Origin of the sequence: Heyndrickxia vini, from assembly GCF_016772275.1 — a bacterium.
Classification (GTDB): domain Bacteria; phylum Bacillota; class Bacilli; order Bacillales; family Bacillaceae_C; genus Heyndrickxia; species Heyndrickxia vini.
Map to the genome: position 1 here is coordinate 864,319 of NZ_CP065425.1, position 57,671 is coordinate 921,989.

Genomic DNA, 57,671 nt, shown 5'->3' on the forward strand with positions numbered 1-57,671 from the left:
AGAAGGAGAACAAGCGGCTCCATCTATTACATCGTTCTCGGTTACACCTGACAATCATGTAAGTAAAGAGCAGCCGGCACATATTTCGGCAAAAGCTTCCGAATCAATTACATGGGATGCGAAAGTAATTGATCCATCTGGAAAAGAAATTACACTTGAATCCTCTGTAGGTGATACGTACGAGGCTGATTTTACTCCAGATACATTAGCAGTTAACGGAAAATACACGTTAAAGCTGAAATCTGCAGATGGAAATGACGAGTATACAACGACATTTAATGTCATTAACTACCCACTTTCAATTGATGGAGTGAAAACTATTAATGCAGCCGGTAATGAAGCTACTACATTTAAGCAAAACACAGTGATAAGAATTAATGCTGATCTGAAAAACTCCGGCAAAACAGCGGTTAATCCAACTGTCATCGTACAAGTTAAAGATGCGGAAGGTGCTGTCGTTTATTTTGCTGAAGCAAATAATAAGTCCATTAATAGTGGGACGAAAAACCGATACAGTTTTGATATAACTCTAGAAAACTTTGAAAAAGGATCTTATACGGCTGAAGTATTCGCATGGGATCAAATGGATAATCCGATTCCTTTAGTAGGGAAAAGTACATCCAAAACGTATAACGTTAACTAAAGAATGAAAGGGAGGGGTTCACCCCTCCCTTTTTCTAAAAAATAGAGAGGTGAAATCTTTGAAAAAGTTTATCCTATTAATCGTGTCCGCTATTTTTATATTCATCGGTCAGATTTCCCCGGTTTTTGCAGGAGAGGAAATAACGCTTTCTTTTTCAACAGATAAAAATGATTACACACCAGGTGATACAATTAAAGTCAATGGAAAAGTGCTTAAAGGTCAAGAACCAGGGAAAGGAACAAACCCAACATTACAATTACTCAATTCCTCGGGACAGAAAAAGCAAGTTGAGCAATGGAAAGATGAAGATATTAAAAGTGATGGTTCATTTTCAACAAATATAAAATTAGCCAAAACATTTGAAAATGGCACATATACTATCGTTATTTCCGCTGCTGGCGTTCGCCAAACAAGCGATATCTACATTTCAAACTCTGAATCCCCTAAACTTCTATCAATTGAAACGGACAAGGCAAAATATAAAATTGGTGATGAAGTGGTTATAACGGGCCATGTCACAAAGGATGGACAAGCGGTTGGGGGAAGTAAGGTAACCGTTAATATTGAAAAAGAAGGACAAATGATAAAAACAACTACTCAATCAAGTAAAACTGATGGAAGCTATAAAGCATCCTTTGAAACTTCACTTGCTTTAGCAGGTACATATACAATTAAAGCAACAACCGTTGGATCTCAAGATGCTGTGAAAACGATCGAAGTTTATGAAGATAAAACAGAACCAAAGCCAGATCCTGTACCAACACCAACACCAGAGCCAAATCCTGGGCCGGATCCTATCCCTGTACCAACACCAAATCCAGAGCCAACACCAGAACCGACACCAAATCCGGAACCAACTCCGAATCCTGAACCGACACCAACACCAAATCCGGAACCAGGAAAAGATACAACACCTCCTGCTTCTCCAAAGGTTAACGAAGTAAAAGATTATGACAAGAAAATCACTGGAAAAACGGAAGCCAAAGCAAAAATCACAGTCAAATCGGGTAAATCGATTATCGGAACAGCAAAAGCAGATACGACGGGGAAATTTACCGTTTCTCTTAAAAAAGCACAAAAGGCAGGTACTGTGCTCTATATTACCGCTACAGATGAGGCGGGTAATGCTAGTAAAGCTACAAAAATTACTGTAAAGGACAAAACTGCACCTAAGGCACCAACAGTAAACAAAGTATATTCGACATCAACGAAAATAACCGGAAAGTCAGAAGCCGGTTCAAAGATCACAGTAAAATATGGCAAAAAGATAATTGGGAGCACCACTACTGATAAACATGGAAAATTTACAGTAAAAATAAAAAAACAAAAAGCAGGTTCGAAACTTAGTGTTACCTCAAAAGATAAAGCGGGAAATATTAGTAAAGCAAAAACAGTAACAGTCATAGATAAAACACCGCCAAATGTGCCAAAAGTAAATAAAGTAAAGCCAAGCACAACAAAAGTTACAGGAAAGACTGAAGCGGGAGCAAAAGTATATGTAAAAGTTGGTAAGAAAGTCATTGGCTCAGCCACTGCAAATAAATCTGGCAACTTCTCAATAAAAATAAAGAAACAAAAAAAGGGAACGAACCTCTATGTGTATGCAAAAGACAAAGCAGGAAATGTAGGAAAAGCGAAGAAAGTAACGGTTAAATAAGGAACCATTGCAGGGGAAATTAGATAATGAAAGGGGCGAGATACTAAAATAATCTCGCCCCTTTCACTTCGTGATTATAACTAAACTAATACAACTGCATATTCCAAAAAATGAAAAAATGGTACCTGACACTAAGTGAAGTTGTTCACATTTTAGTCATCCCATATTTCGTTCATTAGTTTTGTGATTTCTTTTTTTTTGTTTTGGGTTGATTTGTGATCGATTTGAAAGTGGCCATCAACCACGGTTAATACGTCGCCAGTTTGTACATTTGAAGGGAGGGCAGATTTTTTGATGTCAATCATTGTTCCTTTCTCTGTTTCACAAACGGCAATTTCATCTTCGAAGCGGTCAATAATGTATTTCATATAAAGCAACACGTCCTTTATTTTGGAATAAATGAAGTTTGTGTTTTGTAAGTTTTTCCTTTATATTTCGCCGTTACATCAATTTTTACTCGAAAACTTGTTGAGGCGCGGCTGATTTTAACAGGAAGCGACTTCCCAATCTTTCCATTATACGTTGTGTTTTTACTTTTATAATGGAATACGGCTTTGTAGGTGCCAGTTGGAATTCCTTTTACAGTTAAATGGATTGTGCTGTATTGTTTTGGTCTTGTGTTATCTAGTTTAGCGAATAATTTATACGAAGATTTTCCCTTAGCGCTTGATTTGGAGGTACTCGTCGTTGAACTGACTGGTGCGCTATTAAAGGAAAGAGACTTCCCATCTGTTTTTGCAATAATTGTCCCTTGTGTATCTGTTCGAAATACTTTTACCTTATTGCTGCCAAGTCTTTTTAAAACAGTAGAGGTTGGGTGTCCATATTGATTCCCTTTTCCAACCGAGATAACAGCATAGGTAGGGTGGACTGCATGTAAAAATGCAGAACTTGTGGATGTATTTGCCCCATGGTGTCCAACCTTTAATACGTCTGCCTTCAATGATTGATTTGAATGAATCATATCTGTTTCTGATTTGGTTTCGGCATCTCCAGTGAATAGAAAGGACTTACTGCCATATGTAAGCTTTAAAACAGCGCTCCAATCGTTCAAATCATTCGTGCTATATGTTTTTACTGGTGCAATAAACTTGGCCGTCACACCTTTAAGTGGTAATGTCACACCTTTAGTTGCTGATTTGATTTTCACGCCCTCATGTTTAACAGCAGATAAAAAATCTTTATAAACTTGAGTTGTATGGCTAACTTTCGGTGCATAAACAGATTTTACTTTGAATGCTTTAAGAACTTCATCAAGCCCGCCTGTGTGATCCGCATCCGGATGTGTGGATATCATTACATCGATATCTTTTACCTTTTGCTTTTTCAGATAGGTTACGACATCACTGCCATCCCGATTACCCCCATCAATTAAGATATCATCACCTGCAGGTGTTTTAATATAAATACTATCCCCTTGATCCACATCAATAAAATGTACATAAAGATTCTTACTTACCCCATGACTCGTGCTAGGAAAGATAGCAAAGGAAAGTAATAGAATAAAACTCATTACTAATTTTTGTATTTTCATCATTGTTTCGCCTCCTTCAATAATTTACCACCATCTATAACAAGTGGGAAGAAGTTTTAACGAAAAATCTGAAAGTGGATAAAATTTCCGTTTTAACCCAAAAACTGAATTTTCCAACCAAGGTGTCAGGTACCACAAAAAGACAATAGATGAACTTTGTCCTCTGCGTGTGGACAGTTTAGAAAATTAATCCGGTATTCTCTTGCATTGAGGGGAGACAAAATTTATTAAATTATTTGAAGGGTTTTGATGAATATTGTTGAATAAGTAAAGGGAGGATAAATCTTCTAACCTCTTTATCTCTTCGTTTATTCCATTCGTAGAAAAATTCATTTGCCACCAATCATAGCATTACCTACAAGCTTTAACCCTTTGTGTTCATATTTTCCAAGCAGACAGTATATTGTAATTTACTTTTTGTTATTTAAAGAAAGGAGATGAAAAATGGCTTCAACAGTTTTTACTTTTACACTAACCGGGATTGAAGGGAATATAGTTGAGGTGGAGACAGATATTCTTACTGGTATGCCTTCAGTGTCTATTGTAGGGCTAGGGGATAAAGCGATTAAAGAAGCGAGAGAGCGTCTTGAAGCAGCTATTTTGCACGCCAATTATCATTTCCCTTTACAACGAGTCATTTTTAATTTGGCACCGTCTGATATGAAAAAAACAGGCTCTCATTTTGATTTAGCAATGGCAATCGGTCTCCTCATTCGAACAAATCAAATTAAAGCAAATCAAATAGAACGGACGGGTTTCATCGGTGAGCTTTCATTAAATTCGTCCATCCGTCCGGTATCAGGTATTTTACCAATGGCAATGAAAGCAAAAGAAGAAAACATTACAAGATTGATAGTGGCAAAAGAAAATGTTAAGGAAGCGAGACTAGTTAAAGGGTTAGACGTTTATGGATGTAATACATTAACAGAAGTTGTTTCCCTCCTCAATAATGATACACCTCCTTTAATGGAAGAGACTTTAGATTTAGAAGACTCCCAATTTCCAGATACACCATTAGATTTCCAAGATGTAAAAGGACAAGAATGGCTGATTAATTTTATTACTATCGCGGCAGCTGGAGGTCATAATTTTCTTATGATTGGTCCGCCTGGCTGCGGTAAGTCAATGATATCTATGAGAATTCCATCAATTTTACCTCCCTTAGCAGAGGAAGAATCACTTGAAGTGATGAAAATATACAGTGTCGCAAATTTATTGAAAAGTAATAATCGGATGATGACGGAGAGACCTTTCAGGGCTCCCCACCATAATGCATCAACGAATTCAATTATAGGCGGTGGACCCTTTGCAATGCCTGGTGAAATATCGTTAGCTCATCATGGGGTTTTGTTTTTAGACGAATTGGGGGAATTTAGCAGAAAGACTTTAGATTCATTAAGGCAGCCATTAGAAGATAAAGCAGTCACAATCTCGCGTGTATGGGGATCGCATTGCTATCCAGCTAATTTTATGCTCGTTGGTGCGATGAACCCTTGCCCATGTGGTTATTTTGGCCAAAATCGATGCAAATGTACGGATTACGAAGTAATGAAATACCGACAAAAATTATCCGGACCGATTTTGGATAGAATGGATATTCAAAAATATGTTGGAATGGTTGATTTTTTTGAAAATGAGACGAAAGGGAAAAGTTCTAGTGAAATTCGAAAAATAGTTGAGAAGGCAAGAAAAATACAACGGGAACGTTACAAAAATATCCCGTTGATAAATTGTAATGCTCAGCTGACCCCTTCTTTAATTCAAACTTTTTGTCAGCTTGACAGAGATTCAAAAAGTCTACTTCGTCAAGCCGCAGAACGTTATTACTATAGCGGACGTGCCATTCATAAATTTATCAAAATTGCAAGAACCATTGCAGATCTAGAGGGAGAAGAGAATATTCGTTCTTCACACTTAAGGAAAAGCTTACAAAGCCGCGATATGGAAAAAGAGAATCAAACATTTATTGGAGGAAAGATATAGAAAATGGAGATATTTTGGATTTGGTTTAGCTTGTTGAAAAATGTCGGACCTATCACTCAAAAAAGATTAATCAGCCATTTTCAAACCCCTAGAAAAATTTACGATGCAACTGAAGAAGAATTGAAAAATGTAAGAGGAATAAGGGAAACGACCATTTCTTCGATTATTAATAGTAAAAGTTTGGTTGAATCAGAAAAAATAATGGATCGAATGCTACAAAATAATATTAATTTGTTAACCATTCATGATCGCTTTTATCCGATTCAGGCAAAGGCCTGTAAGGAATCCCCAGCCATTTTATACTATAAAGGTAATCTAATGGAGTTCCAAACGGCCGTCGCAGTTGTTGGTTCTAGACGGTGTACAACTTATGGAAGAAACGTCGCTGAACAGATTGGCGAAAAACTTTCAAGTCTACATATTCCAATTGTGAGTGGATTTGCAAAGGGAATTGACAGCTATGTACATGCAGCATGCGTAAAAGAGGACGGATACCCGATTGTCTTTTTGGGAGGAGGAGTAGATATTTGTTATCCGAAAGAACAGCATAGACTCTATGAAAAGATAGTGGAATCGGGGTTAATCCTTTCACAGTACCCTCCAGGGACTTTACCAAAGCCAAAGCAATTCCTGCAAAGAAATTCATTAATTAGTGCATGGTCAAGCGAAGTGATTGTAGTAGAAGCCGGGAAAACCAGTGGTGCTCTATGGACAGCTCGATTTGCAAGAAATCACGGAAAAAGGCTTTTAGCAGTCCCTAATCAATTGTATGTGAAAGAAGGCGTCGGTACAAACCAACTACTTGCACAAGGCGCAATCCCATTTATAGGAATTGAAAGTTTAGATGCGGTAAAAAGGATGCGACTAAACAATGATCAAAATCTTAAACAAACATTACAATCCCATCCTATTCTCTCCAACTTAACATCACCAACCCCGGTACAAAAACTTGCTTTGCAATTAAATATAAATAACGAAGACCTCATGAATGAACTCTTCGAACTCGAACTCCAAGGAAAAGTCACAATCCGTGGAAATATCGTAAAAAAGACAAATACCAAGTGAATAAAAGTAGAATAAATATACACTAAAATGAATAAAAGGTGCCTGACAACATTTTTCCAATAAAAGGAGGAGGTAGCATGCCTCGTAAACCGCGTATTTGGTTTGAAGGTGCAAAGTATCATATTACTAGCCGTGGGATAAGGAAAAGTAATTTATTTTTTGATGATTATGACCGCAGTAGGTATTTATATTTTTTACGTGAGGCGATGGGGAAATTTCCGTTTAAACTTTATACTTATTGTCTAATGACCAATCATATCCATCTTCAAATTGAAACAATGAAGCACCCGCCTGGTGAAATTATGAAACAGGTGCACAACAGGTATGCCAAATATTTTAATAATCGGTATGATTTTACCGGTCATGTATTTGAGAGTCGTTACGGGGCGGAACAAATTGATCGACCCGATTATGAACTGGAAGTGAATAAATATATTCACTTAAACCCGATTAGGGCGAATATTGTTCAACATTTAGAAGATTATCCATGGAGCAGCTACAGAGCATATATGTTAGGAGAAGAAAACTCCCTTGTTTCTACTACTCAAATCTTTTCCTACTTTACAGCTCCCTTCGAAGTAAATTATGCGAAATATTTAAACGAGCCATTCAGCTCTATCTTTATTTTACCAACCGGGAAAATAATCCATCTACCAAGGGAAAAGCCATTGCTTCGGAGAATAAAGAAGCGTGATTATACCGAAAACTTGTAATTGAAATATACTTTTACTCTCTTTCGTTCTTCAAAATGGAAATCATATTATTGATGAGTTTCCTTCTTTGTTTATTTGGATAGTTAGAAATGATACTAAATTCCCTTCTAAGTTCCGTTTCATTTTCAAATAAGTCAATCACTCGTTGCATTTCTGCATCTTCAAACTGTTCCCGGATAATTATGGGTTCGGGCTCCTTCCCGAACGCAGATTCCGATTCAGACCCACGCATTAAATAAATCAGATGGTTATTTGAAAGATTGGTTACTTTAATAAAATCATCTAGTATCTCCGAACTAAGTGCCTGTTTTCCCGTTTCCCATTTTGAAATTTCTGATTGATTACGGCCCATTCTTGCACCGAGTTCCGCTTGGGTTAGATTTAACTCTTCACGTATAAATTTCAATCGTTCATTAATGGACATACAAACACCTACTATCTCTCTTTTTAATTTTAAGATAGCGGTTTTATTACTAGAAAAAAGCTGGTATTCTAATTGAGAATATTTATACAAATACTTAATTGGAATAAAATATTAACACTTTTCAATTATATTTTACAATTATACTAAATGTTGCTATATTCCTAGTATAAAAGTAATAGAAAGGAGACGTGGAGGATATTCTTTTTCATTTTAGAGAAATTTTATCCCATGGACGGAGTGTAAACGGAGACTATCAATTAATTTGTCATGGAAAAGCAGTTGGTGAGAAACTAGTAAAAGTATATTCTGAGTTTCACTTTCATCACGCCCTTCAAAGTAGTGCTTCATCATCGAAATCATCATCAGTGGTAACGATTACACCACTTAAAGAATGGACTTCACTTAAAATTGAAATTTACCACGAAAATTTAGAGAATCAATTAAAGGTTAAACTCGTAGTTGACCTAGTCCAAAATAGTATATTTTTTGAAACACAAGATAATATTTCACCATACTTGCTTTCAGGTCTACTATCATGTTTTGGCATAAAAAAGGGGAAACAGATTCTTTATTTCACATCACAAATACCGATTCGAAAACGAAGAAAATTAAAAAAACGGCATAACACTTAATAAAAGGAGCGACAAGGAAGATTAATCGCTTCGCATATGTCAATCAATTTGAGTAGTGCTTCATATTTTTGTTTTGGAAAAAAGTGAAAAAAGTAATTGAAAAATACAATTAATTAGGTTAAACTGTTTACACCAATAAACGAAGGAGTGAACCAAAGGGCGATGAATAACTAATCCTAATTTTTATGAAAACATTCGTTATAGGTACGAAGCATTTTTCAAAAATAGGATTAGTCTATACATTTATAAGTTGATGATTGTACAGCCATAGAAAACCGGACTGTACAGATTCCTTTAATGGTTCTAGATGCCCCCCTATTTGAGAAATATGCAAATAGGGGGTTTTAATTTTGGGAAACATAGTTTAGTTAGCTGTGACTAGGGAGAAACAGGTTAATTTTATATTGGAAATGAGCATTTTTTCACAGTATTTTGCTCATCATCCAACAACAGGACATTTAAATATGAAGAGGAGAATCCTATGGGACAATTATTTAAAAACAAATTTGTTCGAGCTATTTTTATTTCTGCGTTATTTTTACAGGTAGGTATTTGGGTAAGGAATTTTGCCGTATTACTATTCGTCATGGAAAAAACAAATGGGAATCCATTTGCCGTTTCGATGATTTCCGTTGCCGAATTTGCGCCAATTTTTATTTTTTCCTTTATAGGAGGAACGTTTGCAGATCGATGGAAACCGAAAAAAACGATGATCTGGTGTGATGTATTAAGTGCCGTTTCAATTTTTGCCGTTATTTTAGCTCTCGTTTACGGTACGTGGAAAGCCGTTTTCTTCGCTACATTAATTTCATCTATTCTTTCCCAATTTTCACAACCTTCCGGAATGAAGTTATTCAAAATGCATTTGAAGGAAGAATTAATTCAGTCAGCGATGTCGATTTATCAAACCATTTTTGCGATTTTTATGATCTTGGGACCAATACTTGGAACATTTGTATTCCAACAATTTGGCATTGATATTTCCATTACCATCACAGGTGTTGCTTTCCTTTTGTCAGCGGCTGCTTTAACGTTGATTCCAGCAGATCATTCAATGGAGAGAGAAGTAAAAACAACAACACTGTGGCAAGAAATGAAAAGTGGTATTCAGTATGTATTAGCTAAAAAGGAATTAAAACTACTCGGTATATGTTTTATGGCAGCGGGTCTTGCAATTGGCTTAATTCAACCGCTAAATATTTTTTTAGTAACTGAACGTTTAGGTTTGCATAAAGAGAATTTACAATGGCTACTTATGGTGAATGGAGCCGGTATGATTATTGGTGGAGCATTTTCAATGGTCTTTTCGAAAAACACTCCTCCGCAAAAACTACTTGTTTTGGGGATGCTAGCTAATGCAATCGGAATGAGTATAGTCGGAGCTTCCACTGTTTTATGGATTACATTAATAGCAGAGTTTGTATGCGGATTTTTTATGCCGAGCATTCAAATTGGTATTAATACAATGATCCTCCAAAACACGAAAGCCGATTTCATCGGTAGAGTAAATGGAACATTGAGTCCGCTTTTCACGGGATCGATGGTTGTAACTATGAGTATAGCCGGCGCATTAAAAGCGCAATGGTCTATCGTTTCCATGTACGAAATTGCAGCTGCGCTCTTTATTATCGGGTTATTATTTATAGTGCCGCTATACAATAAGGCCGTACCAAAAAGTATGGAAGTTTCAAAAGACAGAGCATAATCGTAATAATAATGTCAAAACCGTGCAGTTCATACTCGCACGGTTTTTTTGGATGAAAAATCGGTCTTTTTATAAGGGGTTTCGCAAAGATGTATTACGTTCTTGATTTTATTTTTGAGTTCAGACTAATAGCTCTTAAAATAAAAAGTTTATCTTGAATCGTTAATGACCTCCAACTACGAACTTTGATTTTCATCTTTAAACTCTCCTTTCTTCCTTTTATTAAGGACTGTACAATGTAGAGATTTTTAAGATGCCAACTAAACCTTCCATTTGATTCTATTAATATAGTACCGCCATTTTTTTAAAGTGAAACCTTGCAAATATCGACATTCTTTCAAGATTGCATTTAACAATTATGGACCTCATCATTCTTTTTAACGACTTCTTTTTGCCCATTTGCATGGCCATTAAATACATATCACATACATGATAATGTAAAAACAGCAGACGGAGAACAGGAAGGTAATTCACGTATTTTTGGTTAAAAAGCAAGGAAAATTTTCGAAAATATATAAGTAGATTACCGTTTTAAGATTATATTAATTGTATGTTAAGATTTCTTTTTAGGTATATTGTCGTGTGAAAGAATTTTTTGTCCTATTGTTAGAATTATTGTCGAAACTATTCCAATTATACTAAAAATTTTACATAATATTTATTAATGTAGTAAATTTGCTCGAAAGTGGGAGAAATGGCCTATGCCCTATGATAATTTTAAGTTAAAAGAAAAGATTGAAAAACTAAGAAAGAAAATGATAGAAGATGGACTGAAAAAAGGGCTAAAAAATAAGGATACTTTAGCATATAGTCAAGAACTGGATCAGTTGATTTACGAGTACCAATTAAAGATGTAGTCAACTTAATCATAATTTTATAGCTGCCTTTGCTGGTGGCGGTGTCTCAATTGAAAAAGTTAAAAAACTTTAGATATACCCATCCACGAGACACCCCACAACAAGGATTCGGTCCATTACCCCATTGAGTCTCTCAAAATAACAAATCCCCATCTATAAAATATTTCCATATGAATAAAAATAATCTTTCATTGGATGCTGGCCGCAACCATCTCCAATTCAACTTTCCTCCCGTAAAAGAATAATAACACCCTACCCAATCGGTGCCAGGCACCATTTATTCATATTTTTGCATAAATAATCCCGAAAATGAATAAAAGGTGCCAGGCACCGATTATACATTTTAACGCATTATTATTATGATATTTGCATAAATGGTGCCTGGCACCGTTTGTGGTTTCAGGTGTTACTTCTTTGTTACCATTTTTGGCTGTGGGGGTTGTATAGTTGTATATTATAATGGGATGGATGTTAAGGAGATTTTGTAGGATACTATTTACAATTCAAAGGGTGTATATTTTGAGGGAATGATGGGTTTAACTATTACTTTTTGTAGGAAGGTAAAGCAGGTATGAGACGTTTAATGATATATATGATGGCAATGATGAGTGCCATTCTGATAACGGGTTGCGATTTAGGAAAATCTCCGACTTCGCTGATTCAAATTCCGAAGTTATCAAAGAATAAGCAATTTTTAACTGAAGCAATTAAGAAAGCAATGCCTGCGGGCGCTGTTCTTGTTACACCTATTAAAAGCTCTACAAAAGAAACGATTCACATGGTTGATATTGATGGAGATCATGTTGATGAAGCGATTGTCTTTTACAGAAATGAAGAATTTGATCGCGAAATATATATTTTAATTTTTAAAAAGAAAAATAATAGCTGGGTAAAAACAATCCATGAACAGGTAGGTGGCTATCAGCTCCATACGCTTTATTTTAAAGATATGAATCAAGATGGCAGGAAGGATATCGCACTAGGAATAGATTCTACTTATCCTGGAACTGAAACTTTGCCTGAAAATATGACGAAGGAATTGCATATTTTCACAATGAAAGGTCATACATTAAATAGCTTTTTTACAATGCAATACACAGATGTTGTCGTGGATGATTTTAATGAAGATAAAGTTCCGGACATATCACTGATTACTTTTACTAAATCTAAAAATGCAAATATACAATTGTTACAGTGGCAGCCTCTGCATAAAAAAATGGAGATCATCTCAAAATTGAAATTACATGAGTATGTGAATGGTATTGAGAATGTTTTTATCGGACAATTAAGTGATCATCACAAGGCATTATTTCTAGATTCGGGATTAGGTGCACATTCTGGATGGACTGATATTGTAGAATTCTCCAATCAAAAGTTAAAAAGAGTGAAAATAAAAGAACGGCAATTATTAAAAGCTTACTATCTAGATTCAGGGGATGTAAATGATGACAAAATCACTGAAGTCGGAAATATGTATCAACCACATGGTTGGGAAGGAGCTCCATATTCGGACACGCCGTGGATTGAAACGTATACACAGTATAATTCTGAAGGTATAGGCAAGAAAGTAGAAGAAAGATACATAGATGTCACACACGGATTTTACCTAGTAATTCCAAAAAAATGGTGGATGAATGTGACAATTGAAAAAGGAAAAAATTCATTAAAAATGATTGGTTTGCCTAAAAAAAATATCGTATTCGATATTAAATGGTATCCGAATCATGAGTTACCAAACTTAACTAACTCCCGAGTTATTACTAAATCCGGCAAATTTACGTTTATCACTCAGTCACAAGCAAAGATGAGTGATTACCAAGCTTATTTTCATTTACTAGGTGAAGATTTTGAATAGGTTAGTTACCATGCAATTATTTTATATATGAAAGGGCCATGATGAATGAAGAGGAAAGTAATTTTATATTTTATGACAATCATTGTGTTAATGCTGTTTCTTTTCATTGGGCTGTTTAGTATCTTTCTCAAGCAATATTATTATGGAGGAATTGCCAATACATTAGAAAACCATGCAGAAACCTCTTCCTCATTTTTTAATAAATATAATACTGTATTCAATAATAATATCCGGGAAATGAGCGGAGATATTATGGATAATTTCAATTATGAGGATGCTGAATTACAACTACTTAGCAGAAAAGGAGAAATCATTCAATCCACCTCGGGCTTTAAGGTGAAAAGGGAAATTGTCCCGATTGATCCAACTGTACTTGAAGGCCGTTCCAATTATTCGATTGAAACCTCTGAGAATGAAAAGGAAAAAGTAATATCTGTGTATACCCCTTTAATGTATCAAGGACAAGTTGTTGGTGTATTGAAATATATTTCTTCGTTGTCACAAGTAAATAAAATGATGAATACCCTGATGTTCGAAATGCTTGTAATTGGGAGCATTGTAGCGATTATTGTTTTTCTTATAAGTTTAAAATTAGCAAACTCCTTTGTGAATCCGATAAAAAAAATTATTGAGTTTTCTACATCGATGGCGAAAGGACATTTCAAAGCAAGAGTAGATGAAAAATATCAGAATGAACTTGGTGAGCTTGCACAATCGCTAAATTTTATGGCAGATGAAATTGCACGAACAGATAAAATGAAAAATGAATTTATTTCCTCGATTTCGCATGAGTTAAGGACACCGTTAACAGGTATTAAAGGCTGGTCGGAAACGCTCCGTTCCTATGATGATTTGACGAAAGAAGAAGTTGAGCAAGGGATGACAATCATTTCAAATGAGACGAATCGTTTAATTGGATTAGTGGAGGATTTACTGGATTTTTCTCGATTAGAAGCAAATCATTTAAAGGTTTATAAAGAGGGAATACAGGTTGATAGAATTATTGAACAAGCAGTATTACAGCTTGAGAAAAAAGCTGAGACAAAAAAGATTGCTATAACATCTGAGCTTCTGCCAGTCATTATCGATGCGGATCCAAATCGCTTAAAACAAGTATTCTTAAACATTATTGATAATGCCATCAAATTTTCACATGTTAATGGAGAGATTACTATTCGAATGAAAAAAGCCGGAAAAGACATCTGCATTTCGATTAAAGACGAAGGAATTGGGATCGAAGCGAGTCAAATTTCTAAACTAATGGATAAATTTTATCAAGTAAACGCAAAAGCGATCGGAGCTGGTTTGGGACTTTCCATCTCAAAAGAAATCATTGATTTACATGAAGGAACCATCAAAATTAGCAGCAAACCGAACGAAGGAACCACCGTTTCCATTTATTTGCCATTCGGTACCTGACACCATTTATTCATTTTTGTGTATAATTATTGCAGAATTTGCATAAATGGTGCCAGGCACCGTTTTTGGCACCTTTTTTATAGGGCGATTTGATTGTTGGATGGTCTGATTAGGCCATGCATGTATTCTTTTCCGGTGTATAGTTGGCCGTTCATTGCGCGAAACATGAGGTGTTTTTCATTGAATTCTGTTGGGGAGGCTAGACCGGATGCCCCAGCAAGATTAAATAATCCTTCTCTTGTTGAAATGACATAGTTGCAGACACGATACATTTTTTCCTCGATTACTAATGCTTTTTCGCGATTTGGATCGGTTGTCGCTACACCGACTGGACATGTGTTCGAATGACAGGTTTGTGCCATAATGCAGCCGACTGAGATCATGAAGGCACGTGCCGTATTTATTAAATCGGCACCTAAGCAAAGCGCATAAGCCATCTTTTCTGGGGTAACTAATTTTCCCGAAGCAATGAGTGTCACATGATCACGCAAATCATATTTTTTTAACATTTCATGCACAATGGGCAGTGCGGTATATAAAGGCAGTCCCGGTCCATCGGCTAATTCCTGATAGGTAGCACCTGTCCCGCCTTCTCCGCCATCAACCGTGATAAAATCAGGACTCTTTTTCTCCTGTGCCATAATTTTGACCAATTCTTCAACTTCATCACGATTTCCAACAACAATTTTAATACCAACAGGTTTGCCGCCAATCTCTCTTAATTGTTCAATAAAGTCTAGTAACCCTTTTGTATCATAGAATTGTCGAAAACGATTGGGGCTATCAATCGTCGTCCATGGTACTACACTTCGGATCTCCGCAATTTCGGGTGTCACTTTTTCCGCTTCTACATGTCCACCGCGAATTTTCGCCCCTTGGGCCAATTTTAATTCAAACGCTTTTATTTGATCAATTTCACTTTTCACTTTAAACCGTTCCCATGAAAATTCGCCGTCATCCGTTCGGTAACCGAATAGGCCAGGCCCAATTTGAGCAATGATATCCACATTCCCTTTCATATGATGGGAGGATAACCCGCCTTCACCAGTATTCATCCATGTTCCACCGGCCATTCCAAGCCCTTTTGAAAGAGCTGTAATTGCATTTTTGCCAAGTGAACCGTAGCTCATCGCCGATTGTCCAATCAGCCCTTTTACATGAAATGGCTTAATACACCGACCTTTCCCAATGATTATTTGATCTTGTTCAGATAAATAATATGGGGACACTTCCGCCTTTTCGGAATGCTCTTTTCTGCTCATGAGTTTCTCATTATCAACGGTATAAAGATATGTAGATATTTTGGGTTGTTGCTCAATCCTTAATTCTTCCCTTTGTGTTGGAAACATGGCATTTTTAAGAAAAAAACCTGATTCCTCGAAATTTCGTTCAGAACCGAAGGACATAATTCTTCGTTTGTATTTCCCTGATTTAACAATACTTTCATACTGATTTCTTGAAAAAGGCTTCCCTTCCTCATTATTTAAAAATAAATATTGCCGTAACTCAGGTCCAATCTTTTCAATAATATATCGAATTCGCCCTAAAACTGGATAATTTCGTAACACGGCATGCTCCTTTTGCCGTGCATCACGGTAAGATATCCAAAAGTAAAGGCCGACAGGTAGTATAAAAACAACCACCATTAAAATAAAAATAATAACCAATAAAATTTGTGTCCAACTCATCCATTCCCATCCTTTCGTACATGTTTTCTATTAAACTTACTTAAACATAATATATAAAATTCCTATAAGGGGAATTTTCCACAAAAAACGGTTTTGTCTTTTCTCACCTACATGGCACAATTCCCTATTTGAAAGAAATTAATCGTTAGTACCAAATAAACCTTTCCAAAAAAACGTTAAGATGGTTTCGGCTGATTTTTCTGCGGTAGAGAATAATCCGGACCCATCTTGCTGTTTATAATTTCCAACCTTAATTAGTGCCAAATAGGCTTGTGTAGCAAACGTAATATTGATTGAGGAAATTTCCCCTTTCGTTACTGCATCCGAAAATGCATATTCAATACTCTCATATATTTTTTTCTCAGCTTCTTTCATTTCTTGGATCTGCTCATTGGAAAGGTCGGTTTTGGATTCACGTAAAAATTGCTCAATGTCAATCGAGGTTGTTGCTTCTAAATGGGCAAGTGTCACGTCATATAATCGCTCATATAATGGCTTATTTACCTCCATTAGACGATCAATACGTTCTTTTATCCTATTCATTAAGGAAACAATGGCTTCTTTATACAGTTCGGATTTTGAATCAAAGTAATAGTAAACAGTTGCTTTCGTAACACCCGCATTGAGGGCAACATCATCGACGGAAACATTTTGGTACCCGTTGTCAATGAATAAACGTGCCGCGGTTTGCAAAATTAATTGATTTCGTGGAATATCATTACTTTTTACTTTTGGTCTCCCAAGTGGGCGATGTTGTTTCTTTTTCATCATTTGAATAGCTCCTAATATATAATAAGTTTAGTTTGATAATTAACTGACCAGTATATATAATTATTTACATGTTAGCTTATAGCATTTACTTTAAAATCATATCATTAATTTTAAAATGATTGTCACAAACGATTGAGATCATCGCTATGTTAACAAATGCCACTGAATAAATAAATTTATGATTAACAAAAGAAGGAGGGATATTGTAAATGAAAAAATTTTTCCTGCGTTTTGTCGAAGCAAGCTCCAGTCGAAAGGGAAGATGGATTACACTTGCAATTTGGGTCCTATTAGTAGGTGTGCTTTCTTCTATTTTTCCGATTGTTAATAAGGTAACAGACAATGGTGCAGAAAATTTACCTGATAGCAAAATGTCTATCCAAGCTGAAAAGATTGCAAAACAGCAATTTCCTAATGAAACAGGGACCCCATTATTAGTTGTATGGTATCGGGATGGAGGACTCGTAAATCAAGATTATCAATTAATCTCAAAGCTTTATAATAAGCTGGAACAAGATCCACTTACCTATCAAAATTTTATCCCGCCATTAGGGAAGATGCCACCTCAAGCTTTAACGGCATCCGCATCTGAAGATGGCACATCCATTGTAACCCCTATTTTTATGAAAAAAGATGCGAGTACAGATGAGTTAAAAGACAATTTAAAGGAATTGAAAACGTATTATCAACAACTAGGTTCGGAAAAGGTTCTAGATAAAAAGCTTTCAAAATCCGGTCTTCATGTACGTTTTACAGGGCCGGTAGGGATCTCAACGGATGCTTCGGCGCTTTTTAGTCAGGCAGATATTAAGTTGCTCATTGCAACCGTCATGTTAGTGTTGGTCTTGCTCATTCTTCTTTATCGTTCACCAATTCTTGCAATCATCCCGCTAATCGGAGTAGGATTTGCATATGGTGTCACAAGCCCAATTCTTGGACTTTTGGCGAAAGAGGGAATCATTACGGTTGATTCACAAGCTGTTTCTATCATGACCGTTTTACTGTTCGGAGCCGGAACTGATTATTGTTTGTTTTTAGTATCAAAATATCGAGAATACTTGCTTGTGGAAGATGATAAGTTTAAGGCGCTTCAACAGGCAATTAGACATTCCGGTGGAGCGATATTAGTTAGTGCAATTACGGTCGTATTAAGTTTATGTACATTACTGCTAGCGCAATTTGGTTCGTATCACCGTTTTGCGGTACCTTTTAGCTTAGTTATTCTCATTATGGGGATGGCGGCATTAACATTATTGCCGGCATTGCTCTCTATTTTCGGCAGAGGTGCCTTTTATCCATTTATCCCGAGAACAGAAGCAATGACCCGTGAATTCGAAAAGAAAAAAGGAAAGACAATTAGAAAACGTACGGCACATAGCCGGTTTAGCATAAAGCTTGGAAACTGGGTTACTGGCAGGCCGTGGACAGTCATTTTGACAAGTGTCATCATTTTAGGAGTGCTTGCCTGCTTTACACCGCGTATTCAATACACACAAAACTTATTAGATTCTTTTCCTAAAGATATGGCTTCCCGTGAAGGGTTCGATATCATGGCAGATCATTTTTCACCGGGGGAGTTAGCACCTGTTCAGGTCATTGTCGACACGGAAGGAAAAAGCATTGACTTGAAGGAGAGACTAAACAAGCTTTCTTTTGTGGATAGTGTTTCTGAGCCAACAAAAGGGAAGAAGAATGAACATTATTTATCATACAATGTGGACCTTTCTATTAATCCGTATGATACAAAAGCGGTTCAATCGATTCCAGATGTAAAAAAACAGGTCGAAGTGGCGTTAAAAGAAGCTGGAATTTCACCAGATAAACATTACTGGATTGGCGGTGAAACATCAGGTCTTTATGATACTGAATCAACAACTGCTCGGGATATGAAAGTAATTGTTCCAGTTGTAATTGTGATTATCGCTGCATTATTGCTTATGTATTTACGTTCCATTGTGGCAATGGTTTATTTAATTTTAACCGTGTTACTTTCTTATGTGTCAGCCCTTGGTGCAGGCTGGCTGCTCATTCATTATGGGATGGGAATTCCGGCGATACAAGGCTTAATTCCGTTGTATGCCTTTGTCTTCCTTGTCGCATTGGGAGAAGATTATAATATATTCATGATCTCAAGCATATGGAAAAATCGCAGAACCCAGCCGCATCGACAAGCCATTGCAAATGGTGTCACAGAAACAAGTAGTGTAATAACATCAGCAGGGCTTATTCTCGCAGGTACGTTCGCCGTATTAGCTACTTTACCAATACAAGTATTATTACAATTCGGCATCATAACCGCGATCGGTGTCCTACTGGACACATTCATCGTCCGACCATTACTCGTCCCTGCCATCACAACAGTCCTTGGCAAATACGCCTTCTGGCCGGGAAAACCATGGAGAAAAAAAGAAAAACAAGGTGCCTGACACCATTTATTCATTTTTTCGCATAATTATTGCGAAATTTGTATAAATGGTGCCTGGCACCTTTTTTTATATATTTTTAAAGAGGAATTCATAGAATGGTAGAGAATATATTGGTCAATGGGGGTGAGGGTGTGTCATTGTATGAGCGGTATGAGAGGGTTTTTGCTCATGTGCCGAGGCCGTTTGCTTTTTTAGATATGGATCATTTGGATGCGAATATTGCGTATGTCCAGCGATATTTACGAGACAAGAAAATTAGAATTGCCACGAAGTCTGTTCGATCACTAGGGGTATTAAAGTACATTGCAAACCATTTTCCAAGTTTCACAGGTTGGATGACCTTTTCGGTAAGCGAAACAGTATTCTTATTGAAAAATGGCTTTGACGACTGCTTGCTCGGTTACCCGACGGTAGAAACGGAGGAAATTCTGCAGCTGCTTCCATACATGCGTGTCGGTAAAAAAGTCATATTCATGGTCGATTCTCTTGAAACATGGGAAAGGCTACAGCAAATTGGAAAACAACATGAAATTGTGTTCTCTATTTGTCTAGATATCAACGTTTCTACTAATTTTCCATTTCTATACTTTGGTACAAAACGATCTCCATTAACCGAAAAAGTAGCATTGAGTGATTTGTTGAAAAAAGGTCTTACCCTTAAGAATACGAGGGTAGTAGGGGTTATGGGGTATGAAGCGCAAATTGCTGGTGTTGGAGATAGACCGCACGAAAAATGGAAAAGAGGAATAATGCCAACATTGAAAAAAGCATCAACAAAGGAAGTTTCAAAGTGGCGAAAAGCTGCCGTAGAGATGACTGAACAAATAGCAGGTAAGTTGGAATTTGTTAATGGAGGGGGATCAGGAAGCTTGTTGTGGACAGCCGAACAAGAGGAAGTCACGGAAATAACGGTCGGTTCGGCTTTTTATTTTCCAGCATTATTCGATCAACATCACTCCCTCCCACTAAAACCAGCAGCAGGATTCGGACTTCGTGTAACACGGCAACCGGAACAAAGAATCATCGTCTGTCATGGCGGAGGATACACCGCATCTGGCGCACTAAGTACAGATAAATTCCCTCAAGTCTATCTACCAAAAGGCTTACACTATCTTACGAATGAAGGACCAGGGGAGGTTCAGACACCTTTAAAAGCAACAGATCAAATTCCAGCGATCGGTGATACGGTTTATTTCCGCCACGCAAAAGCCGGAGAACTTTGTGAACGGTTCCAACTATTACACACTTGTCGTGGAGATCAGCTTGAAGGACAATTTCGAACATATCGGGGGGAAGGGGAATGTTTTCTTTAAAAACACTGCAAACAAAGAAGCAATGGTCAAATTGGGCAGAAACGGCACAAGGTTCATTCGAGCAATTTTTCACACCTCACAATACAGAAGAATTACAATCCTTAGTGGAAACAGCCTATAAAAATGGAAAGAGAATTCGCGTAATTGGTGCTAGTCACTCATTCAGCCCCATCGCTTTACCGGAAGAAATTTGTATTAGCTTACACGAAATGCGTGGATTAGATTCGGTTGACGCAGCGAGTGGAGAAGCGACTTTTTGGGGTGGCACCTATCTATACGAAATCGGCCCAATATTAAAAGAACATGGACTTGCGCTTGAAAATATGGGCGATATTCAGGAACAAACAATTGCAGGAGCAGTTTCAACAGGGACACATGGGACGGGAATCACTCTTGGTTCGATTTCAAACCAGGTCGCCAGTTGGGAATGGATTGATGGCACAGGCACCTATCATAAACATCGCCGCTTAAACGAAGAGGACCCTTTAGCCAATTCCTTGCAAGTTTCCCTAGGGCTATTAGGAATTCTTGTAAAAGTTACACTAAAAGTGCTCCCTTTATATAGCTTAAAAGTTACAACCTTTCGTGCAACCATTGAGGAGGGATTGGCAAATTGGAAAAGCGATCTGTCACATTTCCGTCATCTGGAATGGTTTTGGTTTCCGGGAACAAACCTAATCCAGGTAAAGCAAATGGAACTCATTCCACCTGAACCACAGAAAAAATGGGAAAAGACAGTCTCATCCATTAGTAAAACTGTGATCGACAATCAAGCCTATTATGTTTTATCAGAAATTTGTCGGCGAAATCCGAAACGAACCCAGTGGGTCAGTGAATTCTCAGCAAAGAATATACCGAATCGGACTGAAAAAGGCTATAGCTACGAACTGTTTGCTACCCCACGTAAAGTGAAATTTTACGAAACCGAAATCGCAATTCCTATTGAAAGCTTTCCAGAATGCCTAGATGAATTGACGTCTGGATTAAAAGATAATCCGTTCTTCGTTCATTTTCCAATTGAAATTCGCTTTGTTAAAGGGGAATCAGGATACTTAAATCCCAATCATCAACAAGACTCGGCTTTTTTGGCTTTCCATATGTATAAAGGTATGCCATATAAGCCTTATTTTGAATGGGTTTGGAATGTTATGGAAAAGTACAATGGCCGTCCTCATTGGGGGAAAATGAATCAGCTTACGGAAGAAAAAGTACAGGAACTCTATCCTAAATGGGGGAGTTTTCTAGAAGAAAGAGAGCGATATGATTCAAACAGGATGTACGTAAACAAATATTTTAGAGGTTTAATTAAATAAATAAGTGACAGGCAAGTATTATACCTGTCACCCGTTCAATGATTCAATTTCTCATAAATGCGAAAAAGCTGAGTGAGTTCTTCCTCAGTCAGTTTATTAAAAAGTTGAGTTCTTAATTGAATCCCAATTTCCTGAGCCTTTTCTAAAATTTTAAGACCTTCATCAGTGATATCTAAATAAAGAATTCGTCTATCTTCATCATCTCTTAAACGGATGGAAAGGCCCTTTTTTATCAGCTTTTCAGATAAATGTGTAAGTGATGGGGGAGTTAACCCTAGGTTTTTGGCAATATCGGAAGGACGGCTTTTCCCGTTTTTTTTCAAATGTCTCAAAACTAAAATATGGGTAATTCCGAGATTTTCGTTAAACATTTGGGTCCATTGAATAATAAGGTTATTGGTTACTAAGTCCATTTCATGTAAAAATTCAAAAATGGTTTGATTTTTATTCATTGTTAGCCTACTTTCTTTTTAATTACACTTATTATAATAAGAAAACCTCTTTAATAAAAAGAGGTTTCTTAAAACTTTATATTATTGTGCAGAAAATCCGCCATCAATGACTAATTCCGCGCCTGTAATGTAGGATGCTTCATCAGAAGCAAGGAATAATACGGCGTTCGCAATGTCTTCAGGTTTTCCTAAGCGTCTTAAAGGTGTAGCTCCTTCTAATTGCTTAAGTAATTCCTTAGAAGATTGCAATGCTTGGGTCATCGGTGTTTCAATAATTCCTGGGAATATCGTATTTACACGGATTCCGTGAGAACCAAAGGCAACAGCAGCAGCTTTAGAAAATGCACGAACAGCACCTTTAGAAGCGGTGTAAGGGTTTAAGCCTTGTCCAATTTGTGCTGTATATGAAGAAATATTAACGATTGCTCCGCTGTTTTGTTCTTTCATATACGGGAATACATGTTTTAAACCAATATAAGGTCCAAAACCATTGACAGTCATCATTTTTTGCCAATCATCAAAAGTTGTTTCTTCAAACGGCTTCTCAGAAGAAATACCAGCGTTATTAATAAGAATATCAATCTTACCATATTGATCGTTAACATCTTTCAATAATTTAGCCCAATCTTCTTCTGAAGAAACATTTAATTTCATACCAGTTACATTATCTATTTGACTAATTTTTTCAAGGGCTGTTTCATTAATATCTGCCGCAATAACTTTTGCGCCTTCTTGGCTAAATAGTTGAACCATTCGCTCACCCATTCCGGATGCTCCACCAGTTACAATTGCGACTTTATTTTCTAATCTTCCCATTATATATTCCTCCTAGCGTAATTTAATTGAACCGCCATCGACCATGAATGTTTGTCCAGTAATATAATCTGAATCATTACTTGCTAAAAAGACTGCTGTTCTACCAATATCTCCTTCTGGATCGCCAAGACGACGCAAAGGAATTTTGTTAATCATTGCTTCGTACATTTCAGGATTATTTTCTTTCCAAACTTGAACCCCATGAGTCGCGGCAATTGGAGAAATTAAATTAACATTAATATTATCTGGACCCCATTCGTTTGCCGCCACACGAGAAATGGCACGGATTGCTTCTTTTGCAGCTGCATAAGAAGCTTGTGTATGTTGTCCTTCTAACTCAGCACCGGATGCGAAGTTAATCACTTTACCTTCCGTTTTCTTTAATTCAGGATAACAAGCTTGCATAAAATTAAATGTTGGATAAAATCCTGTACCGAATGAAAGGTCAAAATGTTCCATTGTTGTCTCAGTAAATGGAAGGTTTTTTGATGCATGTGCATTGTTAACTAAAATATCAATTCTTCCAAATCGTTCACTAACAGCCTTTACTATTTCAGTTATATTTTCTTTTACCGAAATATCTTTGATGAATACCATACCTTCTGTATATTGATTAATTTCAGATAATGTTGCTTTTCCTGCTTCTTCATTAATATCAACGATTGCAATATGTGCACCTTCTTTAGCCATTGCCAGAGAAATTCCTCTACCAATACCTGATGCGCCACCAGTGACTATACCGACTTTGCCAGCTAATCTCATAAATAAAACCTCATTTCTATAAAGTAATTAGATGCCTAAATATTTAATACCTAAATAATATCATCATCAGAAATAAAAGACAATCATTTTGAATTGATTGTAAAAGTAATCAAGTTCAAAAACTTAATAATTTATTCATCCGCTTGAAACTATTCATATAACTAAACGTCTAACGGATAGATAAAATCATTTTGAATATATAGAAGTTATATATAAGTAGAAATTTGTCGATAGGAATATATTTCTATGATAAAGCAACGGATGAACAGGCGATTACACTTTCAATAAATGGAATTGTGGGATAGATTCAGCGATTGAAGTATATGCAAAATCGCCGATCGTAGAAGAAGAGGATAGAAAAGAAACACTTGCAGAGGAAGAACCTTCAGTTGAAGTTAGCTTAGTCGCTCAAGCAATTATGGTGGTTTCAGTGAAGGGGAAACGATGGAAGGATATTTGTCATTTTCCTCCGGCAAAGAAGTAGACGGCGTTATTTCCCTTTATCAGAAAAGGAAAAGAGCAGCTGTTTCCAATATTTATAATTCCGGTCAGTCAGAAGTAATGCATGTTCGATTGAAAAAGGGAAAATATTATGTAAAAGTGAATGATGTATTCGGTAATCCTACGATTACCCCATATACGTTGACACTTACAAAGAAATAACCAATTAAACAACCTAGCGACTTTCGCTAGGTTGTTTAATTGTCTAAGAATGAAACTTTTTTCAGGTAGACACGTAATAGTATATGAGTTAAGTTGAATGGATAGTGTATTCTTGCTGTTCAATAGATTACAGATGGAGGATTGGTATGTACTATCTTATTTCATTATTTGCATTAACATTAAACCCATTTATATGGAAAAACTATTATAAGATGAAGGCATTTTTATATTTTCAAGGATTACGGTTAATTGCAGGGATTGCCATTACTTTTGTACTCACCTATTTTGGCTTGATTGACCATACGTGGCAAGCATTTATTAGTTATGGCTTATATATTATCGGCATCTTTTTCATCTTAGATATTCTTTTTATTAAAGTGAAATATGGGGGACTGACACCTTTACTTGGATTCGCGTTTATTATTGGCGGCTTATATTTTACCTTTGTTTATCCGATAACAATCACAAATGACAAATACGAATTTGTTAAACAAAAGGTAACGGTTGCGAAGAAAGATGTCTCTGCTATTGATGAAAAACATATTCCTGTTGTACCGGAAAAATACGCAAGATATCGCAGTGAAAAACTTATTGGTGAACTTAAGCATTCTTCCTATTATGATTTAGGAGAATCAACGATTCAAAAAATCGACAATCATCTTTATTGGGTCACTCCAATTGAATATACAGGTTTCTTTAAATGGTTAAAAGGAGATAAAGTACCCGGATATATTAAAATGAGTGCAGAAGATGAGCGTGCCGAAGCAGAGCTTGTTAAAGTAAATATGACCTATGTACCTTCAGCATTTTTTAATAAAGATGTAAAAAGGCATGTACGCTCGATTCATAAAGATATGATTCTATTAGACGTCAGCTTTGAACCGGATGATAATGATCATCCATACTATGTTATTCCATATGGGAAATATGAAAAATTCCGTAATATTATTGATGTCAAAGGAATTTATTTAGTTGATCCGGAAACAGGAAGCACGAAAGACTATCCAATCAATCATTTACCAGACTTTATCGATCATGCTATCCCGACAACCGTAGCCGAAGATTGGAATGAATGGTACGGAAAATATGTTCATGGATTCTGGAATTCGCTCTTTGCTCAAGAAGATGTTATGGTTCCGACTGAATGGGAGGATATAGATGAAGTGAATGGAGTGTTTAACGAAGATTTGCAATTACATTGGTTCACTGATTTTACCCGTCCAAAATCGGGGAGCGGTTCGATGGTGAGTTACTCCATATTAAATGCGAGAACAGGGAAGTTTACGTTTTATACTGAAGGAAATGGACTATTAAATGGGAAATCAGCTATGAATGTTGCTGAAAAGACATTTAGAGCGAATAAATATGAAGCTGGAACCCCAATACTTTATACAATATATGGGCAATTTACATGGGTAGTTCCGCTAATGGATTCCAATCATGTGTTCCGTCAAATGATGCTTATTAATGCGAAGGATGAAAAGGTTTATAGCACTGGTGACACGAAGCGTTCCTTATTTGATGATTATAAATATGCCATTGCCACGAAACTTGGGAAGGATGAAACAACACCGACTGATAAGGCATTGTTAAAGTCACAAAAAGGAATTGTTTCACATGTATATAAGGCAGAAACCGATCGCGGAACAGCTGTGAAATTTATGATTAAAGGCAACGACAAAATTTTTGTTGTTCAATCAAGCGAATTTCCATACTCAATCTTTATTGAAAAAGGAATGTCTGTTGAGTTTAATTATATTGACACGGAAGAAACGGTTGCATCGATAAATGGTGAGTTCAAAATAAATGAATAAAGGATAAGAGGACAGCTATCAATCTGCTGTCCTTTTTACTTAATATGAAAATGGAAAGCAGTGTGAAAAGTGGATGAAATAAATGATTTTAAATGTGTTCGTATTAATTCTTTTTGAAAAATACTTGTTTAGAAAATGTGCAGAAAAGGATGAAAGATAAAGATCCGAGGACTTCCATAATAAATAGGGTATTTAATATATTTTCCATGAAAAGCACCTCCGTTAAAATAGGTCTTTCACAATGTATTATAACTAATAATTGCTAAGAAATAATGAACGTCATATTAACATTTCTTAAAGGTGTAGCTTTTATTAGTAGAAAAATGCAGACGGATTCGACCGTCTGCGTTACGTATCTATGGGTTAATTATTATTTTACAACAACTGGATTCGGCGCAACTGGAACAGGAATTTTCGTATTAAATTGGATTTTACCTATTTGAGTGATGTTTGCGTCGTCAGCACCAGTAAATGTGACTGTTTTATAGCCAAAATCGCGTGCCGTAAGAAGTAAACTGTCAATCATCCTAATAAATGTACTATTATTCATAAGCCCAGAGTCTTTCGAAAATTGAACGGTCACATGCTTAGTATCCTCTTCGGTTTTCACTTTTTGGATGTCGACACCCCCTGGAATCGGAGCATGTAGTGGTGGATTTGAACTGAAATGCTCACTTTCCATATTAGTTATTGCTTCAGCCAATGTCTTATACTTTTTCGAAGACGGTGCTAAAAATACCGGATAATCTTGATCATACATGTATTCAAAATAGGCTTTTTTTCCGGTTGATGCAATAGGAAGGACGGTCTGTTCATTATTCTCTATAATCGCCCCAGGCTTTCCTTCTGTTTGAAATTCAATTTCGGATACATTTTGATAGCGGAGGGATTCTTTTACCGATTCGATAAAGGCTCCTCCTCTTGACGAAGTACTTAGCGTACTGTTATCCTGCAAATCAATAATGACTTTCTTTCCGTTCTTTTCATTTTTTGCAACGGAAAGTTTATTGATATTTACAATATCGGCAGGTTGAAGCCCCCATGTTTCACTAGGTATTTTATCAAGATTTTCTTTAAATTCCTGAATAGATGTTTTTTCTTTTTTATCAGTTATGATGCTGATTGGCACGACAATATTTTCGCCTTTAGAAGCAGGTAGTCCAAGTGTAATGAAGTTCTGATCCTTCTGTACAACAAAACGCTGATCGGTTTCGGAAAATACATTCGGAATTTCAGATGCACTTAAATCCTTCATAGCAACATCCTTTGTTTTACTGCTTTTTTCTTCTACCGAACTTAGTGATGAAAAATGAAATAAAGATGCCACGATAATAAAGGCAACGGAAACCGTACCAAGGGATGCAACGGTTGGAAAAAACCATGATTGATGTTTTTTCTTTTTTACTTTAGGTGCGATGGATTGATAGATCTCTTCCGGTGTCCTGTGGTCTTTTACGACCGGAAGCTGCTTGAGTAGTTTTTCAATATCGTAAGACTTATCGTTCCAACCGTATTTTTCCACAGTTCTCCTCTCCTTTCTCAATTTCACTTTGCATCAACGATCTAATCGTTTTTAAAGCGCGATGCTGTGTTGTTTTTACTTTTCCTTCCGACCAACCTAATACAGAAGCCGTTTCCTGAATGGATAGGGATTGGATATATCTTAAAATGAGGACCAATCGTTGGTCCAGCTTACATTTATCTAAACAACGATACATGATCTGGATAGATTCATTTTGTAGAGCAATATCTTCAGGGAGTGGAGAATGATCACTAATTAGGTTTGTTTCACCATCAAAACTATCGGATAACTGATGTTTCCATCGTTTTTGTTTCCGAAAAAAATCAATCGCAACATGCTTGGCAATGGAAAAAATCCATGTTTTTTCACTGCTTCTATTCTCAAATTGATGATACGATTTTAAGATACGAATATATACTTCTTGAATTAAATCCTCTGCTTGTTCACGGCTTTTAACCATATAAAACAGAAATTGAAATAAATTTTGATGATATTTCTCGTAAATTTCATAAAATTGTTTTTCCATCACTACCCCCCCTAAATACATTAGTCGAATGGAACGAAAAAAGGTTACAAAAAATTTAAAAATTTAATTTAAATGTAATAGAGGAAGAACAAATTGTACACCGTTAATGTGTAATAAGCGTCGAAAAGGGTAAATGGAAAAAAACAAAAGAGGAGTGATTATCGTGGATAAAAAATCAAATTCAAAAACTTACGATCATCCGGAACAATATAAAACTGAAAAGGAAAGCCTATTTGATAAATATGAAAGCGAGCGAAATGTGGACCCAATTCCAATGGAAGATTTAAATGAGAAAATGCAAGATGAAAAAAATAAACACAAAAGCAAAGATACCTCATCAAGTGAAAAAAAATATAAAAATGAATAGATAAGTAGAAAAAAAGAACTGTGGAAGAATGTACATCAATTTCATCCTTCCACAGTTCTTTTTAAATATGTATTTAATAAGAAACTCGGATATTTTCTAATTCCATCTGTTCTAAATTTTTTAATGTAAACCCAAGGCTCTTACAAAATTTGGCGATAGATTTAATTTGTTGAAAGGTTGTTATGATAAACGTTCGGTCCCTTTGTATCGTATCTTTAATGGATGACAGCATATCGAATAAAGCGGCAGATTTCAATTCAGGAATTTCTTGTTGATACTCTAACGTTTCTTCAGTGATGGGCAGAATCCAAAGATGACAATCAAAGGGAATCTTCAATAATTGAGTAAACGCATCTGCCTTCTCTAAAGGTGTTCGCAATGTATAATCAAACATTTCAAAAACAATTTTATTAGAAAAATCTAAGGATTGAAAAGGGTAGCTTCCTTGTTCATCAAAAACTTGAATCATTAATTTGGAATGAATAAATTCATTGTCTTCACTTGTTTTAGTAGCTAGGTTGTCCATCATTGAATCTCCTCTCAAATTAGTGTTATTGCTTAATACCCTTAAATAATAAAAGGAAAACCTATCAATCACTTTTTAACAAAATTTTTCGAAAATAAAGCGAGGGAACAAATGATTTTGTCCCTCCAATAGGATTCAAGATTTTCTGATATGGAAAAACTTTGTCAATAGCCATGGGCCTTCAGGAAAGCCGAGTGATAACTGCCAGGCTCCGACTCCGCCAATTTGGAATTCGCGAATGAGCTGCATTTTTTTGCTTATACTTCTCGCATCCTCAAATCCAACTACATGACGCTTTCCTTCATCGTCAACATAATAGAAATAGGGAGATTCATATTCCTTTGAATAGTGGATCTCTGCTTGGTACTTCATGGCAAGTTGTACAGCATTTTGATTAGAAATTCCTGGAGCAATGGTTGCTGGATTATATGGCAATGTCCAATCATAACCATATAGAGGCAGACCTAATAAGATTTTCTTTCGCGGGACTCGATCAATCGCAAATTGAATCGTCTGTCTTACTTCATTAATAGGAGCAACTGGTCCAGGTTCACTGGCACCATGATGCCAGTCGTATGCCATAATAAACATCAAGTCGACGACGGCGCCTATTCCGCCATAATCGTAGCCTTTCAGCCATGGTATATTGTCATTTGTTTTCGGTGGGACAGCAATCGTTAATAAATGACCCGCGGGTTTCAACCGATCACGAAGTTCTCGCAAAAATCCAGTAAAAAGGTCTCTATCCTTCTCAAGTGTCATTTCAAAATCAATATTAACTCCGTCATATCCTTTCGTTGATACTTCCTTTAGTATACGGTTAATAAGCGTCTGTCTAGCTGTGGAATTATTCAGCATTTGACTCGTTAATTGTGAACTAAATCCAGATTCAGTTAAGTTGGTTATTGTCATTATTGGTTTGACCCGATGTGACCATGCAGTTTTAATTGCCGTTGAATCGTTAAGGGAGCTTAATCCGCCATCAGGAGAAAAATGATATTCAAAAAGTGCGATATACGTAATATAGGGTGAGAAGTCAGTGATTAAACGCTGATCGGCTTGCGGGGTCCGTACAGAATAATACCCTAAGCTTGTTACGTTGTAATTTGAAATATTAGGGATTCTCACTTTCATTCCAACTTGTAATCGGGAGGGGGGAATTGAAGGGTTCGCTCTTTTAAGCATGTCAACAGATACATAAGCCATTTGGGAAATTGTGTAAAAACTATCTCCAGGCTGGACAATGTATGTATACGAAGGAATGACCAATGCCTGCCCGGGTACGATATTTACCTGATTTAAGCCATTCGCAAGTCGAATTTGCTCAACAGGAACCGAATATTTCGAACCAATTCGGTATAAAGAATCACCTTGTTGAACGGTATAAATAAACATGATGACCGACCCCTTTCCATACTTTCATTGTATGAAGTCCTAGCATGTCTTTATGTCATTGAGACGATCGTAAAGCAATTGGAAAGTTTTAACGAAAATCTATCTATAAATATTAAAAAAAAACTGTCGATAAATATTAAGGAGAATATTTTAAATAAAATGCTGGGAGTCGGTGGATACATAAAAATTTTCTTTCTTACAACAGATATCAAGGAGACTAACACCATGAAAAACAAATTAAGTAAAATTTTTAAGATGACGATACGAAAAAAATTATCTCTGTCATTTGCTATTATGTTAATTTTACCAACCGCAATTATCGGCGCAACGTCATATTTTAGCTCACAAAATAGCCTTGAAAAGGAAATGATGAGAGCAGCTAGTGTAAATGTAGATATTTTAGATGATATTATTGATGATACAATTTCCCCTTATTTATCGGATGCGGATTTTTTTGCAGAAGAAATAACTTCTAAAGATTATAAAGGGCTAGAAAGTCCAAAAATCCGTACGAAACTAAATCAATATATAAAGCTTCATAAAAATGTGCAATTAGCTTATGTTGGTACGAAAACAGGATTAATGATTAAATCTCCGGAAAGCATTGTTCCAAAAGGATATATTCCTAGTGAAAGACCATGGTATCAAGAAGCGATGAAACAGCCGGGTAAGACAATCATTACTGAGCCGTACGTATCTGCAACATCAGGTGATATGGTTATTACAATTGCTAAATCAATGAATGATCATTCCGGAGTAATTGGAATCGATATTTCTTTGGAAAATATTAATAGTCTAGCTAAGAAAATTAATATTGGTGCAAAAGGATATGCAATGATTTTGGACAAGAGCAAGAAATTTATCGCCCATCCACATGAAAAGGGAGGAAAAGCAGCAACTCAATCTTTTTATAATAATCTTTATACAAAAGACGCCGGGCAGTTTACTTATCATTTAGATGGTGCTTCAAAAAATATGGTGTTTAATACAAATAAGCTAACGGGGTGGAAAATAGCAGGAACAATGTATTTGTCTGAAACCTCTGATGCGGCAAAACCGATAATGCTGAACACCGGTATCATCACCTTAATTGCCTTCATTATTGGTGGATTGGTAATTTTCCTTATTATCCGTTCTATAATAAAACCTTTGCATAAATTAAAAAATGCAGCTAATCAAGTGAGTGAAGGAGATCTTTCCCTAAAAATAGATGTACAAACATCCGATGAAATCAATGACTTAGCTCAATCATTTAATTCAATGACAACTAATTTGAGGGAGTTAATACAGCAAATCGATGAAAGTGCTATTCAGCTTTCCGCATCTTCAGAACAATTGAATGCAAGTGCAGAAGAGACGACAAGTGCAACAGAACATGTTGCTGCAGCGATTGAACAAATATCGAAAGGTGCAGAAAATCAAACGGTTGGGATCGAAAATAACGCAACTGCCATGGATGAAATTGCCCTAGGCATTGGAAAGGTCGCAGATAATACGACGCATGTTACAGAATTAACAAGAAGTACAACCCAATTGGCAGATGAAGGGGGAGCATTTGTTAATCGTACAGTCGAGCAGATGAAAGAGATCTATCAATCGGTTGAACAATCTAATGTAAAAATTACTGTATTATCTGATCGTTCGAAGGAAATCAGTACGATCATTGAAATGATTACGGGAATTGCCGATCAAACGAATTTGCTTGCATTAAATGCAGCGATCGAAGCAGCAAGAGCTGGAGAGTCTGGAAAAGGCTTTGCAGTAGTAGCCGACGAAATAAGAAAGCTTGCGGAACAATCAAGACAATCAGCACAGCAAATATCAACAATTATTATGGAAATACAAAAGGAAACCGACAGTTCTGTACAGACAATGCAAGACGCAACTCAGAAAGTGGAGTTAGGACTTTCCATTTCAAATGAAACGATTGAAAAGTTTAATCAAATTTTACATGGAATGAAAGAAATTGCGCCACAAATGGAGGATGTTGCAGCGATTTCCCAACAAATTACTGCGGGAGTTGAAGAGGTTACATCTGTAGCGAATGAACTAGCAGCGATTGCTAAGGAAAACTCTTCAGCTGCAGATGAAATTGCATCAACAACTGAAGAAACCGTTGCATCAATGCAAGAGATCACCTCTTCATCGAAGGCATTATCGAAACTAGCAGAAGATCTGCAATTGCTTTTGAAAAAATTTAAACTGTAACAAGATTACCCTCTTCCAATTCGGAATGAGGGTTTTTTATTAGATGGACAGCTGGTGCCTCTATACTATGCAGAATAAGGTTGCACTTAAACAATAATTAATGGTTATCTGTACCAGTCCTAGAACTTTTTCGTATATAATACTTGTAACGTAAATCCACATAAGTTTAATCAAATCGAGGTGATGAGGTCGTGAGTGGAATTGTTGGCTATATAGGAAAATCTTCGGCTCATACTATCATATTAGATTGTCTTACCCACTTGGATTACCGTGGGTACGATTCAGCTGGAATTGCCATATCGAATATGGAATCTATAGAGATACGTAAGGAAAAAGGCCGCATTGAGGATTTGGAAGCATTACTAGAGATTGAACCGATGACTAATGGGAAACTTGGAATCGGTCATACAAGATGGGCCTCACATGGTGCCCCTACAGTATTGAATGCACATCCATTAAGTGATGCGAATGAACAATTTTTTGTTGTTCATAATGGTATCATCGAAAATTATCGACAGCTTAAAAATATGTTAATTGAAAATGGTCACCATTTTATGACAGAGACCGATACAGAAGTGATTCCACATCTTCTTGCACATTTTGATACAGGAAATTTTGCGGAAACAGTTAGAATAGTTGTGCCACATCTAAAAGGTTCATTTGCTCTAGCAATCATGTCAAAAGACAATCCTGATACAATTATCGCAATCTCCCAAGAGAACCCTTTAATTATCGGTTTTGGTCAAGGTGAGGCATTTTTATCATCTGATATTTCTGCCCTTCTTTCTTATACGAAAGAAATATACCCAATCAAAAATGGTGAAATTGCGGTGCTTTCTTCCAAAGGGATAAAAGTCGAAACGGTTGAAGGAATGTCCATTCAACCAGAGAAAAAAATCATCGAATGGGATCAGGCTGATTTTAGCCGGCAAGAGCATGAGCATTATATGTTAAAAGAGATTATCGAACAACCGAAAGAGATTAAGAAAACATTAGAAGGCAGATTAATCGATGATCGTGTTCTTATTCCGGAACTTGAGATATTTTTAGCAGAACAAAACATTAATCAATATCAAAAAATTGATATCGTCGCTACTGGTACTGCCTACCACGCTGGAATGGTCGGAAAAAAAGTCATGCAATCGATGATCAATCTTCCTATCGAAGTATCAATTTCTTCCGAATTTCGCTATGAGCACGGACCGCTTAATGAGAAAAATCTCGTCATCTTCATCAGTCAATCGGGAGAAACAGCTGACACATTGTCCGCATTAAAAGAAGCTAAATCACATGGCAGCTCAACAATAGCAATTACAAATAGATCACGCAGTAATCTTGCACGGAAAGCAGATTGTATGATTTGTACGAATGCTGGACCAGAATTATCTGTTCCGGCGACTAAAGCCTATACGACACAAATTACCGTTTTACTGCTGCTCGCAATCGTGTTAACAGAAAAAACCAATGGTCCAGGAGTAGAACGGATTCCGGAAATGATAAAAGAATTGCACAATCTTTCTGAAGAAGTCGAGAAAACGTTAATTATGACTCAAGACGCAATTGATCAGTTCGCACAAGTGACAGAAGATCAAGACAGCCTGTTCCTTATTGGGAGGGGTCTCGATTATGTGCTTGCATTGGAAGGTGCACTTAAGCTGCAAGAAGTTGCCTATTTACACGCAGATGCCTATGCAGCAGGTGAAATGAAACACGGAACGATGGCGTTAATCACTCCGGGAGTTCCCGTCATTGCCCTTTCTACGCAAAATCATTTAAGGGATAAAACGATTAACAATATTAAAGAAATTAAGGCGAGAGATGCGTTCGTTGTTGGTGTCACAACAATTGGAGACGATGATATAAGTGAAATTGTAGATGAAGTCATGTATATTCCAGAAGTCCATCCATTCCTAATGCCGATCATTGCCGCCATCCCACTGCAGTTATTAGCCTATTATGCTGGTACGGTAAGAGGCTATGATGTCGATCGACCTCGTAATTTAGCAAAAAGCTTAACGGTTGAATGAAGAATGGGTTTCAAGGTGGGCAAACGATGAACAAAACAGACCGATTGTTAGCTATTGTGTTAGAGTTGCAACGTAAAGAGGTTGTACGTACCGATCATAGGCGCCCCTGAGACAGGATATTCCTTGATGGAAGGCTATTTTCTGCCGCCGATTAGTTTCACGGTACTAGAAGCCGTATGTTTGCTGATCGGAACGGATTTTATCGAACAACGATTTGATGATGATTATCGTGTCAGGGCTCAATCCGCTCGCGGTAAAATTGAGGACATTCTACCGGAGAATGTTCGCAATGAATCATCTCATGTACTCAAAGCTATGCGTTTGCTCATTTCCGATAAACACGTCACGCCATCAAAAGAAAAAGAGTACCTAGAAAAGATCCGTCGGGCGATATTAAACGAGCGAAAGATCAGCTTTCATTATACAAAAAAATTGCAGATTCCAAGAAAAATATTAAAACGCTACTGACATACTGTTGTCAGTAGCGTTTTTTTATAATCGGAGTAAGTAAGCAGAAAGGAGTGAGAGATAAATGCGAAGTATGTCATGCATCTGTCGGAGGGATGATTTAATACGGTATTGTATTATAAATTATAGAAAGGATGGTGTCTCGTGAATTTTGCTTCTGTACGCATCATTACCGACGACGTGGATCGTCTTGTCAATTTTTACGAAAAAGTCATGAGTGTGTCGGCGGAACGCCCCGCGGCTGCTTTTGCCGAACTTGTTGTGCCATCGTGCACTCTGGCGATTGGCCACTCCAAGACAGTGCCACTGTTTGGTGCTGGTTCCGCGGTGGCTGCAGATAATCATACTGTCATCATTGAGTTCCGTGTTAACGATGTCGATGCAGAATACGAGCGCTTGAAGCCGTTTGTCGACGAGTGGGTCAAGGAACCGACCACGATGCCGTGGGGGAACCGTACTATTCTGTTCCGTGATCCCGATGGCAACCTCGTTAATCTCTTCGAACCGGTGACGGAGGAAGCAATCAAAAGATTCCGCGGTAGGGGGTGACGACAGTTGAAGTGAGTGAGCCTCAATTTGAGGAGTTGCAATGACTCGTAATATATATGGCCATTTTGCCCTTGAATGTGCCGTTGATTTCTCCAGTGATACCATGTCTTTCTCGGTATGTCAATGATCCGTTAAGAAGCTTTTGAAGTATTAATAGCTGGTTTAAAGTTGGGAAAAACCGAAATCGTTGTCTTCACTCTCTAATATAATAAAATTATCTTGAAATCATGCCTTCAGTCAACGGACGCTTTAATTATGCAAGGATCACTAAAGTTATCAAACTTTTTTAAAAGGATGATTAAATTGAATATAGAAAAAGCGTGTTTTGATTAATTTTTTTTCAAAACACGCTTTTTCTATTTGCTCTTTTATCAAGGACTATTAAGTTAATTTTATTTAAATTTATTCCAATACTACAGATGTGGGTTCCGAGGACACCAGTTCTTTTATTTGTGAAAAAGTGGGTAATTTCAAATATTTGCGGACATGGTTCCGTAATTTTGATAAAAAATAATGGTTACCTTGTGCTTTTTCTTAAATAAGGTGCGTAGTGTCCTCTTAATCCATAAATCAGATTCATTTAATACAAATGAAGGGTCCTCTGTCCTTCACATGATAAGTTTACTAATAAGGTTCAGCCTCATGTCCTTTTTCAATAGCCTTTTCAGGAGCTTGATCACCATCTTTATTTCCAAGCGGTTTTTGACTGGAACCTTCTGCAGGAGCATTGGCCAATCCTTCTTTTAAACGGCGGCCATATTCTTCGTCCGCTTCCTCGGCTAGGGCAATCATCTTCTCTTGAATCCTTTTATCACATGGAGCGAGCCCGGATACAAGATTGGAAATTAACTCATCTTTTTCCCATTGTTCGAATTGACGATAAGTTTCTCCAGCCTGCTTTGTATTACTTTGACGATCAATCGATTCCCGGACGAGCTTCCCTTCGATATGTGGAGTATATTCTTTCCCCGTTTGCTCTGCTTCTTTTAATCCACCTAAGATAGATGGCTCATAATTGATATGTGGATTTTGTCCAGGTGCACGATCGACTTTATATTGCATTTGACCGCCGCTTTGATTTGTTGCTACGCGTTTCTTCGGGGCGTTAATCGGCAGCTGCAAATAATTTGCTCCAACGCGATATCTTTGTGTATCAGAATAGGAGAATGTGCGTCCTTGCAGCATTTTGTCATCAGAAAAATCCAGACCATCTACGAGAACCCCAGTTCCAAATGCGGCTTGTTCCACTTCGGTAAAATAATCCTCGGGATTTTTATTCAGAACCATTTTTCCGACGCGAAGCCACGGAAATTGATCTTCCGGCCAAAGCTTTGTATCATCGAGTGGATCAAAATCTAATTCGGGATGGTCATCATCACTCATTATTTGTACGAGCAACTCCCATTCAGGATATTCCCCTCGTTCAATCGCATCAAAAAGATCCTGTGTCGCATGATTGAAATTAGTTGCTTGAATTTCCTCCGCTTCCTTTTGGGTGAGGTTTTTAATGCCCTGCTTTGGTTCCCAGTGATATTTTACTAAAACGGCTTGTCCATCCTGATTGACCCATTTATATGTATTCACGCCAGATCCTTGCATCATTCGATAATTTGCCGGGATCCCCCATGGTGATTGAACGATAGTGACCATATGAAAGGTTTCCGGTGAATTCGCACAAAAGTCGAAAAACCGTTCATTATCTTGAAGATTCGTAACCGGGTCTGGTTTAAAAGCATGAATCATATCAGGGAATTTTATGGCATCACGGATAAAGAAAATTTTTAAGTTATTACCGACTAAATCCCAGTTTCCATCTTCTGTGTAAAATTTCACGGCAAACCCACGCGGGTCTCTTAATGTTTCGGGTGAATGCCCACCGTGAATTACGGTTGAAAAACGTACAAAAACAGGGGTTCTTTTCCCTTTTTCTTGAAACAACTTTGCACGTGTATAGTTAGATGCGGGCTCATCTCCTGCTGTCCCATAAGCTTCAAAATAACCATGGGCACCGGCCCCGCGTCCGTGAACTACCCGCTCAGGAATCCGCTCACGATCAAAATGACTAATCTTTTCAATAAAATCATAATTTTCCAATGTGGCAGGCCCGCGATTCCCTACAGTGCGGATACTTTGGTTATTTGTAACGGGATGACCTTGACGATTCGTTAGTGTATCTTCACTTTCAATATTTGTTTGCTTCTCTGTCATACTTTCATCTCCTTTACAATTTCTAACATTCTTCCCTGTATAATTTGCTCTTTGTGTCAGCTAAATATTCGAATAAAGGGATCATCTTAAAAATATGCTGTTTTCATATAATTTGTTTGTTTTACAATGAACCGTTCCTTTCCGCTACAGGCACTTGCTTTCCGCGGGGCTGGCGATGAGCCTCCTCATCGCTTCGCTCTTGCGGGGTCTCATCTGTCCAGCTAATCCCGCAGGAGTCAAGTGCCTTCCGCTCCAATCCACTCTGCGCTTTTAATATTCGCATCAGTCTTTTAGAAAAGAGACTAAAATAAAAGGAGAATAAGCATGTTTTGAAGAAGAAAAAAAGGGAGGTGATCTAGTTGATCTATTTTGAAACGGAAAGACTGCTGATGAGGGATTTTGACCGAGAGGATTTGCCGGAGTTTAGAAGGATGAATGAAGATCCAGAAGTTATGAGGTTCTTTCCGAAAATACGTACCTATGAGGAAACCGATGCTTTTTACGAAGCCATTTTAAAAGAATTTGAAACATACGGTTTTGGCTTATTTGCAGTTGAACGAAAAGATACGGGGGAGTTTATCGGATTTATCGGCTTTCATCGAGCGACATTTGAGGCAGATTTCACGCCATGTATAGAAATCGGTTGGCGCTTAAAAAAAGAGGCATGGGGTTATGGATTTGCGACAGAAGGGGCTAGGGGGTGCTTGAAGTATGCTGAGGACCACTATAATTTCGAAAATATTTATAGTTTTACAGCAAAAATAAATTCTCCTTCTGAAAGTGTGATGCAAAAAATTGGCTTGCAAAAAGTGGGGAATTTTGCGCATCCAAACATGGAAGAAACCCATCCTTTATCGGAGCATGTTCTGTACGCGTTAAAAAATGAGGTAGGTGAATAGAATGGAGATAAGGAACTTATATTTGAATGAAGATCCACCAATGGAGCTATTATTATTAGCTGATCCCTCTAAAAAACTAATAGAGGAATATGTAAAGAGAGGTCAATGCTTTATTGCTGAACGAAATGGCAAAATTATTGGCGAATATGTGTTGCTTCCAACAAGACCCGAAACTGTTGAATTAGTGAATATTGCCGTTGAAGAAGAACAGCAAGGAAATGGAGTTGGAAAACAATTAGTCTGTCATGCCATTGAACAGGCAAAAATACAAGGTTTTAAAACAATCGAAGTTGGGACAGGGAATTCAAGTATTTCACAGCTCGCTCTTTATCAAAAATGCGGATTTCGCATGATAGGTATTGATCGAGATTTTTTCATCCGGCACTATAACGAGGAAATCTATGAAAATGGAATACACACAATTGATATGGTTCGCCTATCACAAGACCTTTAAATATTTGGAGGAACAGAATGAAATCTGTATTATCTGATCAAGTGCTGGATTGGGTGCGAAAGTCTGTCGGTTCAACTACTGAGATCCGCTCAATTAAAAGGCTGTACGGTGGAACCTCCTCTATTGTTCACCACCTTTCATTTACAACAGGAGATGTCGTATTGCGTCAATTTGATAACGAAGAATGGCTGAAGGAAGAACCAGACTTAGCTAGACATGAAGCAGAGAGCTTGCGTAAGGCAATGAAAACGTCTATCCCAACACCGGAAATCATCGCGTTTGATGAAACAGGGGATGAATGTGGTGGGATGCCTGCCGTTCTTATGACAAAACTGGAAGGAACGGTTCAATTAAAACCCCAACAAATGGAGAGATGGTTGGCTGAAATGGCTGAATCCCTCGTTCAAATCCATTCGGTTCAGGCGGATGACTTTCCGTGGACATATTTTACATACAAAGACTTAGCGAAGCTAGAAATTCCAGATTGGTCGAGTTATCCAGAATTATGGGGGGCTGTATTCGACTTTGTGAGAGTACCGCGTCCACAAGTGAGGCCATGTTTTATCCATAGAGATTACCATCCAACGAACATATTATGGGAAGATGATAAAGTCAGTGGCGTTGTCGATTGGGTGAATGCTTGCAGTGGTCCTGCAGGGATTGATATCGGACATTGCCGATTAAATTTAGCAATGCTATATGGCGTTTCCACTGCTGATGCGTTTCTATCAGCCTATGAAAAACTAGCTGGATATTCATTCAGTTATCATCCATATTGGGATTTGTTGTCTCTGATTGATATCCTATTTGGTCCTCCAGAGGTTTTTCCGGGATGGATTGCATTTGGAATGACTAGTCTCACAGACCAAATGATGGTCGAACGTTTAGATCAATATATGAAAAGTGTGTTAAATAGAATATAGACATTTTTATAGGGAGATGAGGAGAATATGACACGGATCGGCTTTATTCGCCATGGAAGTACGGCTTGGAATAAAGAAAAAAGAGCACAAGGAAACTCCAACATACCGCTGGATGAAGAAGGGCAATTGCAGGCGAGGAAACTAGCAGAAAGAATGAGTCAAGAAAAATGGGATGTGATTTATTCTAGTGATTTATTGAGGGCAAGGCGGACAGCCGAAATTATTGGAGAAAAAATGCAGCATCTTCCTATTCATTTCGACGAAAGGCTTCGTGAAGTGAGTGGTGGTCAAATTGAAGGAACTACTGAATCGGAGAGAATTTCAAAATGGGGTTCTAGTTGGAGAGAACTGGACTTAGGAATCGAAAAGGTGGATAGTGTGATAAAAAGAGGGCGCCCATTAATAGAGGAGATTATCACTGAACATCACTCAAAAAATATATTAATTGTTACTCATGGTGGGTTTATTCAATGTCTATTATCTGATCTTGTCCCCAAATTAAATCAAGAACAGTCGTTGAAAAACACGTCGTTAACCAAAATTTTCCGAAGCGAAAATGAATGGGAATGTGAATTATTTAATTGTGCAATTCATTTAAATGAATAATAAAAATGCGATCCTTTAGATGGCTTGACATCAAGGATCGCATTTAATTGTCTTTACATTTTCGGCGCTTCCATTCCCATTTTCGCCCATTCTTCTTTAGATGGTCCGTAAATTCCTGGTACAGTCACTCCGGCTTGACGCATCAAGACTGTCATTTGACCGCGATGGTGAATTTGATGATGAATGATAAACAATAATAAATTGCCGTTTGACATGTCCATTCCGAAAATATTATGAACCTCTTGCAATTTTTCATCAGTCCACTGCGTTTTAACCGCTTCTTGATAGGCTTCAGTTATTTTTTTATACTGCTCGGCAATATATTGTGCAGAATCAGGTACAGGAAAATCTTTATCAGGCCCATCGAATGTGAGACCGGATTGTGAGCCAATCACTTTAATAGCAGTTGTCACATGCCATGCAGTACGACCTAATGTCCAATGACCTGGTGCAGTTTCTTGTTGCAATGATTCATCAGTTAGTTGGTCTAATACTTTCTGAGTTTGCATGGCTTCATACTTCCACATTTGTAAAAATCCATCTATAGTTTGAAACATAAAAACTCCTCCTCAACATTTTATATTAATACTATTCTCTTTTAGCGTTCATTTACCTCTATCAAAATGATTATAACTTAATTTTTGCATCCACGTAAATTGTTCCGTCTGTTTGCAATTCTGCATAAAAAATATCTTCAACTTGTTGGAATCCTTTTAGATGTAATTCGTTTGTTAACCAGTTTTCATTAATATTTAGTTCTGTTAAATTTCTGCTTACAATTTTACCGTCGACAATCAGTTCCGTCGGCATATAGGGTCTTCTTTTTACTAGTATGTTGGAATCTTTTTTCGTAACGGGTTCGTATTCCTCTTTTTTGAGAACGCTAAGTTGTCCGTTAGGTTCTAAAATGGCATACTCTACTTCAGAAACAGCAAACACGTTTTTAATACGTAGAAGCATCGTTATATCATCCATATTTAATTTATTGGAAGAGAGAGCTTTCTCAATAATTTTTCCATGCTTGATAAGTATGGTAGGCTCTCCGTCTAAAAGGACTCTTGCTTTAGACGATTTAAAGACGATAAACTCTATCGATGCGGTTAGGAAGACCCACAAGGCAATCCCGGTAATCCCATCAATAATTTTAATATCTTTATGGATCACCATTTCTCCAACTATATTTCCAAGGGCAAGACCAGTTATGTACGAAAAAAAAGACATTTGGCTAATTTGCTTTTTTCCAAGCAGACGGATCAAAATAAATAAAACAAAAAAACCAATAAAAGTCCGAATAATAGTACTAGAAATCGAATCCATCTTTTCCCCCACTCAATCAACATCATAAATAAACATCCATTATCAAATAATATGACACAAATAATTACAACATATGTAAAAAGGGTACCTGACACCTATTTTTATTTAAGTCGAATATGTTTGTTGACATTCATCGAATCTGTGTTGTATATTATGTTTAAATAAAGTGTGGATGGGAGTGTGGTGTTGATGGGGCAGGGTGGAGAAAATATTATCTTTATTAGTTCTCCTGTGTTTGAACAGTTGTCATCGATGTTTGTTGTTCAAGGTGATATTCAATCTTCGGTAGGGGCAGCGAATGAGGTGCAAAAATGGGTGGAAGAGAGAAGACGTACGATTCCACAGAAGTTAAAGAACGATTTAGACGTCTTCTTTAGTAAGGAAACATTTATTGGAATGAGTATGATCCGTTATGCATATGAAAACAATTGTTATGAATCAGTCCCTAACTTTATTCACCAGTTAGAATCTGAGGAACCATATCAACTTTTCATGCGCTTTCTACAAACAGGTTTTACGCCTGATGAGGTATCAAACATACTAGATATTCAAGAAGTGAGTCATTTTATAAAACAAACAAACTTACCTGAAAGTGAAAAGTGGAAATTAACTTATTTATATGTTGATATAGAAAACACAAAACAACGTTTTGTTAATTTAATTAAACAATACTATGAATTTTACTTTAAAGATGATATTCCATACTTCTTAAAAAAACAACAAGAAAGCATTGCTGATTTATATGATAAACAACAAGATTTAACGAGAGTGCAAGTCGGTAATATTTTTCCGGTCATCCCTTCACATGTGCTGGAAAATAAAGAAATTAAACTGATTCTCTCACCTTCTTTTTTTTATGATACCGCATCCTTAACGTCTGATAGTGATGATTCATTTATTTATCATTTTGGAATGAACGAAATGAAAAAAAATAAAATGAGCCAAGACGATGTATTAGATGCGATAAAAGTTGTTGCAGATGAAAAACGAATAAAGATTATTCAACTATTAAATAAATCACCCAGATATGGATATGAGTTAGCCAACACACTTAATCTATCGAATTCTACGGTTTCACATCATCTATCTACACTTAGCTCGATTGGAATTGTTTATTCAACAAGAATTGAAAATAAAGTTTATTATCAGCTTCATAAAGAAAAACTGCAAGTATTGATGGAAACATTAACAAAGTCATTGCTTGACTGAGAGGGATCCATTTTGTGGATTCTATCTTTTTATTTCCATATTCGATTAATATCGAATGATACATTCTATGTAAGCGATTGAGAATAGGGGAGAATGAATGAAAATGAATCTATTAAAAAATAAAAGCTTCGTCCTATTGTGGATAGGAAATGCTGTATCCTTATTAGGAAACCGTTTTTATAATATTGCCATCATGTGGTATATCATCGAGAAAACAGGATCGTCTATCGCATTAGGACTAAGTGTTCTTTGCTTTACTGTTCCTTCCGTATTGATTATGCCTTTTGTTGGCGTACTAGCGGATAGGAACATAAAAAAACAACTTCTCGTCGGATCTGATTTGTTGAATGGTTGTATTATGATTGTGATCGCTGCTCTTATGTTTTTTGATGGGTTTCCTCTCGCACTATTATATGTACTTATGATTATCTCATCAGTCGTATCTGCCTTTTTTAGTCCGACAATCGGGGCAACCATCCCATTAATTGTTGGAAAGCCCCATTTAACTAAGGCAAATTCGTTTATGCAGGTGACTAATCAATTGTCAAATATTCTTGGTCCGGCACTGGCTGGTATCTTACTTGCATTGACCAATATGTGGCTTCTATTTTTAATAAATGGGATATCTTATATTATTTCCGCTATTAGTGAACTTTTCATTCATGTTCCTAAAATAGATATTGGCCATGTTAAAAAACATTTTTTCCTACAATTTAAAGAAGGATTAAGTTATGTGATTCGGTATAAAAATCTTCTTCATTTAATCATTGTTGGTGGCGTTATCATTAATTTTTTTCTTGCACCATTGAATGTATTTATCACGATTCTTTGTAACCAAGTGTTAAAAGTCGGATCTAGCGGAATGGGTATAGTTGATGCTGCAATTTCTGTCGGTGCCTTAATCGGGAGTATACTCATTTTACTAAATGTCATGAAAGACAAAATAAAAATGGTCATAATAGGTTTGTCTATCGAAGGTCTTGCCTTATTAATCGCAGGAATATTTACAAACAGCTATTTAGCAATGCTTTTCTTCGCGGCCATTTTGGGTTTAGGGATCAGCTTCGCAAGTGTTGGTATCGGCACATTATACCAAACGTTGGTACCCGAAAATAAAATTGGACGCGTTAGTAGCCTTTTGTCCACATTATCTACAATCATTGTCCCGATAGGAACAATGGTCGGTTCATCGATTATTAATCATCTCTCAATTTCATTGGTGTTAAACATATCGGGGATATTAGTCACACTGTCCGGCTTATCATTAATTATCACGCTTAAAAATAAAAGTGAAAATAAAACCGAAAGCTTAAGTTATTGAAAATTAATAAAGGAAAACGATAGCCTTTTCATGAATTAGTATAGAGAAAACGGTTGAAGGAGGATTTTCATTGGATCATTCACTGCAGCTTTATCAATATCATCTCTGGGCGAACAAAACAATTTTTAACCACCTAAAAGACATACCGGAAACTTACTCGAAAGAAGTAAACAGTGTTTTTTCATCGGTAAAAGAGGTGCTCTATCATCTGTATCAAGTCGATTATGTTTGGTTACGAACCATTTCAGGGGACCCATTCGAAGACATTGTCGCATCCATTCCCCAACTGAAGGAAGAGAACGCTAATAATACGATCGAAGAAATGGAAGAGGCATTTGTAAATTTAGCTGAGAAGTATAAAGCATTCATCAATGATCAAGAAGATATGAATCGTCGTTTCTCTATTCACCATCCAAAGTACGGAACCCTAAATGCAACCTATGCCGAGTTAATCCAACATGTCGTCAACCATGGAACCTATCATCGTGGAAACATTACCGCAATCTTAAGACAGCTAGGGTATACAGGAGTTCAAACAGATTATGTATCCTATTTATTCATTTTGAATCAATCGTAAATGTAAACTTTTGTTCTCGATATTTCACCAGATATACATTTACGATAAAAAATCAATATGCTACTATTAACATATAATAAATATACAGCATGGTAACTGACGACATTTGTGGAGTTAACCACAAGGGAGCCGTGCTTTTATAGAGTCGGGTCGTCTGGGCAGAGATAAGGAGGGGAATATGACCATCTTTATCTCTTTTTATTTTTTATAGTTCTTTTCCATATAATAGATTAATGGAAAAGCCATTTTTAAAGGAGGATCTTCAATGGAAAACCTTATTTTAGATGGAAGAAAAGTTGCTCAGAGTATTAAAAATCAATTAGTGGAACGGGTACAAGTGCTAAAGGAGAAGGGAGTTACGCCTTGCTTAGCAACGATTTTAGTCGGTGATGACCCATCTTCAGCAACCTATGTAAAAATGAAAGGAAATGAATGCGAAAAAATAGGCATAAAATCATTGCGCATCCATCTCCCGAAAGAAACAGAAACAAATCAATTACTTGAAACCATTCAGAAGTTAAATGAAGATAATTCAGTACATGGTATTTTGCTGCAGCATCCCGTCCCATCCCATATTGATGAGCGAAAAGCATTCGAAACGATTTCAATTGAAAAAGATGTTGACGGTGTAACAAGCTATGGATACGGTCAAACTGCACTTGGTTTTGGAAAATATCCTTCTTGCACACCAGCAGCAATTATGAGTATTCTCAATTACTATCAAATTCCGATTGAAGGAAAACATGCCGTCGTTATTGGAAGAAGCCCAATTCTAGGGAAACCAGTATCTGCTTTGCTTCTAAATGAAAATGCTACAGTAACGACCTGTCATTCCAGAACGACAAATTTATCGGAGGTTGTTCAATTAGGAGATATTGTCGTAGCCGCAGTCGGGAAACCGAATTTTATTCAAGGCGATTGGATAAAAAAAGGCGCCGTTGTTCTCGATGCAGGGTATAACAAAGGAAATATCGGTGATGTTGATTATGACGCATGCAGTGAAAAGGCAAGCGCAATTACCCCCGTTCCCGGAGGCGTCGGCCCTGTAACCATCTCGATGCTACTAAAACATACCGTAGATGCAGCCGAAGAAACAATAAGCAAACATTGACCTATTCATTAGTGAATAGGTTTTTATGTGTTTAAATTAATTATAAGAAAGACTGTTTTCTAAAGGGAGTTTGCTCTGAACAATGTTGAAAACGCTGAGTGAATTAGAGCGAAAGGAACCTGACTCCAGCGGGATATAGAGGAAAGGTCGAGACCCCACAGGCGCAAGCGCCGAGGAGGCTCGACTTCCTCCCCGCGGAAAGCAGGTTCCTGTAGCGGAAAGGAACGGTCCAGTCCAGTGTCCTAACATTAATTCTTTACAAAATAGCCAACAAAAAGAAGGAAAATAATTAATAAACAAAGAATGTTTGATGATAGAATTAGTAATAGGAATGTTAACGGTGACTATATACATAGGGGGACCACCATGGATCTTCGTTTAATCGAATTGATTGGATTAACTATCATCATTCATTTAATTGATACACTCGCATATTCTGTCAGACTAAACTCCGTAAAAAGCGGAAAATATGCATTATCTCTATCGTTATTTAATATATTTGTTCTTATTTCCAGAACGGCAAATATGTTTCAAGCACCATTGCTTGGATTAATCATTGGTTTGAGTATTGAAAAGGGACTAAACCCTAAATGGGATTTACATCTCGTTATTTTTGCGGCAACGACCGGAACACTATTGGGCATTGTCCTGATCCCAACATTTTTAAAGATTTTTTCAAAAGCGGTCGATAAACTTGATATTAAAGGATCAGTTCCTTCAATTGTTGTAGAGGCCCTCCATATTAACAATATTAAACGAATGGTAAAAAGTACGACAAAACCGCGTAAGTCAATGTGGGAAAAGTTACGTTATAAAGAAATTCCGAAAAGACTACTAATCTTAAATACAATTATTACAGCAGTTTATACAATCGGGGTGCTATCTGCTTTTTATGCATCTACCTTTGTTGATGAAAAGTATCGTCTAGCTACTTCGGCCTCATCAGGGATGATTAATGGGGTTGCATCGATCTTATTAACATTGCTTGTCGATCCTAAATCAGCCATTATTACTGATCAAGCATTGAGAGGAAAGCGACCTTATGGCGATGTAAAAGCCTTAGTTATTTTACTAATAGGATCCAAGTTAGTCGGGACACTCCTTGGACAAGTATTACTTGAACCGGCCGCACGGATTATTGCCTTTTTTAATTGAGCAAATGGGAAAAGCACGGGATGCCTTGTTCGGGTAATTTAGTACGTGGATTATATTACGATTACAGAGGTTCAAAGCATCTAAATGAAGTTTACTTAGATTTTTGAAACATAAAAATTCTTATCCTTTATTGAGTAACCAGGATATTTAAACTAAACGGAGATTTTCCGGTTAACCTGCAGGATAGCGCTCAGTTTGGGAGGGTTAAGCGGAGATTTTCCGATTAAGTAAAGAAAAACTACCCATTTTTACGTTTTTTAAGTAAATAGCCGGAATCTTTCCGTCTATTTGACTTATATTTAATGCTATTTCCTATTTAAGAGAAATTTCTCCGCCTATTTATCAAACTCACTCTAGCAGCAAATGAACCTGTACAATTTACGGTGGATTCGAGAAAAAAAGGCATAGAGATATTTGCATTTTTAACTGTGATGTTTTGCTGTAGCTAGACAATAACCCCTGTTCCTAATCATCCGGAACAGGGGTTCATAATTGAATTAAACAAAATTTCTTGTATCTTGATTGCGACTAAACTTATAAATGGCGATTAAGAAAAAGGCGGCAGCGAAAGCAAGTAAAATCATAATGTTTAGGTACAAACTGCCAAGGGTATTACCGTTTTGTAATTTCGTTAATGTATCCAATGTCCATCGCTGCGGCAGGAAATTAGCCACCTTTTGAATGGAAGAGGGCATTACCTCAACCGGCCAAAAACAGCCCGATAACATAACAGTTGGCATGACGATTAAATTTTGTAATGCACCTGCAGCACTTCGATTGTTAGCAAAGGAAGTCGTCAGTAACGAAATTCCAATAGCAATTAAAGCAAAGAGGAACATGACAGCCAATGCTTCCCAAAAAGGAATATTTAGATCGATGTGAAATATTGTCGTCATGACGGTTAACGTGATAAGGACCTGAACAATCATTACAATCATATTTACAATCATATTGGAAAGTATATATGTTCTCGCATTGATCGGTGTTGAAAGCAATCGAAAATACGTACGATTTTCTTTTTCAGAAAGAATGATCTCCGACATATTTCCAGCTGACAAAAGCATAATCATGATTAAAAATCCGATGGTTTGATGGGTCATCTCATTATTTTTTGATGTGTCAGCTAATGATTTTGTTATTAGTTTGTAATTTGTTTTTTGAAAGTTTTTGTACATAGAATCAAAGGTTTGTTGGTTTCCGTTAGCGACCTTACCGAAAGTAGAAATATTATCGATATATTGATATAAATAGGATTTTATAAACCCAGTAATTTCTGCACCTTTAATAGATGTCAGCTGAATATGATTTGGCTCACCATGTAACACACTTTCCGAATAGCCCTGGTCAAAAGTAATTACGGTATCGAGTGACCCTGATGTTATCTTTTCCTGTACATTGGATTCTTCAATCTTTGTAATTTTCACATTGTCTAGGTCTTCCAGAAATTTTATTGTATCGGCTGTGATTTGACTCTTGTCATGATTTACTACACCAACATGAAGGCTCATCTTTTGATCACTGCCATAAGCAATTAAAGAAATGAAGATTCCGATAAGTGGCATTAATAGATACATAATAATATTTTTCTTTTGTTTAAATGTCATGCTTAATGTGTTTTGAACTAACCAAATAATATCCTTCATTATAATCCCTCCCGTCTTCGCATTGAAATTACTGATATGAGTAGGAATAAAATGGCGATTCCGATATTTAAGCTGATGGCTGGAATCGCAGCCGATAGATCATTTGCATAAATAATTTTCGTTACCGCTCGATTAATCCATGTAAGCGGGGAAAGTTCCGTAATAAATTTGAAAAATCCTTCTGGGTTTTCAATTTTAAAATAAGCGCCTCCGAAAAATGATGCTAATTGGATTACTAACATAAGGATCACTCTTGTTGACGCGGTTGACTTTGTCACATAACTAAGTCCGAGTCCAAGACTGACAGCAAAGATTACTTCAGTTAATAAAACTAGAAATAGGATGCCATAATGATCGCCCCAATTCGCATTAAAGAGAATTTTGCTAAAAAGCACGACTATGAGAATACAAACTATATTTAAGACGATACTTCCTGCAACCTTCCCAATGAAAATTTCACTTTTTCGAACGGGTGAAACAATTAATCGATCGCCTGTTTTTCGCGCCCTTTCACCCGAAATAAGGGAACTTGCAGACATTGCCCCATATAAAGCAATCATTGTTGTCATGACAATCGCGTAATAATCCATTGAGCCTGGTGCTTTTTTCGGTAAAAGAGAAGCATTTTTAATGTAGTCATGGTGCTTCTCTGTTGAAAAAACTGTTCCCATTTGATCAGGAGCAATTTTTACAACCTCCTGGGCAACATTATATTTATCGACAAAAGAAGTAAGCATACCTTGCAAAATACTGCCTTCTATACTATTTCGTTCATTAAGATACAGCTGGATACCCTTTTGATTTACCTCAAGGTAACCATCATATTTGTTTTGTTTTACAGCCTTTTTTCCGGATTCATTTTCCGACGCTTTTTTAAAATGAATCCCCGATTGTTTTGCTTCATCAACAAAACGAGTGAAATACTGAGATAATTCTCCGTTTGCTTGATCTTTATATAAAACATTCATATCGTCTATTTGGATACTTGTTGAAAATGTATTCGACAATGCAGTACCGAGTATAAGCATAAGCACAATCGGGAAAGCGAGCAAAAATACTAACGTACGAATATCGCGGAAATCACTTCTAATTTCCTTCCATGCAATATTGATGATATTCAACGAAATGACCTCCTCTTTAGTCCCTTAAATTTCTACCTGTTAATGTTAAAAATACCGTTTCTAAATTTGGTGCTTTTTCTTGTAAGGAGCGAATTTCGATATGATTGGTGATAAAATGCTCGATAATTTTGTTTAAGTTATTCACACCCGTATCGGAATTGATTTTAATAAGATTTTCATCGAGTTGAACAGCCTCGACACCATTAATTTCTTTAATTCGATCAAGCGATATATTTTCGGTCGATTTCACTTCAATCCAAATATCTTTCGTATTCGTAATAATTGATTTCAATTGTTCTTTCGTTCCTTCAGCAATAATTTTTCCATGGTCAATGATGGCGATGCGTGAGCAAATTTCCTCTACTTCTTCCATATAGTGACTTGTGTAAATGATGGTACAGCCCATTTCATTTAACTTCCGAACCGAGGTCAAAATATAATTACGGGAGTGAGGGTCAATCCCAACTGTTGGTTCATCCATAATGATCAATTTGGGACGATGGGCGATGGCACAAGCAATATTTAAACGGCGTTTCATACCGCCGGAAAAATTTTTCGGATAGCTTTTATGCTTATCTTGTAAGCCGACAAATTCAAGTGCTTCCTCCACTCGGTCCTTTAATTCCTCCCCACGCAAGCCGTATAGGCCAGCAAAGAATTTCACATTCTCATATGCGGTTAAATCTTCATAAATCGCTAAATCTTGAGGAACCATGCCGATATTCATTTTTGCATATCGACTGTTTTTCACGATGTTTTTTCCGAGAATACTAATTGTTCCATCATTACTCCGAAGTAGACCTGCAATCATATTAATGGTTGTGCTTTTTCCGGCCCCGTTCGCACCGAGAAATCCAAATATTTCACCTTCTGCAATGGAGAGGGACATATTATCCACAGCGATAAAATCGCTGAATTTTCTCGTTAAGTTTTTTATTTCTAACACGTTCATCTTCTCACCCCTAATGTTTTGTATATTGTTAGTATAAAAAAAAGAATGAAGCGATATAAGTGGAATCGTTCATTCTTTTCACATGAAGATATTCATATTTTTTATATGAGATTTTCATTATTGGATAGGCAGCAAAGTCGTAACGGAGAAACCGTGGGTGCTGTCAACGATAATTTTCCCATTGATGGAGGCTGTTCGTTCTTCCATCCCAATAATGCCAAGACCTTTTTTTATTTTATCTGCCCCTTTACCGTTATCCTTCACTTCAACCCTTATTAATTTGTTGAGAACTTTAATATCCACGGATACTTGAGAGGCGTCCGAATATTTCATCGTATTTGTTAAAGCCTCCGTCACATTCTCATGAATAACTTTCCATTGGATAGGGGAAATCGTATCCAAATTCCCATTGTGAGTGAGGGTAGTGTTTAAGTCATGTTTTGTTGAAAATTCATCTATAAAAAGTCTCATTCGATGGATTCCAACTTGTTCGGTAGGGGGCTTCATATTTTTTAACGTCATTCGGATATTTTCAATGCCTTCTTTTGAAATATTAATTGCATTTTGAAGCAATTCCGCAGCCTTTTCTTTATCAAGTTCTATTAACCGTTTGGCTGCTTCCATTTGGATTAATGCTCCTGTCATCGAATGGCCGATTTTATCATGTATTTCTTGAGAAATTCGATTTCTTTCTTCTAATTTAACGGTGTATTCCGATTGTCGTATGTATTCTTTATTTTCATTCAAATGCTTGGTCAGCTTTTGAATATTTTTTCTCATCTGATCCATTTGGGATTCGTTTTTGTTCATTAGAAAGAAATGTCTAGTAGCGATGATGTAGATGATGAAGCTTGATATAGCAACTAATCCATAAATTGTTTGCGTATCAATCTGTATGTATAATAATGGAATAAATGTTAGCGCTAATAAAATGATTTTACTATTGGTAAAACGAGCAACCAATTCAATAACTGACAAAGGTAATAAGATAATAAAGAATGCATAGACAAAATGGTAGGAACAAATCGTTAAAATAATCGACAGGCAAATCAGCGACTTTTTGATAATGTCACGTTTAAAAATATATAAAGTAATATTGATGCAAAAATAAATAAGGGAGGCAAAAACAACCCATGAAATGTTCTCTGAATCGGCTCGTATGCAATTAACAGCTATAAAGGTAATTAAAGCAACCTTATTGAGGATGATCCAAAATTCCATATTAATCTACTTTTCCCGTAATAAAATAAATGGCGATCTGAGTCCGATGTTCAAGGCCGGTTTTCCCCAATATTGAGGTGATATAGTTGGCAACCGTTCCTTCAGAAATAAATAATTGCTTTGAGATTTCTTTATTCGAATAACCTTTTGCAATTAAAGACATAATATCCTGTTCTCTTTCCGTAAATAACTTTGCATCAATTTTAGCCGCAGTTTCCTTTTTTTCCATTAAGTTAGATTTTATTTTTTCTAAAACGACATCCTGCATAATGCTATTTCCATTAAACACTGTTTTGATCGCATCGCGAATTCGTTCCGGATTGTTATTTTTTAATAAATAGCCTTTTGCTCCATTTTTCACAGCATCCAATATGTATTCATCGTCGTCAAACGTCGTCAAAATGATTGGTTTCGTCGTCGTCTGTTCAGACAGAATCTTTGTGGCCTCGACTCCGTTCATATTTGGCATTCGCACATCTAACAATGCGATATCCACTTTATGCTTTTTACAGTAATCGACCGCTTCTTGACCATCATTGACAGTGTCAAGAACCTCAAATTCTTCGTACGTATTTAAAATGATTTTTAAACCCTCACGGATAAATGAATTATCATCTGCAATAATCACTTTTATTTTAGTCAAATGAGTGTCACTTCCTTCAATATGAAAAATTAAGCACGGAAAACATTTTGCATAGCCTTATTATATGCATATTTGATGATGAAAAAATACTGGGGAATGAAAAAATGTACTAACTATACAAAGGGTTCATTTCTTTAAGTATGTTTTTAGGTGTTTTTAACTGACCGTTCCTTTTCGCTCCAGGCACTTGCTTTCCGCGGGGAGGAAGTCGAGCCTGTCTAGTTCCGGCGGCTATCGACGTACGAACTTCCGGTCACCTCCCTACGATAAGTCATCATCGATTCACCCTTTGGGTTCATCGTGATTCCTTTATCTCAGTCGCTGCCCTCCAGTTCGTACGTCGATAAGCAAGCCGCCTCTACTTTTCTAACTCCTCGGCGCCCCGCGCCTGTGGGGTCTCGACTTTTCCTCTATATCCCGCAGGAGTCAAGAGCCTTCCGCTACAATCCACTCCGTGTTTCCAACTATATTTTATAAAAGATCCTCACAAAAAAAAGAAGCGTCATTAAAAACGCTTCCTTTCGTCAACTTAGTAGTAATAAGAAGCACCGACAATGATTAAAAGGATGAACAAGACAACAATTAAAACAAATGTTGATCCGCCGCCGTAGCCACCGCCAGCATAGCCGTAACCGCCACCGCCACTCATGCAACCGCCGTAACCCATTATAACACCCCCCTTTACAAGGATAATTTACTTTATGTAAGGAGGGGGTTTTTTGAAATGGACAACAGTTTAGAGGCTGAAATTTAGGGAAATTTGGCGAATGCACAGGTTTTTAAGAAGTTTTTTACCATGGGCTGTTTCGCATGAAAAAGTTTGTAAAAAATGCCTTATTGCTTTTGCAGATAAACAGTTAACTGTGTTAAATCTAGCGTTAATTTTTGATATTCATATAAATTAGGAAAGATGGCCGCACTACCTGTATTCAAAAGATCGGAAATGGTTTCTTTATAGTTTGGTACTTGCAATGTTTCTTCATTATCCATAAAAACGACCTGAACCATAGAATCCTCCTAGAATAACTGTTATTACTCTAATTTTACTAAAATATTGAATAGTTTTCCAGATGAAATCATCGCGCACTGTATGTCGGATGGAGGTATTTCCTTGGAAATAAAAAAAGAATAAAATTGATTTTTGTCGAAATTGCAAAAAAATAGGAAGTTTTTCATCCTTTGTTTCAGATAGAATAATAGTATAATAGAATGGAATATTAATTAGGGGTGTGGATAATTGAAATTGTATCGATTATGTATAGTTATGATAATCTTAGCTGTCTTTGGATTCGGTCAAACAAATGTATTTGCTGCAAGTAAAACAGATACACTTGTCAACTCCGCAGTGAAATTGGGAAAAGTTCTAGCTGATATGACAACAGTTGGGAAAAAGGCTACAGGGAAAAATATCCCGACCAAGGAGTACAAAGCAGCGATAACAAAATATAAAAGTGCTAAATCAGCGGTAAATAAACAGTCGGGGAAACAGAAAAAAACAAATCTTTCAAAACTAAAAACTGTAAATACGCAAATATCCCGTGGGAAAAAATATATCGATGCTGTATATGATAAAAAAACGCGTGATACCGTAAAAAAACTGTATAAAACACCTGCAGAAAAGATGAAAAAGGATCTGAACTACCCAGTTACCGTAAAGAAAGCAATCGATGAAACAAGTAAGCTAATGAAAACGAGCACGTCATCCAATAAACTGACCGCACCATACTATAAAATTTTAGTATATATTGACTCGATTTCTCAGCAGAAAATGAAACAACAACTGTTAAAGGAAGTAAAGAAAATAAATTCAACCATTCCGAGTAAATTGAACACAGGAAAATTTTCTGAATATGTAAGTATGGAAATGAATTTCGAGCGGCTCGATTCGTATATTTCCAAAGGAAAGTCAAATGCGAATGTTCCTGGAATCTACAATCAATTAAAGAAAAGCATATCATCAGTCAGTTCTAAAACAGATAGGGCACGTTTACAAAAAAGATTCACAGGCATTATGAATCAACTAAAGGTAAGCGTGAAAGAGTTAAAAGGAATGTTAACAAAGTCGGCGGTTGCAAAAGGAATTCCACCGGAAGTAGTGAAATCCATTGCCGTTACAGAAAACGGGAGTCTTACACAATTTCTATCAAATGGCGAAGTGTTCAAAAGCCATGATAATGGATATGGAATCATGCAAGTGACACCTATGTCAGATTCCGATAAAAGCTATGATTGGAATCGAGTGAAGTATGATTTATCTTACAATATTCAAGCAGGAGTAGAAATTTTAGCGAAAAAGTGGAACTATGCTTTTTTATCTTCTCCACTTATGCCGAAAATTAATAACGGCGAAAAGAACCTTTTAGAAAATTGGTATTTTGCCATAATGGCCTATAACGGATTATCAACAAAAAACGATCCAAATAAAGTGACCAAACCTTATCAGTTAAAGGTATATGAAAACCTGAAAAATCGGACATTAATGAGCCCAGAAATTATTAAAAAACAGGATGTTATTTTTACAGGCAATCCAGCCAAATTGAAAACGACCGCGATTAAGACAAAACTAAAGACAAAAAGCACACAATTTTATAAAAAGAATAATCGTGTAACAATCTCATCCAGTGCAAACTTTCGAACAAAACCAACAACAAACAGTACTCGTAAAACTTTTCCGAAAGGTACGAAGGTAACGATTCTTAGTGGGGCAATTGAAGATGACAGCTCAGCGAATCTTTTTGTGTGGTACAAAGTAAGCGTCTCCGGAGTAAAAGGCACTTGGTATGTGGCATCATCGAATTTAAAATGAGGAACATTTAGGTCAGGCACATTCATGCCTGGCTTTTTTAAAAGGTAAGAAAGTATAAATTTTATAGAGTTAATATTCCTAATAAATAACTTCTTTGTCTAGCTCCAGCGCCTATCGACTAGAAAACTTCAGGACTTTTCCCTACGATAAGTCAACATCGATTCGCCTTACAGGCTTATCGTGTTTCCTTTATCTCAGTCAAAGTCCCTCCAGTTTTTACGTCGATGAGCAAGGCGCTTCCGCTTTTCTTATTTTGTTTAAGAACATCGATATTCAAGGCGCTTTGCGCTTTTGTTACTTAAAACGAATGATTTTACGAAAAATTGCACAACATATAAATCCACGAAATTCCTTTTGAAGGGATTGAATATGCCCGATGTGCAAGAAACTCATATCATTCTTTTTCATATATATGATCGTATGTTCCTCTTTTCCGGTTTATGGATATGAAGTGGAACCATTATCCGGAATCGTTGATTTGCGAATAATGGAAACAACAGATTTACATGGAAACATTGTTGATTACGACTATATAAAACATAAGAAAACAGTTGAATATGGCTTAGCACGAACCGCCACCCTAATCAAACAAGCGAGAAAGGAAGTTTCTAATTCACTTCTCTTTGATGATGGGGATTTACTGCAGGGAAATCTTTTAGCAGACTATATCGCTTATATTGACCGGTTCGAGACGGAACCGATCCATCCGATGATTAAGGTGATGAATTATCTAAATTATGATGCGGCTGCATTAGGAAATCACGATTTTCATTATGGGCTGGACTTTTTACATCGAACAATTAAAGATGCAAAATTCCCTTTTATAAATGCCAATATGTATGTGAATGATCACAAACCGTTTAATTTCAATGAAATTAATATGTTTAAACCGTATACTATTATTAACAAAAAGGTTAAGGATCGAAACGGTAAGATGCACACGATTAAGGTAGGGGTTATTGGCTTTGTCACACCATGTGTCATGAAATGGGAGAAAAAATCGATAGCAGGTAGAGCAAAAGTAATGGATATTGTAAAATCAGCAGAAGCATTTGTTTCAAGAATGAAGAATGAGGGAGCAGACATTGTTGTTGCCCTTGTGCATTCAGGATTTGATGAAACAGCCAAAGCCTATGAAAAATCTGAAAATGCAGTATCCCCATTAAGCCTTGTTCCTGGAATTGATGTTATTTTATTTGGGCACCAACACAAAGTTTTTCCCGACAAATCCAAGCTGAAAGGAATTTCAGGAGTGGATTCAAGTATGGGGACGATTAACGGGGTTCCCGCAGTCGAAGCTGGCAGCTGGGGAAATTATTTAGGTATCGCAGACTTGATTTTACAAAGAAATAATGGAAAATGGGTTATCCTTCATTCTAACTCAAAAGCCGTTCCCATTTTCAAAGTAGAAA

51 protein-coding genes, 2 pseudogenes and 1 riboswitch (2 of these 54 only partly in view) are annotated in these 57,671 nt (G+C 36.8%); of the genes and pseudogenes, 31 read left to right on the plus strand and 22 right to left on the minus strand.

What is annotated here, in order from left to right:
• Positions 1 to 643 carry the 3' end of a S8 family serine peptidase gene (locus I5776_RS04360; RefSeq protein ID WP_202779143.1) on the plus strand. The gene continues 3,719 nt to the left of window position 1, outside the view, so 643 of the gene's 4,362 nt are visible here — the last part of the coding sequence; the start codon falls outside the window, past its left edge; it ends in the stop codon at positions 641 to 643.
• Between the two features lie 58 nt (positions 644 to 701).
• Positions 702 to 2,300 carry an Ig-like domain-containing protein gene (locus tag I5776_RS04365; RefSeq protein WP_202779144.1) on the plus strand — a complete coding sequence of 533 codons (1,599 nt, stop codon included), beginning with the start codon at positions 702 to 704 and terminating at the stop codon, positions 2,298 to 2,300.
• 152 nt (positions 2,301 to 2,452) lie between these two features.
• On the opposite strand, the gene I5776_RS04370 is transcribed toward I5776_RS04365, so the two are convergent.
• Both I5776_RS04370 and I5776_RS04375 read right to left on the minus strand, forming a co-directional pair.
• Positions 2,453 to 2,668, minus strand: coding sequence for a DUF3006 domain-containing protein (locus tag I5776_RS04370; protein WP_202779145.1), 216 nt, complete (start codon positions 2,666 to 2,668; stop codon positions 2,453 to 2,455).
• 332 nt (positions 2,669 to 3,000) lie between these two features.
• A pseudogene (locus tag I5776_RS04375) lies at positions 3,001 to 3,813 on the minus strand (ComEC/Rec2 family competence protein); the annotation flags it as partial.
• 465 nt (positions 3,814 to 4,278) lie between these two features.
• Here I5776_RS04375 and I5776_RS04380 point away from each other — a divergent pair.
• The 3 genes from I5776_RS04380 to I5776_RS04390 all read left to right on the plus strand — a co-directional run bounded on the left by I5776_RS04380 (position 4,279) and on the right by I5776_RS04390 (position 7,595).
• Positions 4,279 to 5,817, plus strand: a complete 1,539-nt coding sequence (locus I5776_RS04380) for a YifB family Mg chelatase-like AAA ATPase (protein WP_202779147.1) — start codon at positions 4,279 to 4,281, stop codon at positions 5,815 to 5,817.
• A 33-nt stretch (positions 5,818 to 5,850) separates the two neighbouring features.
• Positions 5,851 to 6,882: a DNA-processing protein DprA gene (gene dprA, locus I5776_RS04385; protein WP_202779148.1), complete on the plus strand. Its 1,032-nt coding sequence runs from the start codon at positions 5,851 to 5,853 to the stop codon at positions 6,880 to 6,882.
• 77 nt (positions 6,883 to 6,959) lie between these two features.
• A complete protein-coding gene (locus tag I5776_RS04390) occupies positions 6,960 to 7,595 on the plus strand; it encodes a transposase (protein WP_246483916.1) in 636 nt (211 codons plus the stop codon).
• Positions 7,596 to 7,608: 13 nt separating this feature from the next.
• Here the strand turns inward: I5776_RS04390 and I5776_RS04395 are convergent, their stop codons facing one another.
• Entirely contained in the window at positions 7,609 to 8,019 is a 411-nt protein-coding gene (locus I5776_RS04395) for a helix-turn-helix domain-containing protein (RefSeq protein ID WP_202779149.1), read from the minus strand.
• A gap of 188 nt (positions 8,020 to 8,207) precedes the next feature.
• On the opposite strand from I5776_RS04395, the gene I5776_RS04400 reads away from it, so the two are divergent.
• The 5 genes from I5776_RS04400 (at position 8,208) to I5776_RS04420 (ending at position 14,487) form a co-directional block, all read left to right on the plus strand.
• Positions 8,208 to 8,651, plus strand: coding sequence for a hypothetical protein (locus I5776_RS04400; RefSeq protein ID WP_202779150.1), 444 nt, complete (start codon positions 8,208 to 8,210; stop codon positions 8,649 to 8,651).
• A gap of 481 nt (positions 8,652 to 9,132) precedes the next feature.
• Positions 9,133 to 10,356 (plus strand): MFS transporter, encoded by a 1,224-nt coding sequence (locus I5776_RS04405; RefSeq protein ID WP_202779151.1) that lies wholly within the window; start codon positions 9,133 to 9,135, stop codon positions 10,354 to 10,356.
• A gap of 701 nt (positions 10,357 to 11,057) precedes the next feature.
• On the plus strand, positions 11,058 to 11,213 hold the full coding sequence (locus I5776_RS04410) for an aspartyl-phosphate phosphatase Spo0E family protein (protein WP_202779152.1): 156 nt from the start codon (positions 11,058 to 11,060) through the stop codon (positions 11,211 to 11,213).
• A gap of 571 nt (positions 11,214 to 11,784) precedes the next feature.
• Positions 11,785 to 13,068: a hypothetical protein gene (locus I5776_RS04415; protein ID WP_202779153.1), complete on the plus strand. Its 1,284-nt coding sequence runs from the start codon at positions 11,785 to 11,787 to the stop codon at positions 13,066 to 13,068.
• 45 nt (positions 13,069 to 13,113) lie between these two features.
• Positions 13,114 to 14,487 (plus strand): sensor histidine kinase, encoded by a 1,374-nt coding sequence (locus tag I5776_RS04420; protein WP_202779154.1) that lies wholly within the window; start codon positions 13,114 to 13,116, stop codon positions 14,485 to 14,487.
• A gap of 77 nt (positions 14,488 to 14,564) precedes the next feature.
• On the opposite strand, the gene I5776_RS04425 is transcribed toward I5776_RS04420, so the two are convergent.
• Positions 14,565 to 16,175, minus strand: a complete 1,611-nt coding sequence (locus I5776_RS04425) for an FMN-binding glutamate synthase family protein (RefSeq protein WP_202779155.1) — start codon at positions 16,173 to 16,175, stop codon at positions 14,565 to 14,567.
• A gap of 138 nt (positions 16,176 to 16,313) precedes the next feature.
• A complete protein-coding gene (locus I5776_RS04430; RefSeq protein WP_202779156.1) occupies positions 16,314 to 16,946 on the minus strand; it encodes a TetR/AcrR family transcriptional regulator in 633 nt (210 codons plus the stop codon).
• A gap of 209 nt (positions 16,947 to 17,155) precedes the next feature.
• Here I5776_RS04430 and I5776_RS04435 point away from each other — a divergent pair, with 209 nt between their 5' ends.
• The 3 genes from I5776_RS04435 to I5776_RS04445 all read left to right on the plus strand — a co-directional run bounded on the left by I5776_RS04435 (position 17,156) and on the right by I5776_RS04445 (position 21,998).
• On the plus strand, positions 17,156 to 19,372 hold the full coding sequence (locus I5776_RS04435) for an MMPL family transporter (RefSeq protein ID WP_202779157.1): 2,217 nt from the start codon (positions 17,156 to 17,158) through the stop codon (positions 19,370 to 19,372).
• A 131-nt stretch (positions 19,373 to 19,503) separates the two neighbouring features.
• Complete coding sequence (locus I5776_RS04440) at positions 19,504 to 20,685, plus strand: alanine racemase (RefSeq protein WP_246483917.1); 1,182 nt, start codon at positions 19,504 to 19,506, stop codon at positions 20,683 to 20,685.
• On the plus strand, positions 20,673 to 21,998 hold the full coding sequence (locus I5776_RS04445; RefSeq protein ID WP_202779158.1) for a D-arabinono-1,4-lactone oxidase: 1,326 nt from the start codon (positions 20,673 to 20,675) through the stop codon (positions 21,996 to 21,998). Before I5776_RS04440 ends, I5776_RS04445 begins: the two co-directional genes overlap by 13 nt.
• Before the next feature lie 35 nt (positions 21,999 to 22,033).
• Here I5776_RS04445 and I5776_RS04450 read toward each other — a convergent pair whose 3' ends face one another.
• The 3 genes from I5776_RS04450 to I5776_RS04460 form a co-directional block, all read right to left on the minus strand.
• A complete protein-coding gene (locus tag I5776_RS04450) occupies positions 22,034 to 22,450 on the minus strand; it encodes a MarR family winged helix-turn-helix transcriptional regulator (RefSeq protein WP_202779159.1) in 417 nt (138 codons plus the stop codon).
• An 81-nt stretch (positions 22,451 to 22,531) separates the two neighbouring features.
• Entirely contained in the window at positions 22,532 to 23,266 is a 735-nt protein-coding gene (locus I5776_RS04455) for an SDR family NAD(P)-dependent oxidoreductase (RefSeq protein ID WP_202779160.1), read from the minus strand.
• A gap of 12 nt (positions 23,267 to 23,278) precedes the next feature.
• A complete protein-coding gene (locus I5776_RS04460; RefSeq protein WP_202779161.1) occupies positions 23,279 to 24,028 on the minus strand; it encodes an SDR family NAD(P)-dependent oxidoreductase in 750 nt (249 codons plus the stop codon).
• 444 nt (positions 24,029 to 24,472) lie between these two features.
• On the opposite strand from I5776_RS04460, the gene I5776_RS04465 reads away from it, so the two are divergent.
• The gene (locus I5776_RS04465; protein WP_202779162.1) at positions 24,473 to 24,691 is read left to right on the plus strand and encodes a hypothetical protein; all 219 of its coding nucleotides are present in this window, start codon (positions 24,473 to 24,475) and stop codon (positions 24,689 to 24,691) included.
• A 146-nt stretch (positions 24,692 to 24,837) separates the two neighbouring features.
• Positions 24,838 to 26,505, plus strand: coding sequence for a hypothetical protein (locus I5776_RS04470; RefSeq protein WP_202779163.1), 1,668 nt, complete (start codon positions 24,838 to 24,840; stop codon positions 26,503 to 26,505).
• A 370-nt stretch (positions 26,506 to 26,875) separates the two neighbouring features.
• Here I5776_RS04470 and I5776_RS04475 read toward each other — a convergent pair whose 3' ends face one another.
• The gene (locus tag I5776_RS04475) at positions 26,876 to 28,027 is read right to left on the minus strand and encodes a GerMN domain-containing protein (protein WP_202779164.1); all 1,152 of its coding nucleotides are present in this window, start codon (positions 28,025 to 28,027) and stop codon (positions 26,876 to 26,878) included.
• Positions 28,002 to 28,553: an RNA polymerase sigma factor SigX gene (gene sigX, locus I5776_RS04480; protein ID WP_202779165.1), complete on the minus strand. Its 552-nt coding sequence runs from the start codon at positions 28,551 to 28,553 to the stop codon at positions 28,002 to 28,004. The genes I5776_RS04475 and sigX overlap by 26 nt, the downstream gene beginning before the upstream one ends.
• Positions 28,554 to 28,716: 163 nt before the next feature.
• On the opposite strand from sigX, the gene I5776_RS04485 reads away from it, so the two are divergent.
• Positions 28,717 to 28,920 (plus strand): hypothetical protein, encoded by a 204-nt coding sequence (locus tag I5776_RS04485; protein ID WP_343066434.1) that lies wholly within the window; start codon positions 28,717 to 28,719, stop codon positions 28,918 to 28,920.
• 73 nt (positions 28,921 to 28,993) lie between these two features.
• Here the strand turns inward: I5776_RS04485 and I5776_RS04490 are convergent, their stop codons facing one another.
• Together I5776_RS04490 and I5776_RS04495 are read right to left on the minus strand one after the other, a co-directional pair.
• The gene (locus I5776_RS04490) at positions 28,994 to 29,446 is read right to left on the minus strand and encodes a hypothetical protein (protein WP_202779167.1); all 453 of its coding nucleotides are present in this window, start codon (positions 29,444 to 29,446) and stop codon (positions 28,994 to 28,996) included.
• 135 nt (positions 29,447 to 29,581) lie between these two features.
• A complete protein-coding gene (locus tag I5776_RS04495) occupies positions 29,582 to 30,841 on the minus strand; it encodes a glycosyl hydrolase family 18 protein (RefSeq protein ID WP_202779168.1) in 1,260 nt (419 codons plus the stop codon).
• 225 nt (positions 30,842 to 31,066) lie between these two features.
• On the opposite strand from I5776_RS04495, the gene I5776_RS04500 reads away from it, so the two are divergent.
• The 4 genes and pseudogenes from I5776_RS04500 to I5776_RS04515 all read left to right on the plus strand — a co-directional run bounded on the left by I5776_RS04500 (position 31,067) and on the right by I5776_RS04515 (position 36,093).
• Entirely contained in the window at positions 31,067 to 33,049 is a 1,983-nt protein-coding gene (locus I5776_RS04500; RefSeq protein ID WP_202779169.1) for a methyl-accepting chemotaxis protein, read from the plus strand.
• 191 nt (positions 33,050 to 33,240) lie between these two features.
• Entirely contained in the window at positions 33,241 to 35,076 is a 1,836-nt protein-coding gene (glmS, locus tag I5776_RS04505; RefSeq protein WP_202779170.1) for a glutamine--fructose-6-phosphate transaminase (isomerizing), read from the plus strand.
• A gap of 26 nt (positions 35,077 to 35,102) precedes the next feature.
• A pseudogene (locus I5776_RS04510) lies at positions 35,103 to 35,511 on the plus strand (helix-turn-helix transcriptional regulator); the annotation flags it as partial.
• Positions 35,512 to 35,688: 177 nt separating this feature from the next.
• Positions 35,689 to 36,093, plus strand: a complete 405-nt coding sequence (locus I5776_RS04515; RefSeq protein ID WP_202779172.1) for a VOC family protein — start codon at positions 35,689 to 35,691, stop codon at positions 36,091 to 36,093.
• 624 nt (positions 36,094 to 36,717) lie between these two features.
• Here I5776_RS04515 and I5776_RS04520 read toward each other — a convergent pair.
• Complete coding sequence (locus I5776_RS04520; protein ID WP_202779173.1) at positions 36,718 to 38,301, minus strand: catalase; 1,584 nt, start codon at positions 38,299 to 38,301, stop codon at positions 36,718 to 36,720.
• 359 nt (positions 38,302 to 38,660) lie between these two features.
• Here I5776_RS04520 and I5776_RS04525 point away from each other — a divergent pair, with 359 nt between their 5' ends.
• The 4 genes from I5776_RS04525 to I5776_RS04540 are packed head-to-tail and all read left to right on the plus strand — an operon-like array spanning position 38,661 to position 41,183.
• Positions 38,661 to 39,200, plus strand: a complete 540-nt coding sequence (locus I5776_RS04525; protein WP_202779174.1) for a GNAT family N-acetyltransferase — start codon at positions 38,661 to 38,663, stop codon at positions 39,198 to 39,200.
• A 1-nt stretch (position 39,201) separates the two neighbouring features.
• A complete protein-coding gene (locus I5776_RS04530; RefSeq protein WP_202779175.1) occupies positions 39,202 to 39,654 on the plus strand; it encodes a GNAT family N-acetyltransferase in 453 nt (150 codons plus the stop codon).
• Positions 39,655 to 39,671: 17 nt separating this feature from the next.
• Entirely contained in the window at positions 39,672 to 40,577 is a 906-nt protein-coding gene (locus I5776_RS04535) for a phosphotransferase family protein (protein ID WP_202779176.1), read from the plus strand.
• A 27-nt stretch (positions 40,578 to 40,604) separates the two neighbouring features.
• Positions 40,605 to 41,183 (plus strand): histidine phosphatase family protein, encoded by a 579-nt coding sequence (locus tag I5776_RS04540; protein WP_202779177.1) that lies wholly within the window; start codon positions 40,605 to 40,607, stop codon positions 41,181 to 41,183.
• Between the two features lie 53 nt (positions 41,184 to 41,236).
• Here I5776_RS04540 and I5776_RS04545 read toward each other — a convergent pair whose 3' ends face one another.
• Both I5776_RS04545 and I5776_RS04550 read right to left on the minus strand, forming a co-directional pair.
• Complete coding sequence (locus I5776_RS04545) at positions 41,237 to 41,740, minus strand: DinB family protein (RefSeq protein ID WP_202779178.1); 504 nt, start codon at positions 41,738 to 41,740, stop codon at positions 41,237 to 41,239.
• A 70-nt stretch (positions 41,741 to 41,810) separates the two neighbouring features.
• On the minus strand, positions 41,811 to 42,500 hold the full coding sequence (locus tag I5776_RS04550) for a DUF421 domain-containing protein (RefSeq protein WP_202779179.1): 690 nt from the start codon (positions 42,498 to 42,500) through the stop codon (positions 41,811 to 41,813).
• Positions 42,501 to 42,689: 189 nt separating this feature from the next.
• Here I5776_RS04550 and I5776_RS04555 point away from each other — a divergent pair, with 189 nt between their 5' ends.
• From I5776_RS04555 to I5776_RS04575, 5 genes are all read left to right on the plus strand, one after another.
• On the plus strand, positions 42,690 to 43,709 hold the full coding sequence (locus I5776_RS04555) for an ArsR/SmtB family transcription factor (protein ID WP_202779180.1): 1,020 nt from the start codon (positions 42,690 to 42,692) through the stop codon (positions 43,707 to 43,709).
• 97 nt (positions 43,710 to 43,806) lie between these two features.
• Positions 43,807 to 45,030, plus strand: a complete 1,224-nt coding sequence (locus tag I5776_RS04560) for an MFS transporter (protein ID WP_202779181.1) — start codon at positions 43,807 to 43,809, stop codon at positions 45,028 to 45,030.
• A gap of 70 nt (positions 45,031 to 45,100) precedes the next feature.
• Entirely contained in the window at positions 45,101 to 45,607 is a 507-nt protein-coding gene (locus tag I5776_RS04565; protein WP_202779182.1) for a DinB family protein, read from the plus strand.
• Positions 45,608 to 45,689: 82 nt separating this feature from the next.
• Positions 45,690 to 45,774, plus strand: a riboswitch (ZMP/ZTP riboswitch).
• Between the two features lie 98 nt (positions 45,775 to 45,872).
• Positions 45,873 to 46,718, plus strand: coding sequence for a bifunctional 5,10-methylenetetrahydrofolate dehydrogenase/5,10-methenyltetrahydrofolate cyclohydrolase (locus I5776_RS04570; RefSeq protein WP_202779183.1), 846 nt, complete (start codon positions 45,873 to 45,875; stop codon positions 46,716 to 46,718).
• Between the two features lie 366 nt (positions 46,719 to 47,084).
• On the plus strand, positions 47,085 to 47,873 hold the full coding sequence (locus I5776_RS04575) for a lipid II flippase Amj family protein (RefSeq protein ID WP_202779184.1): 789 nt from the start codon (positions 47,085 to 47,087) through the stop codon (positions 47,871 to 47,873).
• 497 nt (positions 47,874 to 48,370) lie between these two features.
• Here I5776_RS04575 and I5776_RS04580 read toward each other — a convergent pair whose 3' ends face one another.
• The 7 genes from I5776_RS04580 to I5776_RS04610 all read right to left on the minus strand — a co-directional run bounded on the left by I5776_RS04580 (position 48,371) and on the right by I5776_RS04610 (position 54,461).
• Complete coding sequence (locus tag I5776_RS04580; protein ID WP_202779185.1) at positions 48,371 to 49,516, minus strand: ABC transporter permease; 1,146 nt, start codon at positions 49,514 to 49,516, stop codon at positions 48,371 to 48,373.
• On the minus strand, positions 49,516 to 50,637 hold the full coding sequence (locus tag I5776_RS04585; RefSeq protein ID WP_202779186.1) for an ABC transporter permease: 1,122 nt from the start codon (positions 50,635 to 50,637) through the stop codon (positions 49,516 to 49,518). The genes I5776_RS04580 and I5776_RS04585 overlap by 1 nt, the downstream gene beginning before the upstream one ends.
• Positions 50,638 to 50,653: 16 nt before the next feature.
• The gene (locus I5776_RS04590) at positions 50,654 to 51,589 is read right to left on the minus strand and encodes an ABC transporter ATP-binding protein (RefSeq protein ID WP_202779187.1); all 936 of its coding nucleotides are present in this window, start codon (positions 51,587 to 51,589) and stop codon (positions 50,654 to 50,656) included.
• 117 nt (positions 51,590 to 51,706) lie between these two features.
• Complete coding sequence (locus I5776_RS04595) at positions 51,707 to 52,810, minus strand: sensor histidine kinase (RefSeq protein ID WP_202779188.1); 1,104 nt, start codon at positions 52,808 to 52,810, stop codon at positions 51,707 to 51,709.
• A 1-nt stretch (position 52,811) separates the two neighbouring features.
• Complete coding sequence (locus tag I5776_RS04600) at positions 52,812 to 53,453, minus strand: response regulator transcription factor (RefSeq protein ID WP_246483918.1); 642 nt, start codon at positions 53,451 to 53,453, stop codon at positions 52,812 to 52,814.
• Between the two features lie 529 nt (positions 53,454 to 53,982).
• Complete coding sequence (locus I5776_RS04605; RefSeq protein WP_202779189.1) at positions 53,983 to 54,120, minus strand: YjcZ family sporulation protein; 138 nt, start codon at positions 54,118 to 54,120, stop codon at positions 53,983 to 53,985.
• Positions 54,121 to 54,287: 167 nt separating this feature from the next.
• The gene (locus I5776_RS04610; protein ID WP_202779190.1) at positions 54,288 to 54,461 is read right to left on the minus strand and encodes a hypothetical protein; all 174 of its coding nucleotides are present in this window, start codon (positions 54,459 to 54,461) and stop codon (positions 54,288 to 54,290) included.
• A 229-nt stretch (positions 54,462 to 54,690) separates the two neighbouring features.
• Here I5776_RS04610 and I5776_RS04615 point away from each other — a divergent pair, with 229 nt between their 5' ends.
• Together I5776_RS04615 and I5776_RS04620 are read left to right on the plus strand one after the other, a co-directional pair.
• Positions 54,691 to 56,259, plus strand: coding sequence for a transglycosylase SLT domain-containing protein (locus I5776_RS04615; protein WP_202779191.1), 1,569 nt, complete (start codon positions 54,691 to 54,693; stop codon positions 56,257 to 56,259).
• 412 nt (positions 56,260 to 56,671) lie between these two features.
• A protein-coding gene (locus I5776_RS04620; RefSeq protein WP_202779192.1) for a metallophosphoesterase crosses the window boundary here: on the plus strand, positions 56,672 to 57,671 show its 5' portion. The gene runs 110 nt beyond the window's last position; 1,000 of the gene's 1,110 nt are visible here — the first part of the coding sequence; it begins with the start codon at positions 56,672 to 56,674; the stop codon falls past the right edge of the window.

Bases quoted from the DNA above. Each gene is read 5' to 3' on its own strand.
- I5776_RS04570 (WP_202779183.1), top strand. From the start codon at position 45,873: ATGGAAAACCTTATTTTAGATGGAAGAAAAGTTGCTCAGAGTATTAAA.
- I5776_RS04520 (WP_202779173.1), bottom strand. From the start codon at position 38,301: ATGACAGAGAAGCAAACAAATATTGAAAGTGAAGATACACTAACGAAT.
- I5776_RS04575 (WP_202779184.1), top strand. From the start codon at position 47,085: ATGGATCTTCGTTTAATCGAATTGATTGGATTAACTATCATCATTCAT.
- I5776_RS04465 (WP_202779162.1), top strand. From the start codon at position 24,473: ATGGAAGGATATTTGTCATTTTCCTCCGGCAAAGAAGTAGACGGCGTT.
- I5776_RS04420 (WP_202779154.1), top strand. From the start codon at position 13,114: ATGAAGAGGAAAGTAATTTTATATTTTATGACAATCATTGTGTTAATG.
- I5776_RS04545 (WP_202779178.1), bottom strand. From the start codon at position 41,740: ATGTTTCAAACTATAGATGGATTTTTACAAATGTGGAAGTATGAAGCC.
- I5776_RS04605 (WP_202779189.1), bottom strand. From the start codon at position 54,120: ATGGGTTACGGCGGTTGCATGAGTGGCGGTGGCGGTTACGGCTATGCT.
- I5776_RS04435 (WP_202779157.1), top strand. From the start codon at position 17,156: ATGAAAAAATTTTTCCTGCGTTTTGTCGAAGCAAGCTCCAGTCGAAAG.
- I5776_RS04530 (WP_202779175.1), top strand. From the start codon at position 39,202: ATGGAGATAAGGAACTTATATTTGAATGAAGATCCACCAATGGAGCTA.
- I5776_RS04450 (WP_202779159.1), bottom strand. From the start codon at position 22,450: ATGAATAAAAATCAAACCATTTTTGAATTTTTACATGAAATGGACTTA.
- I5776_RS04590 (WP_202779187.1), bottom strand. From the start codon at position 51,589: ATGAACGTGTTAGAAATAAAAAACTTAACGAGAAAATTCAGCGATTTT.
- I5776_RS04490 (WP_202779167.1), bottom strand. From the start codon at position 29,446: ATGGACAACCTAGCTACTAAAACAAGTGAAGACAATGAATTTATTCAT.
- I5776_RS04460 (WP_202779161.1), bottom strand. From the start codon at position 24,028: ATGAGATTAGCTGGCAAAGTCGGTATAGTCACTGGTGGCGCATCAGGT.
- I5776_RS04580 (WP_202779185.1), bottom strand. From the start codon at position 49,516: ATGAAGGATATTATTTGGTTAGTTCAAAACACATTAAGCATGACATTT.
- I5776_RS04405 (WP_202779151.1), top strand. From the start codon at position 9,133: ATGGGACAATTATTTAAAAACAAATTTGTTCGAGCTATTTTTATTTCT.
- I5776_RS04430 (WP_202779156.1), bottom strand. From the start codon at position 16,946: ATGATGAAAAAGAAACAACATCGCCCACTTGGGAGACCAAAAGTAAAA.
- I5776_RS04445 (WP_202779158.1), top strand. From the start codon at position 20,673: ATGTTTTCTTTAAAAACACTGCAAACAAAGAAGCAATGGTCAAATTGG.
- I5776_RS04410 (WP_202779152.1), top strand. From the start codon at position 11,058: ATGCCCTATGATAATTTTAAGTTAAAAGAAAAGATTGAAAAACTAAGA.
- I5776_RS04470 (WP_202779163.1), top strand. From the start codon at position 24,838: ATGTACTATCTTATTTCATTATTTGCATTAACATTAAACCCATTTATA.
- I5776_RS04595 (WP_202779188.1), bottom strand. From the start codon at position 52,810: ATGGAATTTTGGATCATCCTCAATAAGGTTGCTTTAATTACCTTTATA.
- I5776_RS04455 (WP_202779160.1), bottom strand. From the start codon at position 23,266: ATGGGAAGATTAGAAAATAAAGTCGCAATTGTAACTGGTGGAGCATCC.
- I5776_RS04555 (WP_202779180.1), top strand. From the start codon at position 42,690: ATGGGGCAGGGTGGAGAAAATATTATCTTTATTAGTTCTCCTGTGTTT.
- I5776_RS04370 (WP_202779145.1), bottom strand. From the start codon at position 2,668: ATGAAATACATTATTGACCGCTTCGAAGATGAAATTGCCGTTTGTGAA.
- I5776_RS04560 (WP_202779181.1), top strand. From the start codon at position 43,807: ATGAAAATGAATCTATTAAAAAATAAAAGCTTCGTCCTATTGTGGATA.
- I5776_RS04390 (WP_246483916.1), top strand. From the start codon at position 6,960: ATGCCTCGTAAACCGCGTATTTGGTTTGAAGGTGCAAAGTATCATATT.
- I5776_RS04425 (WP_202779155.1), bottom strand. From the start codon at position 16,175: ATGAGTTGGACACAAATTTTATTGGTTATTATTTTTATTTTAATGGTG.
- I5776_RS04415 (WP_202779153.1), top strand. From the start codon at position 11,785: ATGAGACGTTTAATGATATATATGATGGCAATGATGAGTGCCATTCTG.
- I5776_RS04550 (WP_202779179.1), bottom strand. From the start codon at position 42,500: ATGGATTCGATTTCTAGTACTATTATTCGGACTTTTATTGGTTTTTTT.
- I5776_RS04540 (WP_202779177.1), top strand. From the start codon at position 40,605: ATGACACGGATCGGCTTTATTCGCCATGGAAGTACGGCTTGGAATAAA.
- I5776_RS04610 (WP_202779190.1), bottom strand. From the start codon at position 54,461: ATGGTTCAGGTCGTTTTTATGGATAATGAAGAAACATTGCAAGTACCA.
- I5776_RS04495 (WP_202779168.1), bottom strand. From the start codon at position 30,841: ATGTTTATTTATACCGTTCAACAAGGTGATTCTTTATACCGAATTGGT.
- I5776_RS04395 (WP_202779149.1), bottom strand. From the start codon at position 8,019: ATGTCCATTAATGAACGATTGAAATTTATACGTGAAGAGTTAAATCTA.
- I5776_RS04500 (WP_202779169.1), top strand. From the start codon at position 31,067: ATGAAAAACAAATTAAGTAAAATTTTTAAGATGACGATACGAAAAAAA.
- I5776_RS04380 (WP_202779147.1), top strand. From the start codon at position 4,279: ATGGCTTCAACAGTTTTTACTTTTACACTAACCGGGATTGAAGGGAAT.
- sigX (WP_202779165.1), bottom strand. From the start codon at position 28,553: ATGGAAAAACAATTTTATGAAATTTACGAGAAATATCATCAAAATTTA.
- I5776_RS04535 (WP_202779176.1), top strand. From the start codon at position 39,672: ATGAAATCTGTATTATCTGATCAAGTGCTGGATTGGGTGCGAAAGTCT.